Source organism: Burkholderia sp. lig30, from assembly GCF_000687455.2.
Taxonomy (GTDB): domain Bacteria; phylum Pseudomonadota; class Gammaproteobacteria; order Burkholderiales; family Burkholderiaceae; genus Burkholderia.
Genome location: NZ_JGVW01000003.1, coordinates 1 through 55,916, shown reverse-complemented (window position 1 = coordinate 55,916; position 55,916 = coordinate 1). Strand labels below are relative to the sequence as shown.

The following is a 55,916-nucleotide window of genomic DNA, read 5'->3' as shown; positions in this document are numbered from 1 at the left end:
CGGCACGGCACGGCACGGCACGGCACGGCACGGCACGGCACGGCACGGCACGGCACGGCGCGGCACGGCACGGCACGGCACGGCACGTTCAGGCGGCAGCCTCGGCGGCAATCGGCACGGGCGCGCTGGCGGTGGCGGTCGGATCGCCGATCAGCGCGAACAGGTTCTTCGGATCGTCGGCGGGCGGAATCAGCGCGATCTCGACGCCTGCGTCGTGCCGCTGCGCGAGCACATACAGATAACGCAGCGCGGCGTAATCCTCGAGCGCGAAGCCGACTGAATCGAACACGGTGACCTGCGCGGCGCTTTCGCGGCCGGCGGCATCGCGCCGCAGCACGCGCCACAGCTCGACGACCGGAAAATCGGCCGGCAATTGCTGGATGTCGCCTTCGATGCGAGTCTGCGGCTCGTATTCGACGAACACGCGGCTCATGCGCAGCACGTCGGCGTGCAACTCGGTCTTGCCGGGGCAGTCGCCGCCCACCGCGTTCAGGTGCATGCCCGGCTCGATCATGTCCGGCGTGACGATCGTCGCACGAGTCTTGTCCGCGGTGACGGTCGTGACGATGTCCGCGCCGCGCACCGCGTCGGCGCTCGACGCGGCTCGCACGATCCGCAGCGCCGGATACGCGCCGAGGTGACGCACGAGCTTGTCGGTGGCGCGCGGATCGACGTCGAACACGCGGATCTCGTCGATCCCGAGCAGGGTGTGGAACGCGATTGCCTGGAATTCGCTCTGCGCGCCGTTGCCGATCAGCGCCATCGTGCGCGCGTCCGGCCGCGCGAGCGCGCTCGCGGCAAGCACCGACGTTGCGGCGGTGCGCAGCGCGGTGGTCAGCGTGAGTTCGGCGAGCAGCAGCGGATAGCCGGTGCCGACCTCGGCGAGCGCGCCGAACGCCATCACCGTATGCATGCCGCGCGCCGCGTTGACCGGGTGGCCGTTGACGTACTTGAACGCGAACAGCGCCGCATCGGCGACCGGCATCAGCTCGATCACGCCGTCGCGCGAATGACAGGCCACGCGCGGGGACTTGTCGAAATCGTTCCATCGAAGAAAGTCGGCGCGCAGCGTGTCGACGAGTTCGCGCAGAACGCGCGTCACGCCGCTGCGGGCGATCAGGCGGGCGGTGGCGGGCACGTCGAGGAAGCGGGTCATGGGAGTCTCCTGGGTTGGGCGCGGCGTGGCGAGCCGCCGATAGAGACATTATTTCCGCGAGGTCGGCCAACAAAAAGACAGCATAAGTGACAGATTCACCGATAGACTGCGCAAAATGCCTGCAGGAAGTGGCAATGTGATGGACCGGCGCTGGCCGAACGCGCCAATGCGCGTCAGGCTTGCGGTTTGACGCATTCATGAAGGGGACGCGCGCTCAGATGATTACGCTCGATGACGTCGATCGCCAGCTCATTGCGCTGCTGCGCGACAACGCGCGCCTGTCGGTCGTCGCGCTGGCGAAGGCGTTGCGGGTCGCGCGCGCGACCGTGCAGAACCGGCTGATCCGGCTGGAGAAGAACGGGGTGATCGTCGGCTATACGGTGCGGCTCAAGCCGGCGGCCGAACGGCACCGGATTCGTGCGCTGATGTGCATCGCGGTGGAGGGCAACCGCGCGGCGGAGGTGATCAAGGTGCTGCGCGGCCATCCGAACGTCGCGACGATCCACAGCACCAACGGGCGCTGGGATCTGATCGCGGAGCTGCATGCGGATTCGCTGGAGCATTTCGATCGCGTGCTGGGCGCGATCCGGTTGATCGACGGGATCGCGAACACGGAGACGAGCATTCTGTTGTCGACGCACAAGGCGTGAGTCACGCGCTGCTCTCACGCTTCGAGCGTTTTCCTTCATCGCCAGCCATGCGGCCGGCGTCATGACCGGCAGCGACGTCGCGATGAACGGCGGCCGGCACATGTGACGACGCATGTCCGCATCGCGGGACGGCGTCGCTCGCTTGCCGCCGCGCGCCGTTTTCCGCTCGTGTCTTTTCCAAAAGAACTTTTGTATGTCGGATAGCGTCCTATGATGATATTTCCGCGGGCGGCGGCTATCGGAAGAACGGGGAATGCCGTGGCGGCATCGGCCGGCGAAGGCGCGCAACGCGTTTCGGCGCGCCGGTCTCTTTCGCGCCGCGCCCGCGCGACGGGCCGGACGGCTTGCGCCGTCGCGGCATCGAGCAGAAGACATCCAACGGCCATGCCATGAACAAGCGCTTTTTCACCACCCTGATTCCGTTGGTCTTGCTGGGTGCGGGACTGTGTCCCGCGTCCGTGCTCGCGCACGATCTCGACGACCAGTTCACCTGCAAGTCCAGCGCGCACGCATTCATTTCCAGGCTCATCGGCGACCAGTCGATCGACCCCTCCCCGATGCTCGTCGAGGCCAACTCGGTCAATGCGTTCAAGCCCAGGCACGACGCCGGGCTCACCGCATTCGGCCTGCGCGTTCGCGCGGTGTTCGGATACCAGCCGGGCGATCCGATGTTCAAGCCGGGGAGCGGCAAGACGCCCTCGGGGCCGATCTATGGCGCCGTGGTGTTCGGCTCGACCGATTCCGTCGAAGCGCTGTTGCGGCAAGCGGGCAGCCATGCGGCGATACACCAGGTCATCCCGCTCATGCTTTCCGCCATCGTGTGCGAGAACTGATGCCCGCGACCCTCCGGGCGCATCCGGCCGCACCCGCGCCGCTCAGTTCCGCGCGCGCTTGCGGAACGCGCTCGGCGTGATGCCGTGCCGGCGCTTGAACGCCTGCGAGAAGCTCGACAGATCGCTGTAGCCGAGACGGCCGGCGATTTCCGTGAGCGTCAGGTCGCCGGCGCCGAGCAGGTTTTCGGCGGCGGAACGGCGCGCCTCGGCCAGCAATGTCCGGAACGTGACGCCCTCGTCGCTCAGGCGGCGCTTCAGCGTCCGCTCGCTGACGTTCATGAGGCCGGCCATGCGCCCGAGATCCGGCAGCGCGGCCCCGGCGGCGCTCAAATGATGACGGACCGTCGCCGCGGCGCCGGCGCGCGCGCGCCTCGATTCCATGAGCCGCATGCACATCTGCTCGCACATCGACGCCGTGACCGGGTTCGCATGCGGCAGTGCACGGCTCAGGAGCGCGCGCTCGAACGAGAGACTGTTGAACCGCGCGGAGAATTCGTGCTCCACGCCGGGCGTGGCCGGCCATGCCCGCGACGCCCGGCATGCGGATGGCGGCCGCTTGCCCCGGAACGCAAAACGGAGCGGCGCAACGTCGCCGCCCAGGACTTCCCGCAGCAGGACGGCCGCGGCGGCCATGTCCCGCTCCACGAGAAACTGCCGGACCTCATCCGCGAGGTGGTCGGGCTCGCCGAATCGCAATACGCCGGCCTGCTCGTGCTCGTGGTACGTAATCGACGTGAACGCGTATGAAAGCGGCAGGAAACGCAGCGCCAGCGTGAGCGCGTGTCCGGCGGTCTCGCTGCTGATCAGGCCGTAGCCCCACATCCCGTGCACTGAAAACGTATAACGCAGTCCCACCTGAAACCCGAGGCCGGGCGGGTTCTTCAGCAGCCGCAGCAGGTTCTGGGCGATGCGCAGCTCCTGCGCGGCGGCCAGTTCCAGGTTGGGGTCGTCGAGCTGGCTGGCGGCGAGGCGCGTGCCGGCAAGCAGGCGAGCGGCCGGGAGTCCATGCTCCTGTCCGAAACCGGTCAGGAGTCTTGCGCTGGCCGGGCCCCTCGTGAATTCCCCGAAACTCATGCTGATGGACCTCGTGGAAACATCGCTTTGGCCTGAATCATAAAATATTTGTCCTCTGCCAACATTGTAGTTTTTGTATGCGGCGGGCAACATGTCGAGGCGTTGCATCGCGTGTGATGCCCGGCACCCGCGCGTATTTAAACCGACGCGAAGCCGGAAAGAATATCGATGCGGCGAAAGCGGGCGTGTCAAATGGCTGTCGCGTTTTCGTCGTTGTCCCGGTAATGGAGCGCGCACGTCGCGATAAATCCGCTAGGATTGTCGGCGCATGCCGTCGCGCGATTTCCCGCCTCGCAATGTCCGCGATCCCGTGCCATGCGGAACATGGCGCGATGCGCCGCGTTCCGCGTGCGCGGCGTCGATGCACGCCGGCGTTTGAATGGCCTCGCGGGCATGCGCTGTCGTTGCAGGTTCCTCGAACCGCGTGCTCGAATAGAAACCGCCCAGGTCAATGAAACCGCGCGCCGGACCGACGCTGCGATTTCAATGGGCGAATACGGACGACGAGTCGGGCGCGTGTCTTTATTCGGCCCGCCGCCGGTGACGCGAGTGGGTTTGATGTCCGATTCGGGCGGCGTCATTTTGTCTCACGAACGGCGCCCGAGTATCAGGTATCAGGTATCGGGTGCCGGGCAATAGTTATGCGAATGAATCAGCTCGTTTTCGGGAGATTGCGCACTGCCATGGTTGATATGTATTCGATGAATGCTGTCGGGGATTTTCGTTTCGCGGCGGCTGTACGCGACGAGCGGCCGGTTGGGCCCGCGGTGGATTGATCCATGGTCGACAGAGTGCTGATGAACAAAAGGCGGAGTTGGGCAATCGCGGCGGTCGTGGCGGCCGCGTTGATCGGGGCGGGCGTCTGGTGGGCGCATGACCGGCGCGGCGCATGGCCGGACGATATCGCGTTCGCGAACGGGCGGCTCGAAATGGCGCGCATCGATGTCGCGGTGAAGTACGGCGGGCGCGTGGTCGAGCTGCCCGTTCACGAGGGCGACGTGCTCGCGGCGGGCGCGGTGGTCGCGCGCGAGGACGACTCGGAATTGCTGGCGCAGCTCGATGCGGCCAACGCGTCGCGCACGCGCGCGGCCGGCGCGGCGACACGCGCGCGCGCCGAGGTCGATGCGAGCGCGGCGAACGAGCGGCTGGCGGGCCTCGAATGGACGGAGACGTCGAAGCTGTTCGGCGACGGGCAGGTGTCGGGCGTCGAGCGCCAGCGCCGCCGCTACGCGCTCGACGGCGCCGAGGCCGGCCAGCAGGCCGCCCGCTCGGGGCTCGACGAGGCGCATGCGGCGATCGCCGAGGCCGACGCGCAGATCGCGCGGCTGAAGACCGTGCTCGCCGACACGACCATTCGCGCGCCGATCGCGGGCCGGGTCGAGTACCGGATCGTCGAAGTCGGCGCGGTGCTGCCCGCAGGCGGGCGCGTCGCGACGATGCTCAACCCCGACGACATCTATTTCACGATCTTCCTGCCGGCGCCTCAGGCGGGCAAGCTCGCGATCGGCGCCGACGCACGCATCGTCCTCGACGCGTTCCCGAACGAACCGATTCCCGCGCGCATCGGCTTCGTGTCGAGCGACGCGCAGTTCACGCCCAAATACGTCGAAACCGCAGGCGAGCGTGCGAAGTTGATGTATCGCGTGAAGCTGCAGTTGCCGGTCGACGTGGCGCGGCGTCTCGCGCCACGGCTGAAGGCCGGCCTGACCGGCAACGGCTTCGTGCGGCTCGATGGCTCGCATCCGTGGCCCGCGGCGCTCGCCGTGCGCGGGAGCTGATCGATGGCTGCCACGCTCGGCACGTCGGGGGCGGGCCATGCGGCGGGTGCGATCCAGGTCGCGAACCTGTCGCATCGCTATGGCTCGGCGCTCGCGCTCGACGACGTATCGCTGTCGCTGCCGGCGCACACGACGATCGGCCTGATCGGCCCGGACGGCGTCGGCAAGTCGACGCTGCTCGGCGTCATCGCCGGCGTGAAGCGCATCCAGCAGGGCGCTGTGTCGGTGCTCGGCGCGGACCTGCGCGTGCGCGACCGGCGCGAGGCGATCCTGCCGCGCGTCGCGTTCATGCCGCAAGGGCTCGGGCGCAATCTGTACCCGACGCTCTCGGTGTACGAGAACATCGATTTCTTCGCGCGCCTGTTCGGGCTCGATGCGCGTGCGCGCGCGGCGCGCATCCAGCGCCTGCTCGATGCCACCGGCCTTGCGCCGTTTCCGGACCGGCCGGCAGGCAAGCTGTCGGGCGGGATGAAGCAGAAGCTCGGCCTGTGCTGCGCGCTCGTGCACAATCCCGACCTGCTGATCCTCGACGAACCGACCACCGGCGTCGATCCGCTGTCGCGCCGCCAGTTCTGGACGCTGGTCGACGATCTGCGCGCCGAGCAACGCGGCATGAGCGTGATCGTCGCAACCGCCTACATGGAAGAGGCGCAGCGCTTCGAGCATCTGGTCGCGATGGACGGCGGGCGCGTGCTCGTCAACGACAGCACGCAGGCGGTGCTCGAGCGCGCGGGCACGGACGACCTGGAGCGGGCGTACGTGTCGCTCCTGCCGGCTGCCAGCGGCGCCGACGCGGGCGACCTGGTGATCCCGCCGCGCCCGCAGGACGGCGCGCCCGCGATCGTCGCCGACGGGCTCACGCGGCGCTTCGGCAGCTTCGTCGCGGTCGATCACGTGAGTTTCCGGATCGAGCGCAACGAGATCTTCGGCTTTCTCGGCTCGAACGGCTGCGGCAAGACCACGACGATGAAGATGCTGACCGGCCTGCTCGACGCGACGAGCGGGACCGCGACGCTGCTCGGCAAGCCGATCGACGCGACCGACATGAACACGCGGATGAAGGTCGGCTACATGTCGCAGTCGTTCTCGCTGTACGAGGAGCTGACGGTGCGGCAGAACCTCGACTTGCACGCGAAGCTCTACCGGATGGAGGGCGCGCGCGCGAGTGAGGCCGTCGAGCGGTCGCTGGCGAGCTTCGAGCTGCAGCCGTGCGCCGACGAGCGGCCCGCCGCGCTGTCGCTCGGCATCCGCCAGCGGCTGCAGCTCGCGGCCGCGTGCCTGCACAAGCCGGAAGTGCTGATCCTCGACGAACCGACCTCGGGCGTCGATCCCGGCGCGCGCGACATGTTCTGGCGGCACCTGATCCAGCTGTCGCGCGAGGAGCGCGTGACCATTTTCATCTCGACGCACTTCATGAACGAGGCGGCGCGCTGCGACCGCATTTCGCTGATGCACCGCGGCCGCGTGCTCGCCGTGGGCAGCCCGGAGGAATTGCGCGAGCAGCGTCACGCGTCGACGCTCGAAGAGGCATTCGTGGCCTGTCTCGAAGAAGCCGAGGCCGCCAGCGCGCCGACGCCGGCCTCGCGCCAGCCGGAGGCGGCGCGACCCGGCGCGCAGCCGGACGCGGGGGACGAAGCGTCCGCCGAAGCGACGGCCAAAGCAACCGCCGAAGCGGCCGGCAAAGCGACGGCCGAAGGGACCGCCGATGGGACCGCCGATGGGACTACCGAAGGGACTGCCGAAGGGACTGCCGAAGCGACGGCCAACGCAATGGCTAACGCCTCGCCCACCGCCTCGCCCACCGCGGCACCCACCGCCGGTTCGCTCGCGCGCATCTGGGCCTTCGCGCGCCGCGAGTCGCTCGAACTCGCGCGCGACAGGCTGCGGCTCGCGTTCGCGCTGCTCGGCCCGGTGGTGCTGCTGCTCGCCGCCGCATGGAGCGTGTCGTTCGATGTGGAGAACGTGCGATTCGCCGTGCTCGATCGCGACCATAGCCTTGAAAGCCGTACCCTGGTCGAGCAGTTTTCCGGCTCGCGCTACTTCGTGCCGACCGGCCACGTGTACACCGACGGCGAAGCGCGCCGCCTGCTGCAGGCCGACGACGCGCAGCTGGTCGTCGAGATTCCGCCGGACTTCGGCCGCGACCTGCTCGCCGGGCGCCGGCCAGAGCTGTCGTTCCATGTCGATGGCTCCAGCCCGTTCCCCGGCGCGACGATCGGCACCTACGTGAACGCGGTGCTGCTCGACTACGTCGGCAAGGAAATCCGTCATGCGAGCGTCGCGATGCCCGCGCTGCCGGTGTCGGTCGAGTCGCGCTTCATCTACAACGAGGAATTCCGCAGCATCTACGCGATTACGCCCGGCGTCATCATGCTCGCGCTGATCCTGATCCCGACGATGCTGACCGCGCTCGGCGTCGTGCGCGAGAAGGAGATGGGCTCGATCACGAATCTCTACGCATCGCCGGCCGGCGTCGGCGAGTACCTGCTCGGCAAGCAGGCGCCGTACGTGGGGCTCGCGATGGCGAGCTACCTCGTGCTCGTCGCGCTGACCGTCACGGTGCTCGGCGTGCCGCTGAAGGGATCGTTCGTCGCGCTCTCGATCGGCGCGCTGCTGTTCGTGTTCGCGGCGACCGGCCTCGGCCTGCTCGTGTCGACGTTCGTGCGCTCCCAGGTCGCGGCGATTTTCGGCACCGCGATTCTGTGCCTGATTCCGTCGGTCAATTTCTCCGGGCTGCTCTATCCGGTGTCGACGCTCACCGGGAGCAGCTACTGGGCAGGGCTCGGCTTTCCGTCGTCGTGGTTCCAGCTCGTGAGCCTGGGCAGCTTCACGAAGGGCCTGGGCGCCGCCCACTTCGGCACGATGTACGCCGCGCTGTCGGGCTTCGCGCTGCTCTACCTGATCGGCGCGTATTGCCTGTTGCCGAAGCAGGAGGCCTAGCCGTGACGCAATGGTTCAAGAACGTCGCGCGTCTTAGCCGCAAGGAGATCTTCAGCCTGTTCAGCGACGCGACGCTGATGGCGCTGATCGTGTTCGCGTTCACGCTCGCCGTCTACTCGGTCGCGAAGGGGATCAAGGCCGAAGTGTCGAATGCGTCGGTGGCGATCATCGACGGCGACCACTCGGAGCTGTCGCGGCAGTTGCGCGCGGCGATCCAGCCGCCGTATTTCAAGCCGCCGGTCGACGTCGGCCGGCAGGACATCGACGCCGAGCTCGATCGCGGCCGCTACATTTTCGCGATCGAAATCCCGCCGCGCTTCGAGGCGGACGTGCTGGCGGGCCGCTCGCCGTCCGTGCAGGTGCTGGTCGACGCGACCGCCATGACGCAGGCGGGCCTCGGCACCGCGTACCTGCAGCAGATCTTCACGACCGAGACGTTCGCGTTCCTGCGCGCGCGCAACCTCGACGCGCGGCTGCCCGTGAACGCGGTCGTGCGCGTGCAGTTCAATCCCAACACGGAATCGTACTGGTTCACGTCGACCATGCAGATCGTCATCGACATCACGGTGCTGTCGATCATCCTGGTCGGCGCCGCGGTGATCCGCGAGCGCGAGCACGGCACGATCGAGCACTTGCTCGTGATGCCGGTGCGCGCGAGCGAGATCGCCGTCGCGAAGATCATCGCGAACGGCTCGGTGATCTTCGTCGTGTCGCTGCTGTCGCTGTGCTTCGTCGTGAACGTGTGGCTGAAGGTGCCGCTGCAGGGCTCGATCGCGCTGTTCGCGCTGGGCACCGCGCTCTACCTGTTCTCGGTGACGGCGCTCGGCATGTGGCTCGCGACGCTCGCGCCCGCGATGCCGCAGTTCGGGCTGCTCGCCGTCCCGACCTATGCGATCGCGTACCTGCTCTCCGGGGCCGCGACGCCGGTGCAGAGCATGCCGGTCGCGATGCAGCCGTTCGTGAAGCTGCTGCCGACGACACAGTTCGTCGCGCTCACCCAGTCCATCCTGTTCCGCGGCGCGGGCATCGACATCGTATGGCCGCGCCTGCTGGGCATCGCCGCAGCGGGCGGACTTTTCCTCGCGCTGGCGCTCGTGCGCTTCCGTTCGATGCTCGCGCAACAAGGTTGAATCGCCGATGACCGACTTCAGAATCATTCAGAACGCTTGCGCGAGACCCGCGACGGGTGCCGATGCGCGCCGTATGCCGGATCGTGCGCCGGGACGCGCGTCGCGCCGGCGAGAGGGCGCCGCCGTGGCCGTCGCGATCGCGGCGGCGATGCTCGCCGCCTGCACGTCGATCGTGAAGGTCGACGTGCCGCCTCAGCGCGACGTTCCCGCCGCGTTCGAGCAAGTGCCGGCGGCGGACGGCACGCAAGCCGACCTCGCGCACTGGTGGTCGCAATGGCAGGATCCCGCGCTTGCCCGACATGTCGATGACGCATTGCGCGCGAACACGGATGTGCGCGTCGCGCAGGCGCGCGTACGCGAGGCGCGCGCGCTCGCGGCGGTCGCCGAATCGGCGCGCTATCCGTCGCTGTCCGCGCGGGCGGGCGGCGTCCACGGCTTCGGCGACCTGCGCGATCCGTCGCAGGTGCCCGACGGTTCGCCCGATCTCGACAGTTATGCGGGCGGCATCACGGCCGGGTGGGAAGTCGACATCTTCGGCCGCCGCGCGAGCGACGCGCAGGCCGCCGCGCTGCTGGCCGACGCCGCGCAGGAAAAGCTGCGCGGCACGCGCGTCGCAATCGCGGGCGACGTCGCGCAGAACTACCTGGAAGCGCAAGGGCTGCAGCGCAGGCTCGATCTGCTCGATCGCAGCCTTGTCACGCTGCATGCGCTGCAACGCTATACCGACGCGCGCTTTCGTGCCGGGCAGGCCACGCGCTACGACGTGGCGCGCGTGAACGAGCAGATCGTCGCGCGCGAGGCCGAGCGTCCCGCGCTGGCGAGCCAGATCGACGTGCGCCGGCGGCGGCTCGCGATCCTCGCCGGCCAGCCCCCGCAGCAGGCCGCGCCGCTGGCCGCGCCGGGGCCGTTTCGGGTGCCGGCCGTGCCGGCGGGCGAACTGCCGTCGGCGGTGCTGGAGCGCCGGCCCGACGTGCGCGCGACGGCGGCGATGGTGCGCGCGCAGGCCGCCCGGCTCGGCAGCGCGAAAGCCGACCTGCTGCCGCGCTTCTATCTGACGTTCGTCGGCCTCGACGGCCGCGTGCATCTCGACGGCCTGTCGGCGCTGAGCGGCACGGGCGGGTTGATCGGCGTCGGCGCCGACCTGCCGATCTTCAACGCGGGGCGCATTCGCTCGAACATCGAGGCCAACGATGCGCGCCTGCAGGCCGCGCTCGCGCAGCACGACAAGACGCTGCTGCAGACGCTCGAGGAAGTCGACAGCGCGTATGGCGTGCGTCACGGCTTCGACCAGCGCAGCGAGCGGCTGGCGGCGACGCTCGAAATCGCGCGCCGCAACGCGGACGAGGCCCGGCGCCTTTACGAAGGCGGCCGGCGGACGTTGCAGGATGTACTGGATGCACGCATCGACGCGTTGCGGCGCGAAGACGAGCTGGTGCAGTCGCAGACCGGCGAGGCGCTCGCGACGGTGCGGCTGTATCTCGCGCTCGGCGGCGGCTGGTCGAGCGGAGACGAGGGATCGCCCGGCAAGACGTGAGCGGTCGAGGCGGGCGCGGGCCTCTCCGGGCCGCGCCGCCGCCGCGAAGCGGGGCGCGGTTGCCGCCGCTTTGCATTCCGAATGAACCCGGGCCGGGCGACCGTGCCCCGCAACGCACATCCGAACCGTCAGGGAAGTCCGGCGGGCTTATCGACGATGGAGAACAGGGGTAGTCATGCAAACGATCGACCACGCAGCCGAAACCGTTGAATCCGCACGCTTTCCGTTTCTGCCGGACAGCCTGTACCCATGGGGCGCCTTCGCCGCCTACCTGGCCGACGCGTGGCAGCGCGGCATCCTGTACGCGGACGTGATGCGCGAGCGCGGCAACCGGTACACCGCGCATCTGGCGGAGAAAGTCCCCAACGTCCTGCACTTCCCCTGCGAACTGATCCTGTCCGGGCTCGACCTGCCGAAACCGGTGAACTACGGGCTCGTGCGCATCCTGCCCCATGCCGATGCGCCGACCGACGATACCAAGCGCCCGTTCGTGGTCGTCGATCCGCGCGCCGGGCATGGGCCCGGCATCGGCGGCTTCAAGCCCGACAGCGAGGTGGGCGCCGCGCTGCGCGCGGGCCATCCGTGCTATTTCGTCGGCTTTCTCCCGGACCCGGTGCCGGGGCAGACGGTCGAGGACGTGATGCGCGCCGAGGCGGCATTCCTCGAGAAGGTCATCGAGCGACACCCGGACAGCCAGGGCAAGCCGGCGGTCATCGGCAACTGCCAGGCCGGCTGGCAGATCCTGATGACGGCGGCCATGCGCCCGGAGCTGTTCGGCCCGATCATCGTCGCCGGTTCGCCCGTCTCGTACTGGGCCGGCTGGAAGGGCAGGAACCCGATGCGCTACGCCGGCGGCCTGCTCGGCGGCTCGTGGCTGACCGCGCTGACGAGCGACCTGGGGGCGGGGCGCTTCGACGGTGCGTGGCTCGTGCAGAACTTCGAGAACCTGAATCCGGCCAACACGCTCTGGAGCAAGCGCTACACCCTCTATTCGAAAGTCGACACCGAGGCCCGCCGCTTCCTCGACTTCGAGGAATACTGGGGCGGGCACGTGTTCCTCAACGACGTGGAAATGCAGTACATCGTCGACAACCTGTTCGTCGGCAACCGCCTGGCCACCGCGGAGCTGATCACGTCGGACGGCATCCGCCTGGACCTGCGCAACATCCGCTCGCCGATCGTCGTGTTCTGCTCGTACGGCGACAACATCACGCCGCCGCCGCAGGCGCTCGGCTGGATCACCGATCTGTATCGCGACGACATGGACGTGCTGACGCATGACCAGACCATCGTGTACGCGACGCACGAGAGCATCGGCCATCTCGGCATATTCGTGTCGGGCGGCGTCGGGCGCAAGGAGCACCGGAAGTTCGCGGCGAACATCGACCTCATCGACCTGCTGCCGTCCGGAATCTACGAGGCCACGATCGGCGTGAACCCCGAGCAGAACGTTCAGCCCGCCCCGGCCGAGGGCGAATTTCTGCTCGACGTGAAGCCGCGCAAGCTGGACGACATTCGCGAGATCGTGCAGCCCGACCCGCAGAGCGACCGCCGCTTCGACACCGCCGCACGCTGCTCGGACATCAATCTCGGGCTTTACCGGACCTTCGTGCAGCCGTGGGTCCGCGCGTGCGTGACGCCCGAGTCGGCGCACGTCCTCGAAACCCTGCATCCGCTTCGCATGGCCTACGAATGGTGGTCGGACGGCAATCCGCTGGCCGCCTGGGTGTCGGCTGTCGCCGGCAGCGTCCGCGCCAACCGGACGCCGGTGCCCGCGGACAATCCGGCCTGGCTGGCGCAGGAGGGCGTATCGGCGGCGATCGAGGCGGCGTTGAACCAGTGGCGCGATCTGCGCGATGCCGCCTGCGAGCAGACGTTCGAGGCCGTATACGGCGCGCCGTGGCTGCAGGCGCTCGTCGGACAAAAGGCGTCCGACGAGCGGCCGCCGCGGCCCTATCCGAGCGTGTCGCCGGAGCACCGTCAATTCGTCGACCGGAAAATCGCCGAATTGCGCTCGGCGATTGACGAAGGCGGCCTGATCGAGGCGGCGCTGCGGGCGATCTTCTACGTGCTGCGGCATCGCCCGGAAATCGAGGAACGCCGCTTCAATCTCGCGCTGCGCCTTCACGAGTCGGACGCGCTCAAGCAACCGTCGCGCCGCAACGCGAACCGCATCGAGGCATTCCGGATCGTCGTGCGGCGGCAGACGAACCTGATGCGCGTCGATCTCGACGCGGCGATGGCCGCGATTCCCCGGTTGCTGGCGTGCGCGGAGCCGGCGGAGATCCGTCGGCTCGGCGATGCGCTGGAGCAGGTGCTGACGGCCGGCAATCCGCTCGACGCGCAGGAGCAGGCGGACCTGCGGCATGTCCTCGAGGTCTTCGAGGGCGCCGCGCGACGCTGAGCGACGGGTGGCGCGGCGCTCGGCCTCGCTCGGCCTTTAGCGCGCCGGGGCACACTTCATGGTGGCCGGTTTGCCGCCGTTGCATGATTCCGGGCTACACTGGATCGCAACGAACGAAACCATCCCGGGAGGAGCGCCTGCCATGACCGATCTCGCCGCCGCATTGCCTGCCGCGCTGCCGGGCGCGATCGCCTGGGCCGAGGCGACGGCCGCCGCCGGGCTCGCCCAGGGCGAACCGCTGACGCCCGCGCGCCTCGACGACGCGCGGGCGGTCGGCGTCGCACATCCCGAGCGGATTCGTATCGTCATGATCCACGCGTTTCCGCAGCCCGACGATCCGTTGCTGCGCCAGCTCGGGCGCGACACCGGGCTGCTCGGGCCGGACGCGGTGGGCCTCGCGCTCGGTCATGCGATCTTCATCCGTGAAGGGCATGTGTCGCGCCGGTTGCTCACGCACGAATTCCGCCACGTCCACCAGTACGAGGCAGCAGGATCGATCGCGATCTTCCTGCTGCGCTACCTGCGCGAGATCGCGACGGTCGGCTACGCCGGGTCGTCGTTCGAACGGGACGCGCGGCGCTACGAGATGGACTAGGGCCTGCTCACGCTGACAACGGGCTTGCGAACGAGCCTTGCCGGGTGTCCTCCAACGGGACTTCCTGCGGGCGCGTGCAAGGCGGGAGGCGCGACCGACCGGATCGGGTGGACGCACGATGAGAGAGTCGATTCAGGCCTGGCTCGGCGCCGTTAGCGCCCATCCTTCGCTCGTGCTGGCCGTCGTCTTCGCGGCCGCGTGCGCCGAAGCGATCGCATTGATCGGCACGGTGGTGCCTGCGGGCATCGTCCTGTTCTCGGCGGGCGCGCTGGCCGGCGCGGGCGCGCTCGACGGCTGGGCGACGGTGGCCGTCGCGTCGGCCGGCGCGATCGTCGGCGACGGCATCAGCTATGAAATCGGCCGGCGATACCGGCAGGCGATCCAGAGCGGCTCGACGCGCATCGGCTACGCGCACGTGTATGCGCGCGGCGAGCAGTTCGTGCACCGTCATGGCGTCAAGAGCATCGTGCTCGCGCGCTTCATCCCGCCGCTGCGCGCGGTGGTGCCGGTCGTCGTCGGCTGCGCGCACATGCCGCGCAGGACGTTCTATCCGGTCAACGCGGCGTCGGCGCTCGCCTGGGCGCCCGCGCATATCGTGCCGGGCATCGCATTCGGCGCGTCGGCCGCGCTCGCCGAAGCGGTCAGCGCGCGCCTCGCGGCGATCCTGGTCGTCGTCGCGGCGCTGATCTGGGCCGTCTGGGTCGCGGTGCGCGTCGCGATCCGGCGCGGCGTGCCGCTCGTCAGACGCGCGTCGGCGGCCGCCGCACGCGCGCTCGCGCGCGGCTTCCCGCGCGTCGCGTCGCATGCCGGCCGGCTGCTCCTGCGCGGGCGCCGCGGGCCCGGCGCGCTTGCGCTGCTGTTCGTCGGCAGCGTCTGGCTGTTTGCGGGCGTGATCCAGGACATCGTCGCCAACGATCCGCTGATGCGGGCGGATACGGCAATCTACACGCTGCTCCAGTCGCTGCGCACGACGCCCGTCGATGCCGCGATGACCGGCCTCATGGCGCTCAACGGCCGCCATGCCGGATTGATCGTCGCGGCGGCGTTCGCCGCGTGGCTCGTGATTCACCGATGCTGGCGGACGCTTGCCTGGTGGCTCGCGACGGTCGGCGTGGCCGTCGTGCTCGTGTCGGACGCCGGCCTGGCATCGCGCGGCACGCTGCCTGTCGACTGGCAGCCCGGCAGCCCGCATGCGCCGCTGCCCGACGGTGACGCGGCATTTGGCGCGCTTGTGTCCGGTTTCATGGGGTGGCTGATGACGCGTGGCCAGCCGGCGTTCTGGCGCAGCGGCGTCGCGACCGCGCTCTCGCTGTGGGTCGTGCTGGGCGGCTTCGCGCGACTGTACCTGGGCCAGGCGTGGCTGTCCGGGCTGCTCGCCGGATGGAGCATCGGGCTTGCGTGGTTCGCGGTGCTCGGCGGCGCTTTCGCGTACTGGCGCATCCGCGACGAGGTCCAGCCGAGAGGCGCGTTGTGCGCGGTGGCGGTCGTGCTGGCGACGGTCGGCGTCTGGACGGTGCCGCAGCAATGGCGCGCCGACCGGGAGCAGCGCGCGCACGCGCGCGCGGCGGTGACAATGACGGTGCCGCAGTGGATGAGCGGCGGCTGGCGGCAGGTGCCGACGCGGCGCACCGAAATCAGCGGCGATCGGGAGGAGTACCTGCCGCTGCAATGGCGTGCCGAATCCGCCGCGCTCGACCAGCACCTCGCGCTGGCGGGCTGGCGGCGCGCGCCCGAGTGGTCCGCGCAGACGGCGCTGGGGTGGCTGATGCCGCAGACGCCGGCCGGCGACCTGCCGGTCCTGCCGAGATTCTCGCAAGGCGAGAGCACGCGGCGCGTGTTCGTGCGCGCCGACCCGCAACATCCCGGCACGCGGCTGGTGCTGCGGCTGTGGCGCGATCGTCACGCGTTGCAGGACGCACAAGGGGCGCGGCCGCTCTGGTACGGCGCGCTGTATCGCGAAACGCTGCGTCACCCCGGGCGCCTGCTGACGATCGCGCGGACCGAGGCGATCGGCCGCGCGCCGGAGATCGAGCAGGCACTGGCGGTGCGCGCGTCGATCGTGCATCCGCCCGCGGGCGCGGCCACGATGCCGGCCGAGATCCTGCTGGTGCCGGCGTCGGACTAGGGCAGTGTGCCCGGGGTTCGCCCGCCGCGGACGCACCACCGGCGCACGAATGTTTGACGAACTCCCCGCGTGGATCGAAGATGACGCGCGGCCGAACCACGCCGGCATGCGCTGCGTGCCGGGCGCTGCCGCACCGGCGATTCAACGTACAGGGGGACCGACATGAGCGAACAGGACCGGGAGCGGGGCAAGGCGCGCCGCACCGAAGTGATGGGTGAGGCCTTCGTCGAGCGGGCGATGCGCGATCTCGACGGTTTTTCGCGGCCGCTGCAGAACTGGCTGAACGAACACGCATGGGGCAGCACGTGGCAGCGCGGCGGCATCGATCTCAAGACGCGCAGCCTCTGCACTTGCGCGATGCTGGCGGCGCTCGGCCGCGGCACGGAGCTGAAAGGGCACGTGCGCGGCGCGATCAACAACGGCGCGAGCCCGGTCGAGATCCGCGAGGTGCTGCTGCACAGCGCGGTGTACGCGGGCGCGCCGGCGGCGGTCGAAGCGTTCCGCAGCGCGCGCGAGGTCTTCGCGGAACTGGGCCTGAGCGTGCCCGACGACGAGGCCTGAACGCGGCGCCGCGCACGCGGCGCGCGGCGGCGAACCGGCCGCGCGCCCGCCTGCGCGGCACGGCGACGACATGGCGCTTGCCGCCGTGATCGGGCGGCGCGTCAGGTGCGCGCGAGCGCCTGGTCGAGATCGGCGATCAGGTCGTCGATGTGCTCGATGCCGATCGACAGCCGCACCGTTTCTTCCTTCACGCCCGCCTTCGCGAGTTCCGCCGGCGACAGCTGACGATGGGTGGTCGATGCCGGGTGCGTCGCCAGCGACTTCGCGTCGCCGATGTTGACGAGCCGCGTGAACAGCTGCAGCGCGTCCTGGAACTTCGCGCCGCCGTCGCGGCCGCCGCGCACGCCGAAGGTCAGCAGGCCCGGCGCGCGCCCGGACAGGTAGCGCTTCACGAGCGCGTGGTCCGGATGATCCGGCAGCCCCGCGAAGTTGACCCATTCGACCTTCTCGTGCCCCGACAGATACTGCGCGATCTTCAACGCGTTTTCGGTGATGCGGTCGACGCGCAGCGCGAGCGTCTCGATGCCCTGCAGGATCTGGAACGCGTTGAACGGCGAGATCGCCGCGCCCATGTTGCGCAGCGGCACCACGCGCGCGCGGCCGATATAGGCGGCGGGGCCGAACGCTTCCGTGTAGACGACGCCGTGATAGCTGACGTCGGGCTGGTTGAGCCGCTTGAAGCGGTCCGCGTGCTCCGCCCACGGGAACTTGCCGGAATCGACGATCGCGCCGCCGAGGCTCGTGCCGTGGCCGCCCAGGTATTTCGTCAGCGAGTGGACGACGATGTCCGCGCCATGCTCGAACGGACGCAGCAGATACGGCGACGGCACCGTGTTGTCGACGATCAGCGGGATGCCGTGACGATGCGCGATCTCGGCGAGCGCCGCGATGTCGGTGACGTTGCCGAGCGGGTTGCCGACCGATTCCGCGAAGATCGCCTTCGTGCGCGCGTCGATCAGCGGCTCGAACGACGCCGGATCGCGCGGGTCGGCGAAGCGCGCGCTGATGCCGTATTGCGGCAGCGTGTGCGCGAACAGGTTGTAGGTGCCGCCGTACAGCGCGCTCGCGGACACGATGTTGTCGCCGGCTTCGGCGATCGTCTGGATCGCATAGGTGACGGCCGCCTGGCCCGACGCGAGCGCGAGTGCGCCGATGCCGCCCTCGAGCGCCGCGACGCGCTTTTCGAGGACGTCGGTCGTCGGGTTCATGATGCGCGTGTAGATGTTGCCCTGGACCTTCAGGTCGAACAGGTCCGCGCCGTGCTGCGTGTCGTCGAACGCATAGGCGACCGTCTGGTAGATCGGCACCGCGACCGCGCGCGTGGTCGGATCGGGATCATAGCCGCCATGCACGGCGATGGTTTCGAGGCGCCAGTCGGCGGAGGTGCGGTCGGTCATGGTGTGCTCCGGTGTTGTTGTGATGGTCGGTCGATTATAGGGGCCGCCCCGCGGCCGACTAAGATCGAAAGATGGGTTGCTTATCGGCGATCCGCATGTGCGGCCCGCGGATCGCCGCCGCGCGGCCACCATGCTGGCCGGAACCGGATGCGCCGCCTTGCGGCGAATCGTCGCGCTACCCCTTCACGCACACCACCTGATGCAGCGTATGCACGACTTCGACGAGGCTGCGCTGGGCCGCCATCACCGCGTCGATGTCCTTGTAGGCCATCGGAATCTCGTCGATCACGCCCGCGTCCTTGCGGCATTCGACGTGCGCGGTCGCCTTCACCTGGTCGGCGACCGAGAAGCGCCGCTTCGCCTCGGTCCGGCTCATCGCGCGGCCCGCGCCGTGACTGCACGAGCAGAAGCTCTCCGGATTGCCGAGCCCGCGCACGATGAAGCTCTTCGCGCCCATCGAGCCCGGAATGATCCCGAGCTGACCCTTCTGCGCGGACACCGCGCCCTTGCGCGTCACGTAGACGTCCTCGCCGAAGTGATGCTCCTTCTGCACGTAGTTGTGGTGGCAGTTCACCGCGTGCTCGTCGATCTCGAACGGCTTGCCGATCGCGCCGCGCGCCGCGCGCATCACCGCGTCCATCATCACCTGCCGGTTGCGGCGCGCGTAGTCCTGCGCCCAGCCCACCGCCGCGACGTAATCGTCGAAGTGGCGGCTGCCCTCGCTGAAATACGCGAGATTGCGGTCCGGCAGGTTCGCGATGTGCCGCCGCATGTCGGCCTGCGCCAGCTCGATGAACAGGCTGCCGATCGCATTGCCGACGCCGCGCGAGCCGCTGTGCAGCATGAACCACACGCTGTCGTTCTCGTCGAGGCACACTTCGATGAAGTGGTTGCCCGTGCCGAGCGTGCCGAGGTGGGTGTAGTGGTTCGTCTTCGCGAGCGCCGGATACTTGTCGACGATGCGCCGGAAGCCCGGCTGCAGCAGCTTCCAGACTTCGTCCACCGGCTGCGGCGCGCGCTCGCCCCACGCGCCCGGATCGCGGCGCCCCGGCGAGCGGCCATGCGGCACCGCGCGCTCGATCGCGTGCCGCAAGCCCGCGAGCGAGTCCGGCAGGTCCGGCGCGGTGAGCGTGGTGCGTACCGCCATCATGCCGCAGCCGATGTCGACGCCGACCGCCGCCGGGATGATCGCGCCCTGCGTCGGAATCACGCTGCCGATCGTCGAGCCCTTGCCGAGATGCACGTCCGGCATCACCGCGATGTGCCGGAACACGAACGGCATGCGTGCCGTGTTGCGCAATTGCGCGCGCGCCTCCTCCTCGACGGCAACGCCCTGCGTCCACATCTTCACCGGCTTGCCGTTCGCCAGCTCCATCACCTGATAGTCCAGTTCACTCATTGCTTCACCTTGCTTCATGGGCGGGCGCGGCGTCATGCCGCCGCGCCCGCACCCCGTGCGCCCGCCGCGCCGCGCGCGAATGCCTCAGATCAAATCAGGGATAACAAGAAGCGGGCGGGGGAGAGTGCGCGGGGTATGCTACGCAGCATATACCCGAAACCGACACGCGAAACCGGAGCATACCGATGGCCGACCCTGACCGACGTCCAAGCAAGAACACCCTGTTCCGGGCCGGGTGGAAGGCCGTCCTGGCGGGGGGCTGCCTGTGCTGGAGCGTCCTCGGGTTCGCGGAGAACGACGCCGCGAGCCTGATGGACCGGTACCAGAGCCTCACGCCGCAGCTCAAACACAATGCGTTCCAGCGCCCGCTGTACCTCGAGTCGATGGAGCAGCCGTCCATGCTCAAGGGAGATATCTACGCGGTCGTGAATTATCCGTTCGACGTCGTCAGCGCCACGCTCGACGACCCTGCCCGAGGCCCCGCGAACTGGTGCGACGTGTTGATCCTTCACCTCAACACCAAGTATTGCCACGCGTCGGCGAACGGGAGCGGCACCCTCCTCGACGTCAACATCGGGAGAAAGGTCGAACAGGACCTGACCGACAGCTATCGCGTGCAATTTCATTACCGTGTGGCGGCCTCGACCCCCGGATACTTTCAGGTCGACCTCAATGCCGACAGCGGTCCGATGAGCACGAAGGACTACCGTATCGCGCTCGAAGCCGTCCCCGTCGGCGGCAATCGCACGTTCCTGCACCTGACCTACTCGTACGGCTTCGGCACGGTCGGGCGCATTGCGATGAAGACGTATCTGGCGACCATCGGTCACGACAAGGTCGGATTCACCACCGCCGGCGGCCCGGCGTCGCCCGCGCAGGCCGACTACATCGGCGGCGTGCGCGGCCTGCTGGAGCGCAATACGATGCGCTACTACCTCGCGATCGACACGTACCTGGGAACGCTCGGCAAGCCGGTGGACCAGCGCTTCGCCCGGTGGTTCGACGCGACCGAGCAATATCCGCGGCAATTGCATGAAGTGGACCGGCAAGACTACCTGCAGATGAAGGCCAGGGAGTACCGGCGCCAGCAGACGGCGCAGTAGGCCGCGCAGCAGGCGGTGCACGAGGACGTGCGCCGAATCCCCACCGACATTTGCAGTCACGTGCGCCAATCGGCGCGGGCTGTCGCGTTTCATTCCGCGATTCAGTAAAGAATCGGGAACAATCTCTTGCCCGCAGCCGGATATCTCTGAAGTGTGTGCCTACCTAGACTGTGGTCATCGGTTCCGAACAAGGTGTTCGCAGCCGGATAAAACAAAGTCGGAGGTAAGTACCATGAAGAACCTGATTCAAGCCGTCGTCGTCGCCGCTGCCCTTGCCGCTCCGGTCGCCGTGTTCGCGCAAGACAATGCGCCGCTGACCCGCGCGCAGGTGCGTGCGGAACTGGTCCAGCTCGAAAAGGCGGGCTACAAGCCGGCTGTCGGCGAAGATCCGCACTACCCGGAGGCGCTTCAGGCCGCCGAAGCACGCGTGGCGGCTCAACAGCACGTCGCGCAAGGTGCCGACCAGAGCGGTTATGGCGGCCAGCCGCAAGGTGTCTCCGCCGCGGGTTCGCGCGCGCCGGTGGTCCGTCCGGCAACCGACGAAGAAATGAAGTCGCTGTATCGCGGCAGCTGATCCGCAACACGGAAGGCCCGCTCCGCGAGCGCATTCGCTGCTCGACATATCGGCCCGCTACCGGAACGACCCGGTAGCGGGCCACGCCCGTTTCATTACCTCCGCCATCGGTTCGCCGATGGCTTCGCCCGGTCCTCGCGGGCCGGGCGCTTTTTCAGCGTTCGTCAGCAGTCGCCGCTGGCACTGATTGCGATGCGGGAGCCGCATGGCACACCGCTTCGACACGATTGCCGGCAGGATCGACAAGAAACGCGGCGTAGTAGTCGCCGTGATAGTGCGGCCTGAGTCCGGGCTCGCCATCCGACCGCCCGCCGGCGGCAAGACCCGCCGTAAAGAACGTATCCACCTGCTCCCGGGTGACGGCCTTGAAACACCAGTGCCGCTTGTTCGCACCGATCTGGCCTGCGTCCAGATACACCGCGACGCACGTCGATGCCGTGTCGGACGACGTGCAACGCTCGCCGTATCCGAGCGCGTCGGTTCGGTCGTAAACCTTCCTGGCCCCCAGGGCCGCCATGATTGCGTCGTAGAAAGGCCGGGCGGCATCGAGATCCGGGACACCGATCGAGACGTGATCCAGTAGCTGCATTCATCCTCCATGTCAGTTCCTGCGACGCATCGCATGACGGGGCATCCGCGACCCGCGCCGATATCCGGTCGCGCTTTGTTGCGCCCCCAAAACGCTTGTCGGCGATACTGCCTTCGTTGCGTTCCCGATCGTATGTGAATTTGGCCGATGGTGGTGCCAGATTGGAAAATGACCTCGACGCGAGCCGGGTGTCGCGGTCACGACAGCATGCAAAAGTGAGACACTGGAAACGCGTGAAATGCAGTGTGGCGTGCCATGGGCCACACCGGGGAGGACGCAATGCCTCGGCACATGGCGCCGCATCCCGTGACAACAACAACAGGATCGCGTTGCGGCAGACGAAGTAAGCGTGGCAGCCGAGGTCGCAAGGGCATCCGGCGGCGATGCCTTCTTTTGAGCACATCAGGAGATGAAAATGCGGCTGATTGAACCGGGCGAACATGAGGGCTTTCTCTCCACCCTGCATCGCAAGGGGATGGTGGAAAGAGACTTCGATATTCAGGAAACCGATACGACGGACCCGAAGAGCGACGAGAACTGCGGTATCCAGGGCTATGTCAGCATCACGAGGCTGTCGACGCATGTGACGAAGGAATACCCGATCTGCGACGAAAGCGATTGGCTCCAGCATTTCAGGAAAGATCTCGACGACGGCGTGTTCGGCAGACGGCATTGAGTGTCCGGCGTGGCCGAAGCGCCCGTCGACGCGCGCCGGCTGGCTGATGCGCTCTGCTGACCGGCGTTGCGCCGACGCCGGCCGCCTCGCGGGGTTCGCTGCTCGCGCGGAGGCAGGGGCATCATGATCTGGCTGGCCGATACGATTCTGGTATTGCACGCGCTGCTCGTCCTGTTCATCGTCGGCGGGTTGATCGCGATCTGGGCGGCGCGCGAGCGCGGCTGGGTGCGCAATCGCGCGTTCCGGATCGCGCATCTCGGCGCGATTGGCGCCGTCGCGGCGCTCGCGGTGCTTGGCGTGCCTTGCCCCCTCACTGTGCTGGAGGACTGGCTGCGCACCGGAAGGGCCGGCCCGCAGGGCTTCATCCAGCGCTGGATGAGTGCCCTCCTGTATTACGATTTGCCCGCCTGGGTGTTCGCGGTCGCCTACGTGGCGTTCCTGCTGGTCATCGCGCTCACTTGGCGTCGCATCCCGCCGCGCGCGTGAATTCGGGGCGTGTCAGTTCCGTTCTGCCGGCCGGCACCCCGAAGCCGGCAACACACGGCGCGCGATCATGGTGCGACGCATCATCGCATTGCACCATCTCCATTCCTGATGCACCGCGCACGGAATGACCTCCATTTCGTTCCCGCGCTCGTCGATTGTCACCTGCAGTCCTCCCAAACAACGCGATGAGGTGAGGTGCGCCCGCCTCGTGTGCCAATCGCCGCAAGGCGTTGCGGCATGCCGACGCCATGCCGGAGATGGCCGCCGGCCCATCGGCGCGTGGAGGGTGGCGCGCTGTGGCACGGGTATTGCATAGGGTTCCCGTGAGACCAACGGCGGTCTTTGTATTTCACCAGTTCACCCTCCGCTCTCGCGAGCGGATGCGGGGCAATGGCGTCCCGGAGCAACGCTTGCGTTGATCGATCGATCGATCGGTTCGCGCAAGCGTCGCTCCGGGATTTTTTTTTGCCTCGCCGACGGAGGAGCGGGATGCACGCGTCGCGCGCGTCCGGTCCGGCACATCGGCGATCTCCGCTTTGCACCTTTCGACACATGAAACGACAGACAGATTCGACTCATGACCGGGTCTCCGCGCAAGTGATCGGCGAACTCATCAATCTGGCCGGCCGGCAGCGGATGCTGTCGCAGCGCATCGTGCTGCACGTGCTGCTCGCGTCACGTGGAGACGGCGCTGCGCTGGATGTCGCGAGGCAATGTGCGGCCGCGTTCGCGAATGCACATGCCGATCTGGTCGACGGCAACAAGCAATTGCCCGGCGTGTTCTCCGACGCGCTGAGACAGCTCTATTTCGGCGCGGCGCGTGCCGACGAGCACGTGCGGCGATTCATCGCGCGCACCGCCGACGCGCTCGCGAGTCTGGAGGCGGGCGGCGAGGCCGCACACGAACAGGTCGACGCGCTTGTGAAGCAGGCCACGCCGCTGCTCGATCTGCTGCAGCAGATCACGCTCGCGTACCAGAACGAGATGCGTGGCGTCGAGGCCGAGACGCTCAAGCGCCAGGCGAGCATCGCCGAGCAGCTGGGCAGCATCTCCATGCAGGCGAACATCGTCGCGCTCAATGCGCGCATCGCGGCGGCGCGCGCGGGCTCGTCCGGCCGCGAGTTCGCGGTGATCACGATGGTGCTCGCCGACATCATCAAGGAAATGGATCAGTTGATGTTCAGCGTCATCGGCGCGCGCGGCACGGCCGACGCGTCGCCGGGGCGCAGCCCCTTCGCGCATGGCCGGCACGCGAGTGCCGGCGCGGCGCTTCGATAGCCCTTCAACACGTCGAGAGAACCCCCATGAACACTCTGTTGAATTCGCTCAAGTCCGGCAACTGGCGCGCGTTGCTCGCGTGCTTTCTCTACTTCGATACCGGCTTCACCGTATGGGTGATGTTCGGCCCGCTGGCGCCGTTCATCCAGAAGGACATCGCGATGACACCGGCCGAACAAGGCTTTCTCGTCGCGGTGCCGGTGCTGGGCGCGGCCATTCTCCGCGTGACGCTCGGCAATCTGTACCAGGCCTGCGACGGCCGGCGGGTCGCGTTGCTCGGCGTGTGCCTTTCCGCGGTGCCGCCGGTCGTGCTGCTGCTGTCGCCGGCTGCGCCGTCGTACGCGTTGCTGCTCGTGCTGGGCGTGCTGCTCGGCGTCGGCGGCGCGAGCTTCGCGGTCGCGCTGCCGATGGCCGGCAGCAACTATCCGCCCAAGGTGCAGGGGCTGGTGCTCGGACTGGCCGCCGCAGGGAATATCGGCGCGGTGCTCGACGGTTTCATGTTCCCGGGGCTCGCCGAACGCTTCGGCTGGATGAAGGCGGCCGGCGCCGCGTTGCCGCTGCTCGCGCTCGCGGCCACCGCGCTGTTTTTCTGGGCCAGGGACCTGGGCACGAAGGCGGGCAACGCGCCGCGCGCGTTCGGCAGCTTCTGCGTGACGCTGGTGGGGCTCGTCGCGCTCGTGCTCGCGGTGCATGCCGGTGCGTTCGGCGCGGGCAAGACCGGCGTGCTGCTGCTCCCGGTGCTCGGCGCGCTGCTGGCCATCGCGGTCTTGCCGCGCCATTACCGCAGCGAGTTGCTCGAAGGGGATACCTGGGTCGTCATGCTCGTGTACAGCATCACGTTCGGCGGCTTCGTCGGGATGTCTTCGTATGTGACCACGCTGCTGATTTCGCTCTATCAGCTGCCGAAGCTGGAGGCGGGCCTGTTCATGTCGCTGCTCGCGTTCACCGGCGCGCTCGTGCGGCCGATCGGCGGCCTGATTGCCGACCGGATCTCGGGCGTGCGCGCGCTGGTGCTGCTGCTGGCATGCATCTCGGCATGCGACTTCGCGTTCGCGGCGTGGATGCCGCCGCTGCCGGCAGGCATCGTGCTGCTCATGCTCACCTATGTCCTGTTCGGCCTCGGCAACGGCGCGACGTTCCAGCTCGTGCCGCAACGCTGGGCGGGCAAGACCGGCTTGATGTCGGGCGTCATCGGCGCGGCGGGCGGCATCGGCGGCTTCTATTTGCCCGTGATCATGGGCATCGCGAAGGAAAGCACCGGCAGCTATCAGATGGGTTTTGCGACGTTCGGCGTGCTTGCCGCACTCGCGTTCACGCTGGTGATGTTGCATCGCGCCCGCTGGCTGACGTGGGCGCTTCCCGATGAAAGCCTCGCGGATTCGACCATCGGCCGGGCGGTCACGCCTCGTCTGGATCTCGAAACGTGACGGATGCGCGGCTCGGTCGCAGCACTTTTTCGACAAGTCTCGCCGTCTGGAATGTCGGCCTCGTTTCAACCACAAGCTGGAGTGTCTCAATGAAAGGAAGGTATTGGTCGGTCGCGGCAGCCATGGCGCTCGGGGCGTCGTGCGCCCATGCGCAGAGTTCCGTCACGTTGTATGGCCTCATCGATGCGGGCCTGATGTACACCAACAACGTCAAGAAGGGCGGTTCGCAAGGGCCGCTCTTCCAGGCGACGAGCGGCAACATCAACGGTTCGCAGTTCGGCGTGCGCGGGTCGGAGGATCTCGGCGGCGGCCTCAAGGCGGTCTTCACGCTGGAGAACGGCTTCAACATCCAGAACGGGAAGCTGGGCCAGAACAACCGCATGTTCGGGCGGCAGGCGTTCGTGGGGCTGGCGCAGAACGATATCGGCACGTTGACGGCCGGCCGGCAGTACGACTTCGTCTATGACTTCGTCGCGCCGCTTTCGGCGACCTCCGCGTCATTCGGCAAGACTGGCTTCGCGCATCCGTTCGATAACGACAACATGGACTACTCGGTCCGGATGAGCAACGCGGTGAAGTTCACGAGCGCACGCTTCGCCGGCTTCACGTTCGGCGGGCTCTATGCGTTCTCGAACAGCTCGGACTTCGCCGTGAACCGCGCATACAGCGCGGGCGTGTCGTATGGCGCCGGTCCGCTGAACCTCGCGGCCGCCTATCTCCAGATCAACGGATCGAGCAGCGCGAATACGTCGGGTGCGATCGACCCGGTCGAGGCGGCGGGTAACGGCGTTGGCGGCTTCCAGCTCGGCGCGGACGTTCAGCGCACGGTGGCGGCGGGCATCAACTATGCGTTCGGGCCGGCGCTCGTCGGCTTCGTGTATTCGCATAGCCAGTATCAAGGCTCGAAGTCATTCGGCTCGAACGGCGGCACTGTGCGGTTCGACAACTATGAAGTCAATGGCAAGTATCGAGTGCGTCCGGATCTGAGCGTCGGTGTCGCGTACACGTATACCGACGGTCACGTGACCGACTCCGCCACCTATGGCGCCGATCCCAAGTGGAGCCAGGTGAACCTGCAGGCTGTGTACCTGTTGTCGAAGCGCACGGATCTGTATCTGGAGGGGATGTATCAGCACGTGTCCGGGCATAACTACGGCGCGTTCATCTATACGTCGGGAGGGGCATCGTCGACGGGCAATCAGGTCGTGGCTACCGTCGGGATGCGGACGCGGTTCTGATCGTTGCGTTGACAAGGGCGTTGGTCATGGGGGAGACTCGATCCATGCATCAATCTGCTTCTGCCGTCATCGCGATTACGAACCGTCGAATTACCCGGGAGGGTGAATCGCCGGTGGTGTGCGCACGCTGAAAGCACGAGCATAAGTCGCAAGGCCTCACCGGAAACGGGGAGGCCTTTCTTTTTATCGGTCTTCCGTTCAGCCGGTGCAACTCACGGAGACTGGAATGACCCGTATCGAACGTGCCCGCTTTCCCGAAGATCTTGATGCTGTAAAGGCAATCTTCTGCGAATACATTGGAAGCGCGAGCGTCAGCCTGGATTTTCAAAACTACGAAGACGAGTTGGCGACCCTGCCGGGGAAATACGCCGCGCCACGCGGCGGGCTGTTTCTTGCATGGCACGCGGGCGCGGTTGTCGGATGTTCCGGATTTCGTGAAGTGGATGGAACGGCTTGCGAGATGAAGCGTGTGTATGTCCGCCCTGCGGCGCGAGGCCTGAGCGTCGGGCGCCGATTGGTCGAGCGCGTTCTGGACGAAGCGAGGGCGGCCGGTTATGCCCGCAGCCAAGTGTTTAGCAAGGCCGGTATCAAGAACTTCAAGTTCGTGATCACGCCGGTCAAGTGATGAGGAATGAAGCGATGACTAGGCAGCGTGAACGACTAGAGCAGGCCTCGGTGGGAAACTTGAGACTCGCGACACGCGAGTTATTCCGGGGACCGTTGCTGTAGAAGGGTCTGAATTCGTCTATTTTGCCGACGACGGCAAGAATACGTTCAGAAAGCAGTTCCGAGAGATCACGGAGTTTGCTATTCCTCTGCACGCTAGTAGCGGCGGAGTCAACGAACGCGGTTGCAAAATCACGTCGCCCGACGAGCAACTCTTCCACGCGATTGGTTATCACGGTGACCTTGATGGTTGGCGTACAGACATCGAGCTAGGTGCCAAGGCACTGCGCCTGCCTTTAGCGCGAATCGAGGGCGATAAGTTCGTGGTATCCGATGGCCGCTCGTTTGCATTGAAAGATTGCAAGGTCGAGTGGAATTAGCCGGGGAGCATCTAAGCGACGCGCAGAATTAATGGGGCGATGCGCATACGGACCATTGGCGGGGCGGTGTCGGCGCTCAGTGCTAACGCGATTGCCACTGCGGTAACGGGCGGCCAGGGCATCACCGACCAGGGATAGCTGGCGGCGATCACGGCTGCGACGACGTTGCTCGGTGGCGTAGCGGCCGGCTTGCTGGGTCAGAACGTGCAGGGCGCGGTGACGGCGGCGTAGAACGAGACGCTGAATAACACGTGTGCACCGGGCCACAATTGCGGCACGCTAGCGAGCGCGGTCAAGGACACCGGCCGTGCGGCGTGGAACACGGTACTGGGCGCGGCCCAGTCGGTGCCGAATTTCCTGAACGGTGCGCTGCCTGGCTATCCGGACTACGTGCCGTTCCTGCAAGGGGCGATGCTGCCGTATGACGATCCTGACTTCGGGAGTTTGGTGTCATTCGTGGGGGCCATAGGAGCAGGGGCGCTGGCAGGTGGTTCAAGTGCAAAGGCCGCTGCAGCGGAGACCTACACGTATGACGCCATGAATCCGGGGCCGTTGCCGGATTCGGTTGCCGGTACTTTTGCAGGAGGACGCTATAGTGTCGGGACGATTCGATCGTCTGATCAAACTCTCTTCAAGGCAGCGGCTGGCCATGGCCGCTTAGTTTCTACTTCTGCCTGCCGTGGAAAACGGGGGCATTACCGTTGGGCTTGCTGCAGTCGACGCAGTTCTCTTCTCGCCATTAGCCTTTCGAGGAAGCCAGTTGGACATTGATTCGCGGCGCGGGTCAGCCAGTCGAGGGCCGCCCCCGGTTCATTTCTCGCCAGCAGTCGCTCACCGATGTAGGCGTTCGCCTCACAGATCTGATTCCGTATCGTTTCCTCGCTGCCAGTCCGGGCCTGCTGAAGCAGTGCAGTTTCGTCCGCCCGGCCAAGCAAGTACTCCACGACAGGATACGGCCAGTCGTGATTCGTCAACGACCGCGCCTCATCGTCGAGTTGCCTCGCATCATCGACGCCGGTTCGCATGTCTGCGAGATGTCGCCAGATGATCGCGTACGGGTACCACGCATGATCCCCTTTGATTGCCTCGTATTCATTAAAGGTCTCAATGGCTTTGGGAAATTCCGCGCGAAGGAAGTGTAATCGAGCAAGGCCCAACACGGCGTCGACATCGTTCGGGCGTAGCTCCTGCACTTTTGCATAATCTGCGAAGGCGAGTGTGTCTGCATCGATCCACGCGCAATCATCGGCCCGATACCGGTATGCGCTTGTATCATCGGGTTTCAGGTTGATCACCTTCGCCATGTCCGCGATCGCTTTCGGCCAGTCGTCAAGCCGTTCGTAAGCAGACGAGCGGGACCAGTAGTAATCCGTGTCATCTGGCTGCAACTCGATGGCCCGGGTCAGATCGGCCGCCTCCCTCCGAAACCGACCGAGCTTCTTGTACACCGACGCCCGGCCCGAGTACACGAGCGCTTGCCGAGCAGGATTCGATGGCAGCCGTAGTGCCTCGTCATAGTCGGATAACGCTTTGGAATATTCCTTTTTTACGCGATAGACGTTCGCGCGATTGGCGTACGCGGCGAAATTCTCCGTGCCGATTTGTCCGGCCATCGAATAATCGGCGATGGCTTCGTCGTATCGGTCGGTATCCAGGTAGGCGTTGCCGCGGTCGATCCAGGCGCCGGCGAGTTTGGGATTGATGTTGACGGCGATGCTGTCGTCTTCGATGGCCTTGTCGTACTCGCGATCCTTATACCGGACTTTCGCGCGCCAGTACCAGGCGTCCGCAAACCGCGGATCTTCGCGAATCGCAGCCGAGAAATTTTCCTCGGCGAGATTCAATTGCCCTGCACGCATCCCGGTGCGCCCAAGCATGAAATACGATTGCGCGTGATGAGGCCAGAGGCGTAGTACGGTCGAAAAGTCCTGTTTGGCGAGATCCGTGTTTCCCGTCAGGAAATACGCCGCGCCACGGCCGTAGTAGGCCACGGCGAGCTTCCGATCACGAGCAACCGCGGAGGTAAAATCGTCGATGGCCGGGCCATATTCGTTCAGTTCCGCGCGACCGACCGCACGATAATAATAGACCCACGCCGAGTCGTCGTTGAGGTTCATTGCGGCATCGCTGTCGGCGATAGCGTCTCGATATGCCTTGAGTTCCAGATTGGCACGTGCTCGCGCTCGCAGCGTACGCACGCGAGTTGGGTCGATCGACAATGCGCGCTTGTAATCGTCGCGTGCATGCGCGAATTCTTGCATCTGCTCGTGAGCCACGCCCATTGTTTCGTACGCAGCGATGCTTCCCGCATTCGATGCGATGGCGTGACCAGAATCGGCGATTGCCTCACCGGGGCGCTTCAACGCAAGCCAGACGCTTCCACGGGCGACAAGGAGTCTGTCCGAGTCGGGGCGGTACTGCAGGCCCGCATCATACAAACTCAATGCGCCAAGATAGTCGCGCTGTTTTTGGCGCTGGAGGCCTAAACGGAGGAGCACGTTGGCCTTCTCGCCGGCGGAAAGCTGTGCGAACCCTGGTGCGCCGGTCACGTCCCGAAGGGCATTGCGCGTGTCGCTTTGCAGCGTGGCACGCGGATCGACGGAGATGCTAGCGAGTGCGATCGCCGAGCTTGCGCTGCTCGACAGCGCAAGCATTGCGGATAGCGCGCAGCATGCGTGGACGAAATTGCTGCGCAATGGAGCGGACATGTATTTCATTCTTTCTTTTTCAGTCGCGCATCGTGAGTCTGTCTGCTGGAACGGCTGCTCCGACGCGTCGGGTTATCGATTTTATTCCGGCCGCTGTTTAGCGGCTGATGGCGGTGCGGACAGAATCAAAACCGCGCGCCGGCATGGCAGCCGCCAAACGCTGCGCCGTCGGCTGCCAATATGCCGCAGCCGGAGAGCCCGCATCTGCCCAGCGACAATGATGCGACGACAAGCAGGGCGGCCTTCGCGACGGTTCGGCCTAGTATAGGGCGACTTGGATAGATATTACCTTCAAATACTTCTTCGCCAGCCGCTTGAGTCGGTAAGTAAAAATCTCTGGTCATGCGATATTTCCCGCTGGGCCAAAAAACGGATAGACAACGCATGCACACTCCATCGAAACTCCTATTTCTGCCGGGCGCATCGGGCAATACCGGGTTCTGGAAGCCGTTGGCTAGCCAACTGACGGTTCCCGCCGACAAGGTCATGGTCGGGTATCCGGGGTTTGGCGACGAGCCTGTCGCTTCGGATGTCAATGGCCTCGATGACCTCGTCCGGCAGGTTGTGTCGAAGATTGACCAACCGACTGCGCTGATCGCCCAGTCGATGGGCGGCATCATCGCTGTCCGCGCCGCGCTGGAGCGGCCTGACCTAGTGACGCATCTGGTGTTGACGGTGACGTCCGGCGGGATGGATGTCGCGGCGCTGGGCGCGCGGGATTGGCGCACGGAATTCGTCGAAGCGAATCCATCCCTTCCTCGATGGTTTGTGTCGTTCAAGTCCGATCTCACGCATGAACTGCGCAAGATTACGCAGCCGGTCCTCTTGCTATGGGGGGACGCTGATCCGATCAGTCCGGTTGCGATCGGACAACGGCTGCTCGAATTGCTGCCGGACGCGTGCATGCATGTGGTCCCGGGCGGCAATCACGATCTGGCCTATGTCCATGCGATGGAACTCGCGCCAATCGTCGACGCGCATTTGCTGCGGACCGATCGGGGCGGGCGGTGACGCGGTTCCACGTTAATCGCTCAGGGAAAATGGGCCAACGATGGTTGCCTGTGATCTGTGTGGCCAGCCTTGCAACGAAGCGGACTCGGACAGCCACAAGCACCGGCAACAGGCATTGACGCGTCGTTGGCTGACATGAGGCGAGCTTCACCTGCATAGCGAAGCTCGCCGTTCTCAACAAGCACGCTCATCCCGCCGACGCATCCGAGATAAACACCGCCAACCGCTCCCACATCTCAACGGGATTCGAATACATCGGGAAATGCCCGCTGTGCGAAATCTCCGCCAATTGCACGCCGTTTTCCCGCAGGCGCGGCAGATACGACAGCGACGCGTTCTGCTCGCCATACATGAACATCCGCGGAAACGGCAACGCGAGAAATTTCTCCATCACGCTGCCGTGGTCCGACAACTCGACCATCGACGTGAAGATGCCGCGCACGGCCTCCGCACGCACCTTGAGCGGAAGGCTCGCGGCATAGAGCGCGCACGAAAAAAACGGCGAATGCCAGGTTCGCTCGATGAAGTCCTTGAAGAAACCCTCGGCGGTCTCCGCCGGGTAATCGATCACCTGCCGGCTCAAAAAGCAGTCTTCCGGCGCCAGATTGCCTTCGATGTCGGTCAGGCTCAGCACGCGATCCGGCATTTCATGCGCCAGCATGAGCGCGGTGAGCCCGCCCATCGAATGCCCGACCAGATGAAACTGCCGAATCCCGGCACGCTCGAGGACGGCCTTTGCCGTCGCGACGAGGAACGGAATCGAGACTGCCGATAGATCGCCACATCGGGTCGCGCCGCAGCCCGGCGCATCGTAGGCGACGACAGGCCGCCCGGCAAACGCAGGATAGTGCACGATATCCGCATAGTCCTCCTTGGTCGAGCCGAAGCCGTGCAGGAACACGATCGGCGCCGATTCCCCCATCCGATGCATGACCGCGACGTCGAGTTCGACACCTTGCACGCACAACGCGATGCTTTCCTTGCACAGATCACGCTGCATCGACATGACTTTCCCCGGTGAGTGATTCGCAGAAGCGCTGGATCGCCCGGCATGCATCGACCAATGCTTCATCGTCCAGCGCATAAGCGACGCGAATATAAGGCCCCAGCCCGAACGCGCTGCCCGGCACGACCGCGACGCCGGCCTCGTCCAGCAAAGCGCCGGCGACGTCTTCATCGTCGCCGAGCCGCACGCCTGCCGGCGTCACCCGTCCGATCAACTCGCTGCACGACGCAAACGCGTAGAACGCGCCGGCCGGTCTTGCACAGGCGAGGCCCGGCGCCTGATTGATCAGCGTCACCATCAGGTCGCGCCGTTGCTCGAACACAGAGCACGCTTCGCCGATGAACTGTTGCGGACCGGTCAGCGCCGCCAGTGCCGCGTGCTGCGAGATCGAACAGGCGCCCGACGTCTGCTGGCCCTGGAGTTTCTCCATCGCGTCCAGCAACCACCGTGGCCCCGTCGCGAACCCGATGCGCCAGCCGGTCATTGCATAGGCCTTCGATACCCCGTTCATCGTCAACGTGCGCGGCATCAGGCGAGGCTCGACCTGCGCGATCGTATGAAACGGTGCACCGTCGAAGATCAGATGCTCGTAGATGTCGTCCGACAGCACGAGCACGTGCGGATGGGCCAGCAGGACATCGGCGAGCGCCGCCAGTTCGTCGCGGGTATAGACCGCGCCAGTCGGATTCGACGGCGAATTCAGGATCAGCCAGCGGGTGCGTGGCCCGATCGCATTCGCGAGCGCACCGGGCGTCAATTTGAAGCCGTTCTCCCCACCGGCGCAGCGCACGACGACCGGCTTCGCGCCGCACAACCGGACGATCTCCGGGTAGCTCACCCAGTACGGGGCGGGCACGATGACCTCGTCCCCATCGTTGAGCGTGGCCGCCAGCGCGTTGTGGATCGCCTGCTTGCCGCCGCTGCAGACGATCGTATCGTCCCAGTTCACGTCGAGGCCGTTCTCGCGCCGGAATTTCGCGGCGACGGCCTCGCGCAGCGGGCGCATGCCGGCAACCTGTGTGTAGCGAGTATGGCCCGCGCGAATCGCGTCGATCGCCGCGTCGCAGATGTGGGCGGGCGTGTCGAAGTCCGGCTCGCCGGCACTCAGCGAGATGACCGTGCCGCCCGACGCGCGACGTGCCGCGACGCGGTCCATCATACGGTAGGTGGCCGATGGCCTCGCGTCGGCCAGACGGACGTTCAGGCGTTGCATGTCGATGCTCATGCGAGCTTCCTCCATTGGGTCAGGCCCATCAGTTCCAGCGTGCTCGCGCCTTGCTCCAGTTGTCGCATCATTGCAGCTTCCTTGGCGGCGCGTGCCTCGCCCGCGGCGATCGTACGCGCCGCGTCGGCGGCCGGCACGATGATCACGCCATCGTCGTCCGCGACGACCAGGTCGCCGCTCGCGACCGGAACGCCGGTGAACGTCATCGGCTGCCCGACCGACGGCGCGCTCGCCTTCACGGTGCCGCGCACCGAGATGCCGCGCGCAAATACCGGAAAGCGGCGCGCCGCGATCGCCGCGACGTCCCGCACGCCGCCATCGATGACGAGCCCGGCCACACCGGCCGCTTCCGCGGCGACGGTGAGCACCTCGCCCCAGTACCCGGCCACGAAATTGCCCGTGCCGACCACCAGCACGCTGCCGCGCGGCACGCGCTCCATCGCGATGTGGATCGACAGGTTGTCGCCGGGCGAGCAGACGAGCGGATACGCCGGCGCGGCGACGAACGCGCCCGCCCAGACCGGGCGCACGAGCGGATCGGCCGCGCAGGGCAGGCCGGATGCCTCGTAGAGCGTGGCGCTGCCCAGTGCGCGCGCACGTGACGCGGCATCCGGCGGCAGTGCGATCGTCGACCGGATTCCGGTCATGACGCCCTCCGCTGCAACGTGTGATAGCCGAGCGCTTCGCGCGCCTGCCTCAGCGTCTTGCCTTCGGCGAGCAGTGCGCGAATGTCCGCCTCGACCGCTTCGATCTGCCGCGCTGCCTCAGCCACTTCGCGTGCCCGCTCGCGCGGAACCGCGACGACACCGTTCGCATCGGCGACGATGATGTCGCGCGCGCATACCCGTGCGGTGCCGATCGAGACCGGCGCATTCACCGCTTCGACCTGCACGCGATCCTTGCCGGTGCGCATGAAGCGTCCCTTGGTGAACAGCGGATAGCCGTCGCCGAGCGCCTTCGACACGTCGCGGCATACACCGTCGATGACCGTGCCGGCGATGTGCCGCATGCCCGCATACTGGGTCATGATGTCGCCCCACACGGTGCAGTCCGTGCGGCCGCCGTTGTCGATCACCACGACGTCGCCTTCGCCGACATCGTCGATGAAATCGCCGACGGTGCCCGGCGGGGTGCCCGCGCTCGCATACCGGACCGTGAAGGCCGGCCCGACGACGACGCCCGCATAGTTGTCCAGCGGCGCGATGCCGAGACACTGGCCCGGCAGCCCCAGCTTGTCCATCGCATCCGATACGCCGGGCGTATCGAGCCCCGCGAACAGCTCGACCAGTTCCCTGTCCTCGTGTTTCATCGGTTCGCTCCTGCGTTGATTGCGTCGAATTCCTTGTCGTGCATCACGTCCTCGACCGAGCGGCCGGCGCGAACCGCCTGCACCATGCCGTCCTGCCGCTGCGCAATGCGCTGCCCGAGATCGAGCACCGCGTCGATATGCGCGGCCGGCACGAACACGGTGCCGCAGCGGTCGGCGATCACATAGTCGTCTTCATGCACGACGATGCCCGCGACCGTGACGGGCTGCCCTGATGCGATCTGCACGATGCGATTGCGCGCGCTGATCATCGTGACGCCGCGTCCGTAGACCGGGTAGCCGATCGATTCGCTGCCTTCGATGTCGCGGCTCATGCCGTCGATCACCGAGCCGCGGATGCCGTTGAATTGGGCCGCATTCGCGAGGATGTCGCCCCAGCACGAGATGCCGTCGATACCGCCGGCGATCACGAGGATGCGATCGCGCGACCGGATGCCGGCGACGACCGGGGAAATGAGATGGGCAGTTGACGTCGTGTCCGTCTTCGGCCCGAGCTGGACAGTGCTGGCCCGGCCGACGATCTTCGGGCAGTCCCACAGCGGCCGCAGGCCGAACGTCGCGCCGGGCAGGCAGAGGAAATCCAGCGCGTCCGACACCGTGTTGGTGTCGAGCGCGGCAAGGCGGTCGAGCAGGGAGGTGTGTGGCATGGCAGTGCGGAATGTCAGTTGCGATGCCGTACTTTCGAGCCTACAGTTCGATATGTAAATTCCGAAGAATGGAAGCGTTCGATACGCTAAACCTATCAAACGATCATGATCAACTTCCGGCTCATCCGTCATCTGTGGCTGTTCCTGGCCGTCGCCGAAGAGCAGCATTTCGGGCGTGCGGCCCGCCGTCTCGACATGTCGCAGCCGCCGCTGACCGAGCAGATCCAGGCGCTCGAACAGGCGCTGAAGGTGAAGCTGTTCGAACGCTCCCGGCGCGGCGCGCAACTGACCCCGGTCGGCGCGGCGATCCTGCCGGCCGTGCGCAAGTTTGCCGACCAGCTCGAACGGCTCGAACTTTCGGTGCGCGAGGCGGTGGCGGGGCGCAGCGGGGTGCTGACGATCGGCGCGATCTCGTCGGCGATGGTGGACGTGCTGCCGCCGCTGATCGAGCGGATCAAGTCGGATTACCCGCAACTCACCGTATCGGTCACGGAGATCGACAGCGCCGAGGCGATTCCCGCGCTCGAAACGGGCGACATCGATCTGGCGTTCGCGAGGCTGGAGGGGGAATTGGGCGCGACGGTCAGGTCATTGCCGCTGGAGCAGGACCGTCTCGCGGTTGCGATGCCGAAGACGCATGCGCGTGCGGCGAGCCCGCGCATTCGCCTGGCGTCGCTGGCTGACGAGGATTTCGTGATGTTCTCGCGCCACGTCAGCCCGGTGTATTTCGATAGTCTGGTGGCGTCCTGCCGATCCAACGGGTTTTCTCCGCGGATCGTGCACGAGGTGCGTTCGGTGGCTTCGCAGGTCGCGTTCGTCGGGTGCGGCCAGGGCATCGCGCTCGTGCCCGCGTCGCTGAAGAAGCTCGCGCCGGAGAACGTCGTGTTTCGTCCGCTGAGGGAAAATCTGAGCGTCGTGACCACCGCGATGGCGTGGAGTACGGCGCGAGAGAATCCGCTGATCGAAGCCGTTGTCGCGATGGTCGGCAGCGCCGGGCCCCGGCAAAGGGCGCGCAAGTCGTTGCAGCGGTAGGGGCAGGGCTGGTTTTTGCCAGTCACATGTTCCTTGATGTGCGGCGTGATCGATATCGCGTCGCTTCCGCAACACGCGTAATGCCACGCCGCCCGCCCTCGAAGCGCGAGCGCTCGATGGACAGGACGCAAACGGCGCCGCCACCCGCGTCGTGGCCAAACCGATGTCCGACATGATCAGAACTGCGTAGACATGCCGATCGAAACGCCTGTCACCGCTCGACCGTCCGGACGCAGGTTCAACGCGGCAACGTTGGCCGGGTCTTTCTTGTAGGCGCCCGAGAATCCATTCCGGTCGAATTCCAGGTACAACTCCGTACGCTTGGACAGGTAATACTCGAGTATTGCGTAGGATGTCAGCTTTCGCCCATCCGCGCCTCTGACGTTGCCCAGGTTCCTGGCGATGTAGAGGTAAGTCGCCGTGCTGAGCCGCAGAAACGGGGTGATCTGATAACCGAGACCGACGGCCGGAATGTCGTCTCGACGTTCGGCGCCGCCGGGCGTCGCGGCCGACACCCAGAGCGCGCTGTAACTCAGGTAAAGGCGCGCGAGGCCAAGTTGCCATGCGACGCCGCTCAGCGCCGTCTGGGCCCATTGAGATGCGTTTGCGTTGTAGGCTTTCTGGTATGCGGCCCCGACCAGCAGCGTCTGATACTGATAAATGCCTCCGAGGGCGAGATTCGACCCGGCACGGGTGTTGCCGGCCACCCCGCCAAACGCATAACTCCCGCGGAGCGTCAGGCCACCGGCTTTGCCAAACAGCTTCAGCGTATTGTTGAATCGGGAATCGAGCGTAAAGAAATTGCCCACAAAAACGATCCCCGGCACGATAGCCAGACTCGTTCCTTGGGCGGCGTCGGGATCGAGCGCGACACCGACATCCTCGGCCGCACTGAGTTGACGGCCCAGGGTAACGCGCCATGAGCCGGACGCGAGTCCGACGTAGGCCGCCTGAGAAAAGAGCGCGTCTGACGGATACCAGAAATTTCCCGTGCCGGTCAAAAATCCGCTCTGAAGCGCGAAGATGGCTTTCAACCCTTGTCCCAGGTCCTCCGATCCCTTCAACCCGAAGTTGTTGCCTGAAACGATGCCATTGTCGAAGCCGATCTGATGCCCGCCTTTGATGCCGTCGACCCATCGAATGCCCCCGCCGACGGTGCCGAACAGCGTCACGCTGGATTGCGCCTCTGCGCTGCCGGCCATCGCGGCGACGATAGACGGGAGGATGACGCTTTTAATCATGAGTTTATATTTCGACATGCTGAACGCGCGTGCTTACTGACAACCTGGCGAGCCCGTCTGGCAACTCAGATACGCGCTTTCGTAGCCGACTTCGTCGCGGTCGCGGCCATAGAGCGTCAGGCGCTTGTAGCCGGCGGCGGAGACGTTGACGCTGGCGAGATTCATCGTGGCGCGGGTCTGGCTGCTCGAACCGGGCAGCGACGCATGGGCCTTCGTGCCGCACGCGCTATCCGCGCACAGCGTCAGGTCATGGGCAATGACGGCCGGATTGGATGCCCAGCTCACGCCGAGCGTCTTGCTGACCGACGTTCCGCTGTCGTAGGCCGCGAGCGCCGACTGGCTCGCCGCATCCACGTCCAGCCAGGGGACGCCCGGCAGGTCCGCCGACTTCGGCGGCACGCCGTGAATGCGCACGACGACCGATGCATATTTCGTTGTCCCGGCGGAATCCGAGTACAGGTCGACCCGCAGGTCTCGCCCATGGCGGTAGAACGCATCGATCAGCGCATCGCCGTTCGCGAGCGTGGTGGTGTTATAGCTGTCGAGCGACAGCCACTCTCCGCCGCAGCTATAGCCGGTAATCGTGAGATTCGGCTGGCCAGCGCAGCCCGAGTCGCTGAGCGTGGCGATCGGGGTGGACAGGTCCCAGTTGCCGGTCACGTCGTTATGCGCATAGACCTTCGCGGCATGCGGCGCGGTGGCGTTGCCGCCCACGGTGGTGGGCACGTCGATGGACAGGTTGCGCGAATAGGCGGGCTGCGAGCCGCCGGCCCCGACGCGCAGCGTGCGTTGCACCGCGGCGCCGGCGTTGATGCCATACGGGTTCTCCTCGCCGAGCAAGGCCCACGTCGAGCTGCCCTGGCGCAGCACGACCGCCATCTCGGCGCTTTCGACGCTCAGCGTGCCGTTGATCACGTCGAAACCGACGGTGCAGATCTTGTCCGATCCGCTGAAATCGCATGAACGCAACGCGGGATTGGCCACCTTGCCTCCCAGAAAGCCGTTGCTGGCCGCGTACGCGCAGAGATTCGTCGCGGCGTTGGCGGCGGTCAGCGGCTGATTGCCGATGTTCAGCGCGAAGCTCGGATCGAACGCGACCTGCGCGCCGATGGTCGATGCGCACCTCGTCGCCTTGCTGCTGCCGATGCCGTTGTTCAGGCCATTGAAGATCGTCGAGATGCCGGTCAGGTCGACGGCCATCCCGTTGATCAACGAACCTGCGTTGAGACTGCCGGACTGGTTGCCCTGACTGTCCACATAGGCGTTGCCGCTGCCGACCACGCCTTCGAGCTGCACGAACGCCGCGCCGTTGTTGTGTCCCGTGCTGATCTTGACCGCGTCGAGCACCTTGTCCATGCCGGTGTGGTTGGCGTTGAAAGGCGTCGTGGTGAAGTCGCTATTGGCGCTCATGCCCGCGGCGGTCAGCACCGGGCCGAGCAGGTTCTGCAGCGTCTGCATGCTGCTGGCCATCGCGGCCGCAGTCGGCGTGGCGCCGTTGAACAGCGTCGACGCATCGCCCGCGAGTGCGAGCGCGACGGTTGCGTCGGTCAACGGCGTGACATTGGCCACCCCGCCGGACTGCACGAAGGCGTAGTAGCAGGTGGACTGGCCGTTGGCCAGCCCGCATGCCTGAATGCGGTACGGCGGCGTAAGCGCGGAAACATCGAGCCCCGCGTAGCTGCCGCTATCGGTCGCTGCCGTACTGACGCTTTGGCCGTTCGCGCCGAGCACGGTCACGGTCGCGTTGAGCATTGGCGCGCCCACGGCGACGGTGCCCGACAGCTGGCTGCCCGCACCGGCGTTGCCGCTTGCTTGCGTGCTTCCGCCGCCGCCTCCGCACGCGCTCAATACGACGACACAGCAGGCGGAAAAGAGCCGCTTGATCTGCATTCCTTTTTTCATGAAATTCGAATAAAAGTCTGAAGAAAATAAATGGGGCGTTAACGCTTCGGATTGGCCACGTGCTTGGGGAAAAAGCAGCGCGTGAAAACGATCGTGAGGTCGAATGCGCGTGCCGCCGGCAACCGTTCGCGTTTACGGCAGAACACCGCCCGGCTGAAGGGTGCGGATTGCGTGCCTGCTCGTCCTGGTGCGGCTCAGGCTGCCGCATCCCGACGTCTCGACCTCGCCCGGTTGGCCGTCGGAGGACGAAAGTACTCCTGTTCAGTCATGAAGTCGGGAGTGTGAATTGTTGCGCCGTTCGCACATGGTCATTGCTGTTTTCATGCGCAAACGTTTTCCGTCAAATTATTGAACCGATTTTCTGAAATTCGTCATGCAATTGAAATATTGGATGATATGAAAACGAATGATTGTCATTAGGATTCAAATAAATAGTCTGTAGAATCGATGGCCGAAATCGTCGCAACAAAATAGGAGAAAAAAGTGGATTTCTTAAGAAGAATGAAAGTCTTCAATAAGTTGCTGATCGCGTTCCTGGCGGTGGTGGCCATGCTGGTCGGCACGGGCGGATTCGGGATCTATCAGGTAAGCCAGGTGAACGACCGGGTCCTGGACGTGAACAACAACTGGCTGCCGAGCGTGCGGCTGGCCGGTCAGATGCGCAGCGACATGCGCCAGTTTCGAGTCTCCGAAATCCAGCACATCCTGTCGACCAGCGACGCCGACATGAGCACGTACGAAAAGGAGATCAGCGACGTGCTGGCGGATTTTCAGCAAGCCGACAGTCAGTACGCGAAGCTCATTTCCGACGCGAACGAGCGTCAGGCGTACGACGACTTCAAGAAGAATTTCGACAGCTATCTGAATGTGCACACGCAGATCGCCGCGCTGTCTCGTCAGAACAAGAAGGATGAGGCGCTGCAACTTGCGCGCGGCGAGGCCCAGCAGTATCGGAAGGCGCTCGACAACGCACTCGGCCGGATCGTCGAGATCAACGTCAAGGGCGCGGACGGCGCGGGCGAGGCAGCGGCGCAGGCCTATGCGTCGTCGCGCCTGTGGCTGATGATCGTCATCGGTTTTGCCGCAGTCGTCGGCGTCGCGCTCGCGTATCTGATCGCGCGCGATCTGACGAAGCAACTGGGCGGCGAGCCGGCGGATGCAGCCAGGCTTGCCGGCGAGGTCGCCGCGGGCAACCTGGAAGCGCACGTCGCATTGCAGCCGAACGACAGGACGAGCCTGATGTACTCGCTGGTGTCGATGAAGGAGCAACTCGCGAAAATCGTGCTCGGCATCAAGTCGAGCAGCGGCTCGATCGCGGTGGCGGCCGGTGAAATCGCGCAGGGCAACACGGACCTGTCACAGCGCACCGAGGAGCAGGCCGCGTCGCTGGAGGAAACCGCAGCGAGCATGGAGGAGCTGACGGCGACGGTGCGCCAGACCGCCGACAACGCCACGCAGGCGGCCACGCTGGCCGGCAACGCGTCGGACGTGGCGGCACGCGGGGGGGACGTCGTCGGCCGCGTCGTCGAGACCATGCGGGGCATCTCGGAAAGCTCGTCGAAGGTCGCCGAGATCATCACCGTGATCGACGGCATCGCGTTCCAGACCAACATCCTGGCGCTCAATGCGGCCGTCGAGGCGGCGCGCGCCGGCGAGCAGGGGCGCGGCTTCGCGGTAGTAGCCGGCGAGGTACGGACGCTCGCGCAGCGCAGCGCGGTGGCGGCCAAGGAAATCAAGGCGCTGATCGAGGAATCGGTCGAGCGCGTCGATCTCGGTACCCGGCTGGTGGCGGATGCGGGTCATTCCATCGAGGAGATCGTCCAGTCGGTGAAACGGATGACCGACATCATGGGCGAGATCTCGTCGGCGTCGATCGAGCAACGGACAGGCATCGAGCAGGTCAACACGGCCGTCACGCAGATGGATGAAGTGACCCAGCAGAATGCCGCGCTGGTGGAAGAGGCGACCGCGGCGGCGAGGTCCATGGCGGAGCAGGCCGACGGGCTGCGCGACGCTGTCGCGATCTTCAGGGTGGGCGGCGAGCCGGCCGTTCGGGCGACGCGCGAGCCTGCCCGTCCGAAGCCGGTCAGCCCGGTCGCAAAAAAGCCGGCCGCTTCCCGCCGCGAGTCGCCTGTTCCGGCGGCGAGCCCGATGCCGGCGCCGGCACTCGCCGAGGTTGGCGACAACGACTGGGCGACGTTCTGAGTGACGTCGTCCGGGGGATCGGCCGTGTGCGAACGCTCGAGCGGCCTTAGAACGTCTCCCAGTCCGCGCTATCGGCGCCGTTCGCGGTCACGCCCGCAGCGGCGGCCGGCGCGACGTTCGGCCGCGCGGGAGCGACGGCTTTCCGGGGCGCCTGCACAGGCTTCGGCACCGGCGCCGGAGGCCGTGCAGGAAGCGCTGCCGGAAGCGCTGCAGCGGCGGCCGGTGCAGCCGTCGCGCGCGCGGTGCTCACGCCGCCATCCACGCGAAAGAACGCAACCGCCTGATTCAGTTGCCGGCCTTGCTCTTCCAGCGATTTCGACGCGGCCGTTGCCTCCTCGACCAGCGCGGCATTCTGCTGCGTGACCGCGTCCATTTGCGCGATCGCCTGATTGACCTGCTCGATGCCACGGCTTTGTTCGCTCGACGCAGCCGCGATCTCGCCCATGATGTCGGTCACGTGTGAGATCGCCTGCGTGACCTCCGACATGGTTTTCCCGGCCTCGTCCGCGAGCGCCGCGCCGTCCTGGATCTTCTGCACGGACGTGCCGATGAGTTCCTTGATTTCCTTCGCCGCGCTGGACGAACGCTGCGCGAGGCTGCGCACTTCGCTGGCCACCACCGCGAAGCCGCGGCCCTGCTCGCCGGCACGCGCCGCTTCCACCGCCGCGTTCAGCGCCAGGATGTTGGTCTGGAAAGCGATGCCTTCGATGATCCCGGTAATGTCCGCGATCTTGTTGGAGCTGGCGCTGATCTCGTCCATCGTGCCGACGACCTGGCTGACGACGTCATTGCCCCGGTGCGCGACGTGGGACGCGTTGGACGACAGCGAGCTCGCTTCCCTGGCGCTATCGGCGTTGTGCTTCACCGTCGAGGTCAGCTCTTCCATGCTGGAGGCGGTTTCCTGCAGCGACGCGGCCTGCTGCTCGGTACGCGACGAGAGATCGACGTTGCCCGACGCAATCTGGCTGGAGCTGGTCGCGATGTTCTCCGCCGCCGCGCGGACCCGGCCGATCAGGTCGACGAGGCTCGTCTGCATCTGGCCCATGGACGCGAGCACGCTGCCCGCGACTGCGTCCCTGGCGCCCGGAACGGGGCCGAGATCGCCGGCGGCCACGCGCCGCGTCGCTTCGGCGAGCGCCGCGGGCTCGGCGCCGAGCGCGCGCAGCAGGTCGCGCGTAATCACGGCGCCCGCCAGCATCGCCAGTGCGACGGCGGCCACGCAGATGGCGATCAGCAGATCGCGCTGGTGCGCAAAGTGATCGTCCGATTCCCGGATCATTTGCGCCGCGCGTTCATGGGCGAGGTCGGCGTAGGCGTTGGTCGCCTTGATCAACGCGGAAAGCAACGGCCTGCACTGGGTATCGATGGCCGCAATCGCCGCGTCGCGCTGGTTGTTCAGCGCGAGCCTGTCGATCTCGAGCGCCACCGGGCGGTATTGCGATTCGATCCGCGAAATGTCCGCGGCGAGGCTGCGCGCCTGATCGGTCATGTCGTGCGCGCCGGCCACCATCGCGTTGAATTTTTCCAGGCGGGCCTCGACTCTCGCTTCCGCGTCGCCGACCGCCGCTTTTTCGATTTCGACGTCGGCGGGCGTGGTGACGAGCACGAGGTTGCGCACCGCCATCGCGCGATCGTCGACGGCCGCCCGGATGGACGCGGCCATGTCGGCGCGGGCATTGACGCCGCTGACGTAGCTGGAGAAGCGGTCATTGGCATCGTTCAGTGCAATCAGCGACATGCCGGACACGATGAGCACAACCACGGCGAGCAAGCCGAATGCGATGGACAGCTTCGCTTTCACCGACAGAAGCCGGAAACGCATAGTTCAACTCCAGTGATAAACAGTACGCAAGAACGCGACGCAAGCGCGCGATTCGATGGGGCGGGTGTGGGCAACGCACGCGGGGTGGAGCGTGCGGGGCGAAGGACTTCGTGGGTCGGCGTTGGAGTTTACCCTTGGGTCGCCGGTCGCCGACGGGTAGGGAACCCCTGCAAAATCAATAGCAAACGTTTGTTGTTGATTTAAATTTTCTATGAAAAATTTCGAGAGATTGGTTTCATTGTTCCGGTCGGGGTGACAACGTTTGCCGGGCGTAATTGGGCTCCCGGTGCTCCCGCCCGCCCGGGCTCATGGGCGGGCGGCGTGAATCACCACCGTGTCACGAGATCCAGCGCGGCGCCGATGTCCGCGTTTCGTCCTGTCTGCCGAAGCGTGTCGATCAGGTTGGGATCGTCCATCGGTATCTTTTCGCCCAACGGCACGGTCAGCCGGACATAGTTTCTGTCGCCGAGCAGTTGCTGCGCCTGGAAATCCGCGACGCCGAGCACGCCGTCGGTCAGCAAATCGACCAGATGCGATGCCCATTGCGCCAATCCCCAGCTTTCCTCCTTGTCGAAAAATGTCGCGGTGAAACCGGTGCCGAGCGACAGCATGCGGATGGAGGCTGCCGGAATGGGCCTGGCCAACCGTTCATCCAGTGCCTGGGCAAGCGCGCACATCGCGGGATTGTTGGCGAACACGCCCCCGTCGACATAGTTCTCATAAGAGGCAAAGTAGGTCGGCGCGGCCGACGTGCGCATTGCCACCTTGTAGCCCAGTTCAGCACCGTCGTTGCTCTCGTCGGCAACCGGAATGTTGTGGAAGATCTTGGCCTTCCAGTTGCGTGTCGGCCGATCGACGTCGGCGGCATCCTTCAGGTCGAATGCCGTGATGCAGACGTGGCCCTTGGTGTCGTTGTCTCTCAGGTAATCCCTCAGGCACGTATCGCCCAGCGCTGTGTGGAAGACTTGCTCCCGATTCGCGCTGTCGTATTTCGGGCCGAGCAGGTTTCCGGCATGTCCGAGCTCCTGCCACAGATTGCGCTCGAAAATCTCCCGCCCGCGTGTCGTATACATGTCGAACAGGGCCTTCGGCGACATGCCCTTGGCGAGGCCGAGCGCGATCAGGCCGCCTGTCGAGGTGCCGGCGAACATGTTGATGTTCTTGCGCCAGTCGGGCTTTTCCTCGTCGAGCCTTTCGAGAATGGCGAGCGGAATCAGGCCGCGCAATCCGCCACCGTCAATCGACAGAATGCGGTAAGGCGGCGCGGCGAGTGCCGGCGCCCCGGTGATCGCGGCAAATGCGCCGCTGCGCGTTCGGGTGCGCTGCACCCCATTGTTGTTTCCTGACATACACGCCTCCAGTATTATCGGACGACCGTTCGACCAATAACGCGGCGCCATTGTGCGTGGTCGATTCGCCATGTCATTCATCTTTCACGCATAGCCGATATTCGATGCGTGCCGCGACACTCCATTCAAGGCGACGATATCCGGGAAGTCAAATCCGCCCGGATCGAACCGGCAGGGCGGGCATAAATGCCGCCATGACACTGTCAGATTCAACAGGATCGGATTGTCCGGCGCGCCAGTCGTGGCCGCGGTTCTGTCCGCCGGTCGGCACGTCCATCGAAAGCCGTGCCGCTTCGGCCGGCCTTCACGGCCATTGCGCAGGCCCTTGCCGGGTGGCTGCTGCGTTCCCGGGTTCGCCTCCGGTTCCGGCAATACCCGCGTTTACATATTTACATTTTCAATGCATCTTTAATCAATGTAGATCACGATTCCGAAAATGGGCTGCCGGCGAGATGGGGGATTTTTTTGAATCTCATTTGTCATACAAAAGGGTCGAAACGATAATGGGCGGGGGCCTACAGCAGAAAGAATTTTAAAATTCATTAAGCATGGTCGTGAAATTTTTAATCTTGAATTTCGACCTGAAACCACCTTTAATACCTACCCGGGGGAAGCGGAATTCTACGTGGCATCAAAGGAGCGCACCGATTGACTGGGTGAAATCTGCCGTTCCCAATCACGCATTCCCGGCGCCGTGGTCGTTATGCCGTCGGCGAATCATGCACGTTTGAGGGGCACGATACCCAAATGACGACTCAAGGGGCCAACGACCGTTCGTCGCGACGGACGAGCGACATCACGCATGTGAAGCCTGGCGCGCTCGACGAACTCTATACCAGCGTGCCGGCGATGATGCATTCGATCGACGCGAACGGTCGCCTGATCCACGTGAGCGACATGTGGCTGGCCACGCTGGGTTTCGCAAGAGGCGAAGTCATCGGCCGCCTCTCGTCGGATTTCCTCACGGAGTCGTCCCGCAAGCATGCGCGCGAAGTCGTGCTTCCGGACTTCTTCCGGACCGGGCGATGCGACGACGTCGAATACCAGATGATCTGCCGTGACGGGAATGTAATCGACGTCCTGCTTTCCGGGAAGCTGTTGCGGGACGAATCGGGTAACCCGTTCCGCTCCATCGCGGTGATCCGGGACATCACGGACAAGAAGCGGCTCGATCGCGCGCTGGCGCAAAGCGAGCTGCGTTACCGGGCGCTGTTTCAACACGTCCAGGCCGGATTCGCGCTGCTCCAGCTCGATGCGGCGCGCAGCAACGCGCCGGCATTGATTTTCGTGGCGGTGAATCCCGAATTCTGCGGCCTGTGCGGCTTGCCGGAATTCCGGCTTGTCGACAAGCCGGTCGGCGGCGTGCTGTCCGTCCTGCTGCACGAGGCATCGGCGTGCGAGACGGTCCTGTGCGAAGTCGCGCGCACCGGCGCGCGCAAGGAGATGCGCGATTTGCGCGGGCCGCGCGCACGCTGGTTCGACATCGTCAGCTACTCCCCGGGCGCGGGGCAGTGCGCGATCCTCGTTCAGGAGACGACGCATCGCAAGTGGATGCAGGAGACGCTGTCGCGCCAGCATGAGCAGATTCGCGTGACCCTGCACTCGATCGGCGATGCCGTCATCGCGACGGACACGACGGGGCGCGTGCAATACCTGAATCCGATGGCCGAGCACCTGACGGGCTGGCAGTCGGACGCGGCCGGGAACCAGGAGATCGAAAGCGTTTTTCATATTTTCGACGAGCGAACCGGGATTCAGGCACCGAACCCGATCGCCCGATGCCTCGCCGAAGATCGCGCGACGCAGCTCGACGACGGGATGGTGCTGGTGGCGAAGGATGGCAGGCACTTCTCCATCGAGGATTCCGCCGCGCCGATCAAGGACGCGGACGGCGTGACGTCGGGCGTCGTGCTGGTGTTTCGCGACGTGACCGAACAGCGGCGCATTTCGAAGGAAATCGCCTACCGTGCGACGCACGATGCGTTGACCGGTCTGCTGAACCGCGCCGAATTCGAGGCCCGTCTCCAGCAAGCGCTGGAAGGCGTTCGAGGCTCCCCGAATCGGGGCGCGGTTTTCTATCTCGATCTCGACCAGTTCAAGCTGGTCAACGATACGTGTGGCCATGCGGCCGGCGACGCGCTGCTCAAGCGCGTGGCGTCGCATCTCGGCGAGAGCCTCGACATGCCGCATACCCTTGCCCGGCTCGGCGGCGACGAATTCGGCATCATCCTGCCCGACTGCCCGGTCTCCAGGGTGGAAGAAGTCGCGACCGGTCTGTGCCGGCGGCTGGACGCGATGCGCTTCGAATACAAGGGCTGCCACTTCTGTGTCGGCGTGAGCATCGGCGCCGCGCTGCTCGACGGCAAGCTGGCGTCGGTGGATGCGATCATGCAATGCGTGGACAGCGCGTGCTATGCCGCCAAGGATGCCGGACGCAACCGCGTCCATGTGTGGTCGGAGACGGACCAGGCGATGCTCGCCAGAAAGGACGAGATGGAATGGGTTCGCCGGCTGAGGCAGGCCATCGACGAGAACCGCTTCGTGCTGTACGCGCAGGAAATATTCTCATTGCAGGCGCCCGCCGCCGCGAAGCGGTTCGAGGTGCTGTTGAGGCTGCCCGGCGAGCAAGGCAGCCTGATTCCTCCGGGCGCGTTCCTGCCCGCCGCGGAGCGCTTCAACATCGCCAGCCGCATCGACCGATGGGTGGTCAATCAGGTCTTCCGATGGATGGCGAACTATTCCGGTCAGCTCGACCACATCGAATACATTTCGGTGAACCTGTCCGGGCAGTCAATCGGGGACATGGAATTCCTCGAATTCCTGAAGAATCTGCTGGGCCGCTTTCCGGTCAACGGATCCAAGCTTTGCATCGAAGTGACCGAAACGGCGGCGATCACGAACCTCGACGCCGCCGCTGTGTTCGTCAACGCGCTGAAAAAATACGGCGTGCGTTTTGCGCTCGACGATTTCGGCAGCGGGGCATCGTCGTTCGGCTATCTGAAGGCGCTGCCGGTCAACTACCTGAAGATAGACGGGCAGTTCGTCAGGCACCTCGACCAGGACGCGCTCGACAGGACGGTGGTCAAGTGCATCCAGGAAGTGGCGAATGTGCTCGGCAAGGAGACCATCGCCGAATTCGTCGAAACCGCGGAGGTCTCGGCGATCCTGACGGAAATGGGCGTCGGCAGCGCGCAAGGCTTTTTCCTGCACCGCCCGCAGCCGATCGCCATCGTGCTGACGAGCCGCTCGCCATCGGCAATCGCGCTGCCCGCCCGAAAGCCCGACATCTTGCTCGGGCGGGAAAAGTCCGGCCCGGTCACGCCGATCGTCGGCACGGGCCGCAGACGCTGACGCGCGTCGATGGGCCGGCTGCCGGGGAGGGCGGCCGCGCTGGACGCTAACGCAGCGGCTGGCGCGACCGGGTGGCGGCCATGCGAGGCCACGCACCGAAGTCAGTCGCGCGCCAGAGTCAGTCGCGCGGCGCGTCCTGCGGCGTGCCGGCCGCACCGGGATCCGCCGCGATCGCCACGCGGTTCTTGCCTTCCCGCTTGGCCTGGTAGAGCGCGAGATCCGCCGTTTCGATCAGCAGTGTCATCGCGGCGTCGGGCCTGGGCACGAGGCACGCGCCGCCGATGCTGATGGTCACGTGCCGGCCGCTCGGCGACTGCTCGTGCGGCATCTGCAGCGCTTCGACCTCGCGGCGGATCTTCTCGGCCAGCAAGCGCAGGCCGCCGCGCGACGTGCCGGGCAGCACGACCGCGAACTCCTCGCCGCCGAAGCGTGCCGCCAGGTCGCTTGCCCGCGTGAGGCAGCCCTCGATGGCCGACGCGATCTGCTTGAGCACCTTGTCCCCGGCGACGTGGCCGTACGTGTCGTTGTACAGCTTGAAGTTGTCGACGTCGATCATCAGCAGCGACAGGTCGGCCTTGTCGCGCGCGCTGCGGCGCCACTCGGCCGCCAGGTATTCGTCGAGATAGCGGCGATTCGACAGCCCCGTGAGACCGTCGGAATGCGTCAGGCGCTGAAGCTCGAGGTTGGCCGCGAGCAGTTGCTGCTGCGACTGTCGCAGCGCGCGATACGCCTCGTCGCGTTGCAGCAGGTTGACGTAGGAGCGCGAGTGATAGCGGATGCGCGCGACCAGTTCGATCCGGTCGGGCAGTTTCACGAGGTAGTCGTTCGCGCCCGCGGCGAACGCGGCGCTCTTGATCGCCGGATCTTCCTTTGTCGACAGCACGATGATCGGCACGTCGCGCATCGCCGGGTTGGCGCGGTAGGCCTTCACGAGCGTCAGCCCGTCGGTGCCGGGCATCACCAGATCCTGAAGGATCACGGTCGGCCGGGTCTCGAGCGCGGCCGCGAGCGCGTGATCGGAGCTGGCGCAGTAATGGAAGTCGATGCCTTCCTCGTTCGCGAGCGCCCGCCGCACCGCTTCGGCCACGATCGCCTGGTCGTCGACCAGCATGACCATGATCGGCACGTCGTCTGCCAGCGGCGTCTGAAGCGCGGCGCGCGCGGCTTCGAGCGCGGCGTCAGCGCGCTCCGTCAGCGAGGCGCCGCCGGTGCCTTCGGGGTCGATGCGGTGAATCATTGTCATGTCGATACCTGTCGCCGTCATACTTGTCATCCATTCAATTCCCGACGAGCGCCGTCAGCTCGCCGGCGATCCTGCCGAGCGGCAGGATCGAGCGGGCGGCGCCCAGCGCTGCCGCGGCTTTCGGCATGCCGTAGACCGCGCTCGTTGCTTGATCCTGGGCAATCGTGTGAAAGCCCCGCGTGCGCATCGCCTTCAACCCGATCGCGCCGTCCCGGCCCATGCCCGTGAGCAGCACGCCGATCGCCTCGCCCGGCCAGCATTCGACGACGCTGTTGAAAAACACGTCGACCGACGGGCGATAAGGCGTGTCGGCGGGTTCGCGGACATAGTCGAGCGTGCCGTCGCGCATCAGCCGCAGGTGGTCGTTGGTCGCGGCGAGCAGCGCGACGCCCGGCGCCGGCCGGTCGCCCGGCAGCGCGACGCGCACCGTGAGCTGCGTCTGGCCGTCGAGCCATTGCGCCATGCCCTCCGCAAATGCCTTGTCGACGTGCTGGATCATCACGATCGGCGCGGCAAAGGTCTCGGGCAGCTGGCCGAGCACCGACGCGAGCGCGAGCGGGCCGCCCGCCGATGCGCCGATCGCGACCAGCGGCGCGTCGCCGTCGCGCGCCGCCATGCCGGCGCGCGAGCGGTCGGCGCCCGGCTTGTCCAGCAGGCGGCCGATCTGGTCGATCTTCGCGAGCAGCGGCTGCGCGGCGTCGCCGAACCCGCCGTCGGCGAGGGTGGGGGTGTCGACGGCGTCGAGCGCGCCCGCGCCCATCGCTTCGTACACGCGCCACGTATTCGCGCCGACGCTGCTGGTGACGACCAGGATCGCGCACGGCTTGTCCGACGACATGATCCGGCGCGTCGCCTCGACACCGTCGCATTTCGGCATGATCAGGTCCATCAGCACGATGTCCGGCGGCTGCGCCGCGCAAAAATCGGCGGCCTGGGCACCGTCGGTCGCGACCCACAGCACGCGATGCTCGGGCCGCAGCGCGATCGCGCGGCGCATGGCTTCGACCGCCAGCGGCATGTCGTTTGCGATGCCGATGTTCATGTGTGGGCTTCTCCTATCAGGTCGCGCACGGCGTCGAGCAGCGCTTCGTCATGGAAACTGCTTTTCGCGAGGTAGTAGTCGGCGCCTGCGTCGAGCCCGCGCCGGCGGTCCTCCTCGCGATCCTTGTACGACACGATCATGACCGGCAGCGTGTTGAGAAGCTTGTCGCGCTTGATCAGCGTGACCAGTTCGATGCCGTCCATGCGCGGCATGTCGACGTCGGTCACGACCAGATCGAAGTTCGCGCCGCGCAGCGCGTTCAATGCGTCCATGCCGTCGATCGCGATGGTCACGTCGTAACCGCGTTTTTCGAGCAGCTTGCGCTCGAGTTCTCTTACGGTCAACGAATCGTCGACGACGAGCACCTGCTTGCTCCGCCGTGCGGCGGCGCTGCCCGCCTGCTGCACGCGCGCGAGCTGTCCGCCGCGCACGGCCTTGTCCACCGAGCGCAGCAGGTCGTCGACATCGAGGATCAGCACGGCGTCGCCGTTTTCCATCAACGCGGCCGCCGCGACGTCCTTGACCTTCCCGAGCCGGCGATCGAGCGGCTGGACGACCAGCATGCGCTCGCCGAGGAAGCGGTCGACCGCCACGCCATAGGTCTCGCGCTCGTCGCCGATCACGACCACGGGCTGGTTCGCCTGCGCGGCGTCCGGCGCGCCGGTGCCGAGCAGCTGATGCGCGGTGACGAGCCCGACCGGGCGCCCGTCGAACGAAAAATGCTGCTGGCCTTCGAGCATGTCGATGTCGGCGCGCGCGAGCTCGACGGTCCGGCGCACGTGCGCGAGCGGAAACGCGTACGCTTCGCCGCCCACTTCGACCAGCAGGCTGCGGATCACCGACAGGGTCAGCGGCAGTTGCAGCACGAAACGCGTGCCGCGCCCGGGCTCGTTGACGATGCGGACGGTGCCGCGCACGGTCTTGACCATCTCGTGCACCGCGTCGAGCCCGACGCCGCGGCCGGACACGTCGGTGACCTGTTCGCGCATCGAGAAGCCGGGCAGCAGCAGGAAGTCGAGCAGTTCGTGATCGGACAGGCGTGCCACCGTGTCGTCGTCGGCCAGGCGACGCCGCACGATGGCGGCGCGCAGCGCGTCCAGGTCGATGCCCCGGCCGTCGTCGCCGACGGAGATGAACAGCTTGCCCGCGCTGTGGCGCGCCTCCAGCGTGATGGTCGCTTCGGCGGGCTTGCCGCTGGCCACGCGCGCGTCGGGCGTCTCGACGCCGTGGTCGAGCGCGTTGCGCAGCAGATGGCCGAGCGGCGCATCGAGCATGTCGAGAATGTCGCGATCCACCTGCGTCGATTCGCCGACGATCGACAGCCGCACCTGCTTGCCGAGCGAACGCGCGAAGTCGCGCACGATGCGCGGGTACGCATGCGCGGCGTCGCCGAACGGACGCATCCGGCAGCGCAGCGCCTCGTCGTACAGCTGTTGCGCGAGATTCGTGCCGCGGCGATCGAGCCGGTCGAGCTCGTCGACGCGGCCGCCGAGCATCTGCTGAACCTGGCCGAGCGTCTTGCGGACGTCGTTGATCATCTCGAGCGTGGACGGATCGAGACGCTCGGTGAGCGATGCGTACAACGCGTCGAGCGCGCGCGCGGCGTCCTGCTGCGTGCGCTTGATGCGAAGCAGGGAATTGGCGAACGGCTTGAGCCGCCGCGACTCGACCAGCGATTCGCCCAGCAGGCTCAACAGCCGGTCCAGTTGATCCGCATGGACACGCAGCATGCGTTGCGGGCCGTTCGGCGGGCCGTTCGGCGTGTCGGCGCGCTGGCCGGGGCGGGGCGGCGGCATGGAGGGCGCTTCGCTCGAGGCCGGCGCGGCGTCGCGCTGCGGGTCGTCCGCCCGGTCGCCGGCGTCGGGCGAGGGCGTGTCGGCGTCGGGCGCGAGCACGGGCCCGCGCGGCGGCGCGACGGCCGCGTCGCCCACGGTATCCATGGCATCGACAGCATCCATCGAACCCATCGCACCCAAAGCATCCACGGCACCCAAAGCAGCCGGTTCGGACAGCCGTGCGACGAGCGCGTCGATCTCGGCGCGCGACACGGCGGCGGCCGGGTCCGGCTGTCCGATCCGCACCAGCAGATCCACGCCGCGCAGCAGCTCGTCGATATGCGAGGCCGACAGCACGATCTCGCCGCGCTGCGCGGCGACGAAGCATTCCTCCATCGCGTGCGCGAGATCGACGCCATCCTGCAGGTCGATGATGCGCGCGGCGCCTTTGAGCGAATGCGCGGCGCGCATGCACTCCTCGAGCGCGGTCGTGTCGGCGGGGCTGTGTTCCAGCGTGAGCAGCCCGCCGGCAAGCACGTGGGCCTGCGCCTGCGCTTCCTCCCGGAACAGCTCGAGCAGGGACAGGCGGCCCAGGTCGTTGTCGTGGCTCATCACAGGCTCCGGGCAAGCGATGTGAATACGTGGTCGGCGTCGAGCAGGCCGATCGTCGTGCCGCGCCACGCGAGCACGCCGCGCGTATGGACGGCGGCGGCATGCGACAGCGTGGCGGGAACCGGCAGCAGCGACGGCGCGGCGAAGCGCAGCACGCCTTCGACTTCGTCGACGGGAAACGCGCTGGCGTCGCCGTGGTGTTCGACGATCAGCATGCGCGCATGGGCGTTGCGCGACGCGTGCTTGACGGTCGCCGACCGGTCGATGTTCAGCATGCCGGCGAGCGACGCGGCGACCGTCAGCGAGCCGCGAACGTTGACGAGGCCGAGCGTCACGCCGTTGCGGCGATGCGGCAGCGGATGGATCGGCCGAAGCTCGTCGATCTGCAGGATCGACGCGGCGGGCAGCGCGAGCCACTCGTCGGCGATCCGGAACACGACGATCGATTGCGTGTCGGCCGCCTCGCCGGTGGCGTGACTCGCGTCCGATCGTGCGGCATGGCCGGGCAGCACGAAGGGCGGCGTGCCGGCCGGCTCGCCGCCGCGCGTGCGCGCTTCCGGTGCTTCCGGTGCTTCCGGTGCTTCCGGCGCGAGGCCGTCTTCCATCGCGTCCAGCGCGAGCGGCCGGTCGCGCAGCAGCGCGGCCGCCTGTTCGAAGACGGAGCAGTTCAGGCAGCGGATGCAGTCGGCGAGCCGCGTGCACGAGCCGTCGCCGAGCGTGCCGATGCGGGACCAGCAGGCGTCGATCGCCACGGCCGGGCTGGCGGAATCAGGAACGATGCGATCCACGGGATTCTCCTTGAATGTCCGCGCGGCCGGTGCCGGGCATCTGTTGCTGCGCCATCGCACGGCGCGCACGCAGCATCAGCCGCTCTGCGCCGGCCTCGTCGCCCGCCATGTCGACCAGCGCGGCCAGGTGGGTCAGCGCCTCGTAGTGCGCGGCATCGAGGTACAGCGCCTTGCGGTAAGCCTCCTTCGCGTCGCTGTCGCGGCCGCGTGCGTCCGCGATCAGGCCGAGCAGATAGAACGCGTTCGCGTCCGGTCCGTGCGTCTTCATGAATTCGCGGGCAATGTGCTCGGCTTCGTCGAGCCGGCCGCTGTCGGCCAGACGTCGGGCTTCGTCGAGCGCGACGCCGGTCTGGGGCTGCGCTGGTTCGGGGGGCGTCGCCTGCGACCGCTGCGGCGCGCCGAACGGCGCGGGCGCCGCCGGCCGTGCGGCGAGACGCGCGGTGAGCCAGGCGGGCCACGCCGCGCCGCGCGACGCGCCGCCGGACGGCGTGGTAGCCGGTATGCCAGTCGATACGGTGGCCCATGCGGTGGCCGATACGGCTGCCTGGGGCATCAGCCAGGGCGGCACGGCGGCGGGCGCGATCGCGGTGGCAGGAGCGCCCGCCGGCGTGCGCTGGAACGCGAAGGCGAGCGGGATGCGCGCCGACGTCAGCGCGTGCCGCATCATCAGGCCGGTTTCCGCCGGGCCGACGAAGATCGTGCCGCCCTCCGCCAGCCGCGCGTCGAGCAGCCGGATCGCCGCGTCCTGCGCGTCCCGATGAAAGTAGATCAGGACGTTGCGGCAGAAGATGAAGTCATAGCCTGCCTCGCACGTCGGCGGCGACTCGAAAAGGTTCGCCTGCGTGAAACGGACCGCCTGCCGGACACGCTCGTCCAGCCGCCAGCCGTCCGCGGTCTCGCTGAAGTGGCGGTCGCGGAACTCGAGCGAGTGGCCGCGAAACGAGTTGCGGCCATAGAGGCCGTGGCGCGCGCGCTCGATCGCGCGGGCGCTGATGTCGGCCGCGTCGATGACGAAGCGTGCCGGATCGATGCCCGCATCGAGCAATGTCATCGCAATCGAATAGGGCTCCTCGCCGCTCGAGCACGGCACGCTCAACACCCGCAGCACGCGCGCGGGGGCGCGCATCAGGCGCTCGGCCGCGAGCTGCGCGAGCGCGGCGAATGCCTCGCGCTCGCGAAAGAACCAGGTTTCCGGCACCACCAGCGCCTCGATCAGCGTCTGCCGTTCGTCGGGCGACGCGTTCAGCATGTGCCAGTACGCGTCGATCGCGGCGTCGTCGGGCTCTGGAGGCGGCGCGAAGGCGTCGGCGAGCGGGGCGCGCGCCGCGGGGGCGGCGTGGGCGCCGCCTTGCGTGATGCGCGCGCGTTCCAGAACGGCGCGCCTGAGCGTGTTGGCGCCGAGCGAGGCGGCGTCCATCCCGGTTTCGCGGGACAGCCAGGCTTCGAAGCGGGCGTCGTCGATCGGCATCGCGCAGGGGGTCATGGTCGAGCCGCGGCCGGATCTGCCGCGGCGGGCTGGAACAGCAGCGCCTTGACGTCGTCGTCGAGCATGTGCCGGACGTCGATCCATTGCACGAGGCCGGCCGCATCGTGCGCGACCGGCCCGAGCCAGCGTGCGTGCGGCGTCGCGACGCCGC

43 protein-coding genes and 1 pseudogene are annotated in these 55,916 nt (G+C 66.5%); 22 read left to right on the top strand and 22 right to left on the bottom strand.

From position 1 onward, the window contains the following. Positions 1 to 88: 88 nt before the first annotated feature. A complete protein-coding gene (locus tag LIG30_RS00340) occupies positions 89 to 1,156 on the bottom strand; it encodes an ornithine cyclodeaminase (protein WP_038708630.1) in 1,068 nt (355 codons plus the stop codon). 218 nt (positions 1,157 to 1,374) lie between these two features. On the opposite strand from LIG30_RS00340, the gene LIG30_RS00335 reads away from it, so the two are divergent. Together LIG30_RS00335 and LIG30_RS00330 are read left to right on the top strand one after the other, a co-directional pair. Continuing rightward, positions 1,375 to 1,806: an Lrp/AsnC family transcriptional regulator gene (locus LIG30_RS00335; RefSeq protein WP_038708627.1), complete on the top strand. Its 432-nt coding sequence runs from the start codon at positions 1,375 to 1,377 to the stop codon at positions 1,804 to 1,806. A 389-nt stretch (positions 1,807 to 2,195) separates the two neighbouring features. Then, positions 2,196 to 2,639: a hypothetical protein gene (locus tag LIG30_RS00330; RefSeq protein ID WP_038708651.1), complete on the top strand. Its 444-nt coding sequence runs from the start codon at positions 2,196 to 2,198 to the stop codon at positions 2,637 to 2,639. A gap of 42 nt (positions 2,640 to 2,681) precedes the next feature. On the opposite strand, the gene LIG30_RS00325 is transcribed toward LIG30_RS00330, so the two are convergent. Together LIG30_RS00325 and LIG30_RS25785 are read right to left on the bottom strand one after the other, a co-directional pair. Further along, on the bottom strand, positions 2,682 to 3,713 hold the full coding sequence (locus LIG30_RS00325) for an AraC family transcriptional regulator (RefSeq protein WP_038708626.1): 1,032 nt from the start codon (positions 3,711 to 3,713) through the stop codon (positions 2,682 to 2,684). 188 nt (positions 3,714 to 3,901) lie between these two features. Beyond that, positions 3,902 to 4,294, bottom strand: a complete 393-nt coding sequence (locus tag LIG30_RS25785; RefSeq protein WP_152985942.1) for a hypothetical protein — start codon at positions 4,292 to 4,294, stop codon at positions 3,902 to 3,904. A 198-nt stretch (positions 4,295 to 4,492) separates the two neighbouring features. Here LIG30_RS25785 and LIG30_RS00320 point away from each other — a divergent pair, with 198 nt between their 5' ends. The 8 genes from LIG30_RS00320 to LIG30_RS00285 all read left to right on the top strand — a co-directional run bounded on the left by LIG30_RS00320 (position 4,493) and on the right by LIG30_RS00285 (position 16,780). After that, a complete protein-coding gene (locus LIG30_RS00320) occupies positions 4,493 to 5,491 on the top strand; it encodes an HlyD family secretion protein (RefSeq protein ID WP_083493830.1) in 999 nt (332 codons plus the stop codon). Between the two features lie 3 nt (positions 5,492 to 5,494). Further along, complete coding sequence (gene rbbA / locus LIG30_RS00315; protein ID WP_038708625.1) at positions 5,495 to 8,431, top strand: ribosome-associated ATPase/putative transporter RbbA; 2,937 nt, start codon at positions 5,495 to 5,497, stop codon at positions 8,429 to 8,431. A 2-nt stretch (positions 8,432 to 8,433) separates the two neighbouring features. Beyond that, positions 8,434 to 9,561 (top strand): ABC transporter permease, encoded by a 1,128-nt coding sequence (locus LIG30_RS00310; protein ID WP_038708622.1) that lies wholly within the window; start codon positions 8,434 to 8,436, stop codon positions 9,559 to 9,561. A gap of 124 nt (positions 9,562 to 9,685) precedes the next feature. Next, a complete protein-coding gene (locus tag LIG30_RS00305) occupies positions 9,686 to 11,095 on the top strand; it encodes a TolC family protein (protein WP_235510111.1) in 1,410 nt (469 codons plus the stop codon). A gap of 175 nt (positions 11,096 to 11,270) precedes the next feature. Then, entirely contained in the window at positions 11,271 to 13,499 is a 2,229-nt protein-coding gene (locus LIG30_RS00300; protein WP_038708621.1) for a DUF3141 domain-containing protein, read from the top strand. Between the two features lie 142 nt (positions 13,500 to 13,641). Next, positions 13,642 to 14,094, top strand: a complete 453-nt coding sequence (locus tag LIG30_RS00295) for a hypothetical protein (protein WP_038708620.1) — start codon at positions 13,642 to 13,644, stop codon at positions 14,092 to 14,094. A 118-nt stretch (positions 14,095 to 14,212) separates the two neighbouring features. Continuing rightward, positions 14,213 to 16,219, top strand: a complete 2,007-nt coding sequence (locus LIG30_RS00290) for a VTT domain-containing protein (RefSeq protein WP_038708618.1) — start codon at positions 14,213 to 14,215, stop codon at positions 16,217 to 16,219. Positions 16,220 to 16,381: 162 nt separating this feature from the next. Then, positions 16,382 to 16,780: a carboxymuconolactone decarboxylase family protein gene (locus tag LIG30_RS00285; protein WP_038708617.1), complete on the top strand. Its 399-nt coding sequence runs from the start codon at positions 16,382 to 16,384 to the stop codon at positions 16,778 to 16,780. Positions 16,781 to 16,881: 101 nt separating this feature from the next. Here the strand turns inward: LIG30_RS00285 and LIG30_RS00280 are convergent, their stop codons facing one another. Together LIG30_RS00280 and LIG30_RS00275 are read right to left on the bottom strand one after the other, a co-directional pair. Further along, a complete protein-coding gene (locus tag LIG30_RS00280; RefSeq protein ID WP_038708616.1) occupies positions 16,882 to 18,177 on the bottom strand; it encodes an O-acetylhomoserine aminocarboxypropyltransferase/cysteine synthase family protein in 1,296 nt (431 codons plus the stop codon). Positions 18,178 to 18,352: 175 nt separating this feature from the next. After that, positions 18,353 to 19,576 (bottom strand): RtcB family protein, encoded by a 1,224-nt coding sequence (locus tag LIG30_RS00275; RefSeq protein ID WP_038708614.1) that lies wholly within the window; start codon positions 19,574 to 19,576, stop codon positions 18,353 to 18,355. Positions 19,577 to 19,761: 185 nt separating this feature from the next. Between LIG30_RS00275 and LIG30_RS00270 the strand changes: the two genes are divergently transcribed. Further along, positions 19,762 to 20,679, top strand: a complete 918-nt coding sequence (locus LIG30_RS00270; protein ID WP_038708612.1) for a hypothetical protein — start codon at positions 19,762 to 19,764, stop codon at positions 20,677 to 20,679. 232 nt (positions 20,680 to 20,911) lie between these two features. Beyond that, positions 20,912 to 21,253, top strand: coding sequence for a DUF4148 domain-containing protein (locus tag LIG30_RS00265; protein WP_038708611.1), 342 nt, complete (start codon positions 20,912 to 20,914; stop codon positions 21,251 to 21,253). Between the two features lie 154 nt (positions 21,254 to 21,407). On the opposite strand, the gene LIG30_RS00260 is transcribed toward LIG30_RS00265, so the two are convergent. Beyond that, entirely contained in the window at positions 21,408 to 21,842 is a 435-nt protein-coding gene (locus tag LIG30_RS00260; RefSeq protein WP_038708609.1) for a VOC family protein, read from the bottom strand. A gap of 415 nt (positions 21,843 to 22,257) precedes the next feature. Here LIG30_RS00260 and LIG30_RS00255 point away from each other — a divergent pair, with 415 nt between their 5' ends. From LIG30_RS00255 to LIG30_RS00230, 6 genes are all read left to right on the top strand, one after another. Further along, on the top strand, positions 22,258 to 22,518 hold the full coding sequence (locus LIG30_RS00255; RefSeq protein WP_038708644.1) for a hypothetical protein: 261 nt from the start codon (positions 22,258 to 22,260) through the stop codon (positions 22,516 to 22,518). 123 nt (positions 22,519 to 22,641) lie between these two features. Further along, on the top strand, positions 22,642 to 23,004 hold the full coding sequence (locus tag LIG30_RS00250) for a DUF2784 domain-containing protein (RefSeq protein WP_038708607.1): 363 nt from the start codon (positions 22,642 to 22,644) through the stop codon (positions 23,002 to 23,004). 552 nt (positions 23,005 to 23,556) lie between these two features. Beyond that, positions 23,557 to 24,282, top strand: a complete 726-nt coding sequence (locus LIG30_RS00245) for a type IV pili methyl-accepting chemotaxis transducer N-terminal domain-containing protein (RefSeq protein WP_051994805.1) — start codon at positions 23,557 to 23,559, stop codon at positions 24,280 to 24,282. Between the two features lie 26 nt (positions 24,283 to 24,308). Further along, positions 24,309 to 25,709, top strand: coding sequence for an MFS transporter (locus LIG30_RS00240; protein WP_038708605.1), 1,401 nt, complete (start codon positions 24,309 to 24,311; stop codon positions 25,707 to 25,709). Positions 25,710 to 25,798: 89 nt separating this feature from the next. Beyond that, the gene (locus LIG30_RS00235; RefSeq protein ID WP_038708604.1) at positions 25,799 to 26,947 is read left to right on the top strand and encodes a porin; all 1,149 of its coding nucleotides are present in this window, start codon (positions 25,799 to 25,801) and stop codon (positions 26,945 to 26,947) included. Between the two features lie 226 nt (positions 26,948 to 27,173). Further along, on the top strand, positions 27,174 to 27,572 hold the full coding sequence (locus tag LIG30_RS00230) for a GNAT family N-acetyltransferase (protein WP_083493831.1): 399 nt from the start codon (positions 27,174 to 27,176) through the stop codon (positions 27,570 to 27,572). A gap of 1,116 nt (positions 27,573 to 28,688) precedes the next feature. Here the strand turns inward: LIG30_RS00230 and LIG30_RS00225 are convergent. Continuing rightward, complete coding sequence (locus LIG30_RS00225) at positions 28,689 to 30,710, bottom strand: tetratricopeptide repeat protein (protein WP_083493829.1); 2,022 nt, start codon at positions 30,708 to 30,710, stop codon at positions 28,689 to 28,691. Positions 30,711 to 31,085: 375 nt separating this feature from the next. Here LIG30_RS00225 and LIG30_RS00220 point away from each other — a divergent pair, with 375 nt between their 5' ends. Beyond that, positions 31,086 to 31,712 (top strand): alpha/beta fold hydrolase, encoded by a 627-nt coding sequence (locus LIG30_RS00220; RefSeq protein ID WP_038708600.1) that lies wholly within the window; start codon positions 31,086 to 31,088, stop codon positions 31,710 to 31,712. A gap of 187 nt (positions 31,713 to 31,899) precedes the next feature. Here LIG30_RS00220 and LIG30_RS00215 read toward each other — a convergent pair whose 3' ends face one another. Genes LIG30_RS00215 through LIG30_RS00195 form a run of 5 tightly spaced genes read right to left on the bottom strand, consistent with a single transcriptional unit; the run spans position 31,900 to position 35,917 of the window. Continuing rightward, on the bottom strand, positions 31,900 to 32,718 hold the full coding sequence (locus LIG30_RS00215; RefSeq protein ID WP_038708599.1) for an alpha/beta fold hydrolase: 819 nt from the start codon (positions 32,716 to 32,718) through the stop codon (positions 31,900 to 31,902). Beyond that, positions 32,702 to 33,943: a pyridoxal phosphate-dependent aminotransferase gene (locus LIG30_RS00210; RefSeq protein ID WP_038708597.1), complete on the bottom strand. Its 1,242-nt coding sequence runs from the start codon at positions 33,941 to 33,943 to the stop codon at positions 32,702 to 32,704. Before LIG30_RS00210 ends, LIG30_RS00215 begins: the two co-directional genes overlap by 17 nt. Continuing rightward, positions 33,940 to 34,590 carry an RraA family protein gene (locus LIG30_RS00205; RefSeq protein ID WP_038708596.1) on the bottom strand — a complete coding sequence of 217 codons (651 nt, stop codon included), beginning with the start codon at positions 34,588 to 34,590 and terminating at the stop codon, positions 33,940 to 33,942. The genes LIG30_RS00210 and LIG30_RS00205 overlap by 4 nt, the downstream gene beginning before the upstream one ends. Beyond that, a complete protein-coding gene (locus tag LIG30_RS00200; RefSeq protein ID WP_038708594.1) occupies positions 34,587 to 35,252 on the bottom strand; it encodes an RraA family protein in 666 nt (221 codons plus the stop codon). The genes LIG30_RS00205 and LIG30_RS00200 overlap by 4 nt, the downstream gene beginning before the upstream one ends. Next, positions 35,249 to 35,917: an RraA family protein gene (locus LIG30_RS00195; RefSeq protein ID WP_038708592.1), complete on the bottom strand. Its 669-nt coding sequence runs from the start codon at positions 35,915 to 35,917 to the stop codon at positions 35,249 to 35,251. The genes LIG30_RS00200 and LIG30_RS00195 overlap by 4 nt, the downstream gene beginning before the upstream one ends. Before the next feature lie 105 nt (positions 35,918 to 36,022). Between LIG30_RS00195 and LIG30_RS00190 the strand changes: the two genes are divergently transcribed. After that, positions 36,023 to 36,949, top strand: coding sequence for a LysR family transcriptional regulator (locus LIG30_RS00190; protein ID WP_038708591.1), 927 nt, complete (start codon positions 36,023 to 36,025; stop codon positions 36,947 to 36,949). A gap of 176 nt (positions 36,950 to 37,125) precedes the next feature. On the opposite strand, the gene LIG30_RS00185 is transcribed toward LIG30_RS00190, so the two are convergent. Next, complete coding sequence (locus LIG30_RS00185; RefSeq protein ID WP_235510108.1) at positions 37,126 to 38,208, bottom strand: porin; 1,083 nt, start codon at positions 38,206 to 38,208, stop codon at positions 37,126 to 37,128. 15 nt (positions 38,209 to 38,223) lie between these two features. Then, complete coding sequence (locus LIG30_RS00180; protein WP_152985941.1) at positions 38,224 to 40,092, bottom strand: carboxypeptidase-like regulatory domain-containing protein; 1,869 nt, start codon at positions 40,090 to 40,092, stop codon at positions 38,224 to 38,226. A 501-nt stretch (positions 40,093 to 40,593) separates the two neighbouring features. On the opposite strand from LIG30_RS00180, the gene LIG30_RS27495 reads away from it, so the two are divergent. Next, positions 40,594 to 42,297 (top strand): methyl-accepting chemotaxis protein, encoded by a 1,704-nt coding sequence (locus tag LIG30_RS27495; protein ID WP_038708587.1) that lies wholly within the window; start codon positions 40,594 to 40,596, stop codon positions 42,295 to 42,297. 46 nt (positions 42,298 to 42,343) lie between these two features. Here LIG30_RS27495 and LIG30_RS00170 read toward each other — a convergent pair whose 3' ends face one another. Together LIG30_RS00170 and LIG30_RS00165 are read right to left on the bottom strand one after the other, a co-directional pair. After that, a complete protein-coding gene (locus LIG30_RS00170; RefSeq protein ID WP_038708586.1) occupies positions 42,344 to 44,119 on the bottom strand; it encodes a methyl-accepting chemotaxis protein in 1,776 nt (591 codons plus the stop codon). 326 nt (positions 44,120 to 44,445) lie between these two features. Continuing rightward, the gene (locus tag LIG30_RS00165; protein ID WP_083493826.1) at positions 44,446 to 45,468 is read right to left on the bottom strand and encodes a patatin-like phospholipase family protein; all 1,023 of its coding nucleotides are present in this window, start codon (positions 45,466 to 45,468) and stop codon (positions 44,446 to 44,448) included. Positions 45,469 to 46,215: 747 nt separating this feature from the next. On the opposite strand from LIG30_RS00165, the gene LIG30_RS00160 reads away from it, so the two are divergent. Continuing rightward, complete coding sequence (locus LIG30_RS00160) at positions 46,216 to 48,819, top strand: EAL domain-containing protein (RefSeq protein WP_051994802.1); 2,604 nt, start codon at positions 46,216 to 46,218, stop codon at positions 48,817 to 48,819. Positions 48,820 to 48,937: 118 nt separating this feature from the next. Here LIG30_RS00160 and LIG30_RS00155 read toward each other — a convergent pair whose 3' ends face one another. From LIG30_RS00155 to LIG30_RS00130, 6 genes and pseudogenes are all read right to left on the bottom strand, one after another. Further along, positions 48,938 to 50,056 (bottom strand): diguanylate cyclase domain-containing protein, encoded by a 1,119-nt coding sequence (locus tag LIG30_RS00155; protein WP_200929616.1) that lies wholly within the window; start codon positions 50,054 to 50,056, stop codon positions 48,938 to 48,940. Between the two features lie 40 nt (positions 50,057 to 50,096). Beyond that, positions 50,097 to 51,104: a chemotaxis response regulator protein-glutamate methylesterase gene (locus LIG30_RS00150; RefSeq protein WP_038708584.1), complete on the bottom strand. Its 1,008-nt coding sequence runs from the start codon at positions 51,102 to 51,104 to the stop codon at positions 50,097 to 50,099. Then, on the bottom strand, positions 51,101 to 53,491 hold the full coding sequence (locus LIG30_RS00145) for a hybrid sensor histidine kinase/response regulator (RefSeq protein WP_038708582.1): 2,391 nt from the start codon (positions 53,489 to 53,491) through the stop codon (positions 51,101 to 51,103). The genes LIG30_RS00150 and LIG30_RS00145 overlap by 4 nt, the downstream gene beginning before the upstream one ends. Beyond that, complete coding sequence (locus LIG30_RS00140; RefSeq protein ID WP_038708580.1) at positions 53,491 to 54,279, bottom strand: chemotaxis protein CheW; 789 nt, start codon at positions 54,277 to 54,279, stop codon at positions 53,491 to 53,493. The genes LIG30_RS00145 and LIG30_RS00140 overlap by 1 nt, the downstream gene beginning before the upstream one ends. Further along, on the bottom strand, positions 54,260 to 55,762 hold the full coding sequence (locus LIG30_RS00135; RefSeq protein ID WP_442856832.1) for a CheR family methyltransferase: 1,503 nt from the start codon (positions 55,760 to 55,762) through the stop codon (positions 54,260 to 54,262). The genes LIG30_RS00140 and LIG30_RS00135 overlap by 20 nt, the downstream gene beginning before the upstream one ends. Beyond that, positions 55,759 to 55,916, bottom strand: a pseudogene (locus LIG30_RS00130) (chemotaxis protein CheW); the annotation flags it as partial. The gene LIG30_RS00135 and the pseudogene LIG30_RS00130, both read right to left, overlap by 4 nt.

What these genes read in the sequence shown, in the direction of transcription:
- LIG30_RS00340 (WP_038708630.1), bottom strand. Translation starts at nt 1,156, where the DNA reads ATGACCCGCTTCCTCGACGTGCCCGCCACCGCCCGCCTGATCGCCCGC.
- LIG30_RS00335 (WP_038708627.1), top strand. Translation starts at nt 1,375, where the DNA reads ATGATTACGCTCGATGACGTCGATCGCCAGCTCATTGCGCTGCTGCGC.
- LIG30_RS00330 (WP_038708651.1), top strand. Translation starts at nt 2,196, where the DNA reads ATGAACAAGCGCTTTTTCACCACCCTGATTCCGTTGGTCTTGCTGGGT.
- LIG30_RS00325 (WP_038708626.1), bottom strand. Translation starts at nt 3,713, where the DNA reads ATGAGTTTCGGGGAATTCACGAGGGGCCCGGCCAGCGCAAGACTCCTG.
- LIG30_RS25785 (WP_152985942.1), bottom strand. Translation starts at nt 4,294, where the DNA reads ATGACGCCGCCCGAATCGGACATCAAACCCACTCGCGTCACCGGCGGC.
- LIG30_RS00320 (WP_083493830.1), top strand. Translation starts at nt 4,493, where the DNA reads ATGGTCGACAGAGTGCTGATGAACAAAAGGCGGAGTTGGGCAATCGCG.
- rbbA (WP_038708625.1), top strand. Translation starts at nt 5,495, where the DNA reads ATGGCTGCCACGCTCGGCACGTCGGGGGCGGGCCATGCGGCGGGTGCG.
- LIG30_RS00300 (WP_038708621.1), top strand. Translation starts at nt 11,271, where the DNA reads ATGCAAACGATCGACCACGCAGCCGAAACCGTTGAATCCGCACGCTTT.
- LIG30_RS00295 (WP_038708620.1), top strand. Translation starts at nt 13,642, where the DNA reads ATGACCGATCTCGCCGCCGCATTGCCTGCCGCGCTGCCGGGCGCGATC.
- LIG30_RS00290 (WP_038708618.1), top strand. Translation starts at nt 14,213, where the DNA reads ATGAGAGAGTCGATTCAGGCCTGGCTCGGCGCCGTTAGCGCCCATCCT.
- LIG30_RS00285 (WP_038708617.1), top strand. Translation starts at nt 16,382, where the DNA reads ATGAGCGAACAGGACCGGGAGCGGGGCAAGGCGCGCCGCACCGAAGTG.
- LIG30_RS00280 (WP_038708616.1), bottom strand. Translation starts at nt 18,177, where the DNA reads ATGACCGACCGCACCTCCGCCGACTGGCGCCTCGAAACCATCGCCGTG.
- LIG30_RS00275 (WP_038708614.1), bottom strand. Translation starts at nt 19,576, where the DNA reads ATGAGTGAACTGGACTATCAGGTGATGGAGCTGGCGAACGGCAAGCCG.
- LIG30_RS00270 (WP_038708612.1), top strand. Translation starts at nt 19,762, where the DNA reads ATGGCCGACCCTGACCGACGTCCAAGCAAGAACACCCTGTTCCGGGCC.
- LIG30_RS00265 (WP_038708611.1), top strand. Translation starts at nt 20,912, where the DNA reads ATGAAGAACCTGATTCAAGCCGTCGTCGTCGCCGCTGCCCTTGCCGCT.
- LIG30_RS00260 (WP_038708609.1), bottom strand. Translation starts at nt 21,842, where the DNA reads ATGCAGCTACTGGATCACGTCTCGATCGGTGTCCCGGATCTCGATGCC.
- LIG30_RS00255 (WP_038708644.1), top strand. Translation starts at nt 22,258, where the DNA reads ATGCGGCTGATTGAACCGGGCGAACATGAGGGCTTTCTCTCCACCCTG.
- LIG30_RS00250 (WP_038708607.1), top strand. Translation starts at nt 22,642, where the DNA reads ATGATCTGGCTGGCCGATACGATTCTGGTATTGCACGCGCTGCTCGTC.
- LIG30_RS00245 (WP_051994805.1), top strand. Translation starts at nt 23,557, where the DNA reads ATGAAACGACAGACAGATTCGACTCATGACCGGGTCTCCGCGCAAGTG.
- LIG30_RS00240 (WP_038708605.1), top strand. Translation starts at nt 24,309, where the DNA reads ATGAACACTCTGTTGAATTCGCTCAAGTCCGGCAACTGGCGCGCGTTG.
- LIG30_RS00235 (WP_038708604.1), top strand. Translation starts at nt 25,799, where the DNA reads ATGAAAGGAAGGTATTGGTCGGTCGCGGCAGCCATGGCGCTCGGGGCG.
- LIG30_RS00230 (WP_083493831.1), top strand. Translation starts at nt 27,174, where the DNA reads ATGACCCGTATCGAACGTGCCCGCTTTCCCGAAGATCTTGATGCTGTA.
- LIG30_RS00225 (WP_083493829.1), bottom strand. Translation starts at nt 30,710, where the DNA reads ATGAAATACATGTCCGCTCCATTGCGCAGCAATTTCGTCCACGCATGC.
- LIG30_RS00220 (WP_038708600.1), top strand. Translation starts at nt 31,086, where the DNA reads ATGCACACTCCATCGAAACTCCTATTTCTGCCGGGCGCATCGGGCAAT.
- LIG30_RS00215 (WP_038708599.1), bottom strand. Translation starts at nt 32,718, where the DNA reads ATGTCGATGCAGCGTGATCTGTGCAAGGAAAGCATCGCGTTGTGCGTG.
- LIG30_RS00210 (WP_038708597.1), bottom strand. Translation starts at nt 33,943, where the DNA reads ATGAGCATCGACATGCAACGCCTGAACGTCCGTCTGGCCGACGCGAGG.
- LIG30_RS00205 (WP_038708596.1), bottom strand. Translation starts at nt 34,590, where the DNA reads ATGACCGGAATCCGGTCGACGATCGCACTGCCGCCGGATGCCGCGTCA.
- LIG30_RS00200 (WP_038708594.1), bottom strand. Translation starts at nt 35,252, where the DNA reads ATGAAACACGAGGACAGGGAACTGGTCGAGCTGTTCGCGGGGCTCGAT.
- LIG30_RS00195 (WP_038708592.1), bottom strand. Translation starts at nt 35,917, where the DNA reads ATGCCACACACCTCCCTGCTCGACCGCCTTGCCGCGCTCGACACCAAC.
- LIG30_RS00190 (WP_038708591.1), top strand. Translation starts at nt 36,023, where the DNA reads ATGATCAACTTCCGGCTCATCCGTCATCTGTGGCTGTTCCTGGCCGTC.
- LIG30_RS00185 (WP_235510108.1), bottom strand. Translation starts at nt 38,208, where the DNA reads ATGTCGAAATATAAACTCATGATTAAAAGCGTCATCCTCCCGTCTATC.
- LIG30_RS00180 (WP_152985941.1), bottom strand. Translation starts at nt 40,092, where the DNA reads ATGAAAAAAGGAATGCAGATCAAGCGGCTCTTTTCCGCCTGCTGTGTC.
- LIG30_RS27495 (WP_038708587.1), top strand. Translation starts at nt 40,594, where the DNA reads ATGAAAGTCTTCAATAAGTTGCTGATCGCGTTCCTGGCGGTGGTGGCC.
- LIG30_RS00170 (WP_038708586.1), bottom strand. Translation starts at nt 44,119, where the DNA reads ATGCGTTTCCGGCTTCTGTCGGTGAAAGCGAAGCTGTCCATCGCATTC.
- LIG30_RS00165 (WP_083493826.1), bottom strand. Translation starts at nt 45,468, where the DNA reads ATGTCAGGAAACAACAATGGGGTGCAGCGCACCCGAACGCGCAGCGGC.
- LIG30_RS00160 (WP_051994802.1), top strand. Translation starts at nt 46,216, where the DNA reads ATGACGACTCAAGGGGCCAACGACCGTTCGTCGCGACGGACGAGCGAC.
- LIG30_RS00155 (WP_200929616.1), bottom strand. Translation starts at nt 50,056, where the DNA reads ATGATTCACCGCATCGACCCCGAAGGCACCGGCGGCGCCTCGCTGACG.
- LIG30_RS00150 (WP_038708584.1), bottom strand. Translation starts at nt 51,104, where the DNA reads ATGAACATCGGCATCGCAAACGACATGCCGCTGGCGGTCGAAGCCATG.
- LIG30_RS00145 (WP_038708582.1), bottom strand. Translation starts at nt 53,491, where the DNA reads ATGAGCCACGACAACGACCTGGGCCGCCTGTCCCTGCTCGAGCTGTTC.
- LIG30_RS00135 (WP_442856832.1), bottom strand. Translation starts at nt 55,762, where the DNA reads ATGACCCCCTGCGCGATGCCGATCGACGACGCCCGCTTCGAAGCCTGG.